This is a genomic window from Methanobrevibacter sp., from assembly GCF_017409525.1.
In the GTDB taxonomy this organism is placed as follows: domain Archaea; phylum Methanobacteriota; class Methanobacteria; order Methanobacteriales; family Methanobacteriaceae; genus Methanocatella.
In genome coordinates, this window is sequence record NZ_JAFQSO010000012.1 from 230,687 (window position 1) to 287,615 (window position 56,929).

Here is a 56,929-nt window from a genome sequence, read left to right on the forward strand (position 1 = left end):
GTATTTAAACATATATAATGTTATAAGCTCTGTGCCTCTTTTCGCACTTCCTCATTTAAGTCTCTGTTTTGAATAATAGCTCAACTAATATTCAGTTAAAACTTACCATGGAAAAAAAATCAATGCTTCTACCAACACACATAAAAAAAAATTTATGGTCTATTGTTTTTCCTTTTATTAAAACCAGAGGAGGAAAAAACACACAAACTAAAAATGGTCGTGGACATCGAAGCAAAAGAGCCTGTGAGCAGTTTAACCCCTATGCTCAGGGGGAACTTAAAGTAACGAAATGACCATGAAAAAAAGTTGATAGCATACGCTAACATCTCAGAATTATTGTTATAAAAAAAGTAGTTAATATTAAAAGTTTTTTTTACAAATACAATTTAAGAAATAGAAATTTAATTATCTAATAATTTATCAAGTTTTTTATGGAGATTTCTTTCCCATTCTTTAAACGTAATTTTTCCTGAAAGAAGTTGTTGCTCTAACTCTTTAGTTTCAGTATGATCAAAATCTAAATCAACATTTACAGGATTCTTTTTTGAATTAGTCATCTTTAGAAACTCTCCTAAAACTCATATATTTATTTAGTACTTCATTATTTAAATAATTATCCCAAAGAGCCTCAGCCCCAAATTCTACAGTAGGATTATTCAATTTTCGCTGCATCATATTCTTATAATCATCATAAGCAGCATTTACAATATCATTAACATTATTTTTTGCATTCTGACCAAATTCCACTATGAAAATATCTTTAGGGGTATGGACCATCATGCCTTTCATATTAATATCTTCATTCTTCAAAGCTTCATAAAAATCCTCAAAGTTGAAAGGTTCAAGACTTATATGACTATGTGCAGAGAATACATCATTATTCTTATAAAATGATAGATGTTCAGAACTTAAAGTCACATGATTTTCTTCATAATTTGTAACATAATCACTAACTTTCCCAGTTGTTAAATTAATTACATAACCATATTCACGAGATTTCCATTTACCATTTCTAACATATTGATCGAACCCCAACATATTATCCTTAATAATAATAGGATACTCTGAAGGAATTTTAGAGGGATCCAACCCCATAAACTCTCCAGTATAACGATGATTGGATAAATCTTTAAATTCCAATGGGGTTAAATCTACAATATAAGGTTCTTCTGGAGGTTCACCTTTACTTTCCCATACACTTAGGTATGTGCATCTGCATAATGGATGGAATGGTGGGAACTTCCCATTTTTAATTAGTTTGATGATATTGTGAACTCTTTCTTCTCCACGATTCGCAAAAGTTATATTATCATCATCGTTGAATTCAAAAGCATATCTTAAACATAGTTGGCAAACATTATTATCTTCAGCAGTTAAAAGTTTAACTTCAATATAACCTTCATTGATATATGATTGTAGTATTCCAGTATTTTGCACTCTTGATATTTCAGTTCTCGCAATCATTGTTGCTCTTTGTCTAGGTGTGAAGTTAGATCCTTCAAGTCTTTCCCCTGCAATACTTAGTATTTTTGGAGCAACAGTGTAAGGGTGTTCACCTGCAATAACTGCTTCATTAATTTTATTTTTTATTTGGATTCGAGTATCATTGTCTATTTTACTTATTAAATGATAATTGTAATCTCTCGCTATTTTAATAGCTTGTTTATCTGCTTCAGTATACTTGATATGCTCTCGCATATCAGTGTAACCTTTGGCTTTGCCTCTACGATAAACTTCATTAAGCAATGCTTCAACACTAGGATATTTACCCTCAAGTATACTATCCCATTCATCTTCCAATGATTGGAATACTTCAACTTGGTATTCTGCTTCACCGAAGAAATAATCTCTTGCTTCTTCAGATTCTAACCAACGTATACTTGCATCAATCTGACTATCCAATAAATTCATTATCAAATCATAATATCGGATAGTTTTTGGATCTTCAACTTTAGTGATGTCGAATTCATCCCACATGTCAAAGTAATCCAATAACATATGATTAGTGACGAGCTTCTCTTTAAGAATAGACATGGTTTAATACATCCTTTTTAATCTTTCAAGGATAATTGATTTATTTAATTCTTTATCCACTTCCTGTGGTGTGATTAATACTGATTGGTCTAGGTTTTCAGGACTTGTTGCAATAGCATATTGACTATAATTCATTGGGACATTACCCCATTCAACAGGTTCCAAACCATAACCAGTTCTAACTTCATTTATATAAGTAGTTCCGTTACGTAATTGCTTATCTTCAATTTCGGCACGGTTTAATTTATTCTCATGATCTTCACGAATAAACTCAAATAATTCTTGGAATCCACTACGGCCTAAGTTTTTATTGAATGCATCTTCAATTACTTTACAACTAGTGTTAATGTTTTGAATAATAGCTCAACTAATATTCAGTTAAAACGCAGTTTGCACTGCTTCGGGGTCAGTAATCATGGATGACAACATCCAAGTACCGCGAGGGTATGATTTTTGAGAACCGTTTAATAATGTAAAACTAGTGTCCTTGTCCAAAATAAAAGATTCAACAGGGTCTCCGATGGTTTCTCCGGTAAACTGGAACTTATGTTCCTCATCGTTTAATCGGTAATCATGGTAAGTTTTTTCAAAATAGTTTATTTGTTCAACGGTTAAAGGAGGTTCACCACGGCTAAAATCACAATCCGGTACTCCAGGTATCATGACGGGAGCGGTGAGTATAACTGAACCATCTGGTTGTTGTTTAACAATATTGTTAGTGATAGCAGTCAACCCCCTTACAGTCTTTTTTTTAGAGAACTAAACCCCTAGTTTGAATCAGACCTATACCTTAAATTTTTTAAAAAAAGAATTTTAAAATAAGAATTTAGTTCTCTTCAATATACACTGTAAGGGATAAAATTCCGAAATAAAAATTAGTGGGTGTTGCAGGATTTGAACCTACAATTGTTGGTCTGGAGCCAACTGTACTAGCCAGATTATACTAAACACCCCAAAAAATAGTAAAAAATATTAGTAAGCGGGAGTCGGCCGGACTTGCACCACACAACTTCAAAGACTACATATACCTAGGAGTTTCATCTTTGCGTTTTACTCGTTAAACTACATACTCCAAAAAAATAGTAAAAAAAGATTATAAAGATTTCTCAATAGTATCAACAGGTCTAGATAATAGTAATGGTTCATTAAAAATTTTATCCCAATTCCACTCACGACTATCATAATACCCACAATCAGATTTATATAAACTTTTTATGAAATTAGGATCCCATTCCAACAGATTATCCAACTCAATTAATATTTGTTTTTTTTCATCTGGAGTTGTGTCTCTTAAAAGCAATTCAATTACTTTTTTTTCATACTCTTCATAAGTTAATGGATATTTTCCCATAAATCTCATCCTCTCAATACTTTTATTAAATTTTCAAAATTAACCCCAAATGTTGATTCAAATAACATTTTATTATCCCTAATCTCTTCAGCAGCAGGATAATCTTTACTGATGTTTACATCACTGTAAAAGTCAACATCAAATTCATATTTGCTTTCTGTTTTGAATAATAGCTCAACTAATATTCAGTTAAAACAAAAAAAAATAAGTAAAAAAATAGTTAGATGTGTACTAATACACCTTAATAAATAACATTAGGATCTTCATCCAACAAGACAAGATCTCCTGGACGTGAAGGACGGTATAATGGATTAGGTTCTATAAGCTCACTAAGTAAGTTATCTTTTTGATCATATAATCTGATACGCCTATATTTTCCACTGATTCTACCTCTCCAACTCCATGTTCCAGTTTCACTTGTTGCAAAATCCATTTTTATGGTCATACCATTTGGTAATTCCATAATATCTAATTCATCATCACCAACACGTGTTAACATATTTAATCACCACCTAATCTTTGAATATTATTCTTCAATGAGAAAATCTTTAAATTCAGGATGTTTCTTAATCCATATAAGAAACTCCTCATCCCGTTCTTTCCAATGAAGTTTTCTGGATTTAGATAATTTCCAAGCTAATTCAGAAGCATATCCATTACCATCATCCAACAATCCTTCTTGATCAAGAAACTCCATATATCCAAATTCATCTATTTCCTCAAGAATGCGTACCGGGAGAAAACCTGGATATTTCTCCAATTCTTTCCGTTTAGCTTTGATTGCATCATAATTAATTTCCAAACAAATCACTCCTATATGTTTTGAATAATAGCTCAACTAATATTCAGTTAAAACTAAGCTCAGTGACCCAATGAGCAATTCAAGAATGAAAATAAAATAATTGTTATTCTGTTATTAAGTCTAAAGTACTTACAGCAGTACCTATCATACCCTCATCAGTAAAAGCAAGATTAGGGTACTCGGGATAATCATTCACATATCGATCATAATCATAACATTCATTTATATATTCATGTTTCATATCTTCAAGACCCATTTTACTATTGATGTACTCTAATTTAATATCCATGGGCCAGGTACTGTGTTCTAGGTATAATTCTTTAACTCGTTTAATGAACTCTTCTTCAGTCATGGGATATTTAGACTCATCAATTTTTTTCATAAAATAACCTCCGGAATATTCATAAACTATCATCCCTTACTTTCTCTGCAACATCGTAAGCAGTTAAATCTCCTTCTCCTTCACTAGCCTCAACAACATCATAAAAATCATATTTAGTTTGTTTTGAATAATAGCTCAACTAATATTCAGTTAAAACACTACCCAATTTTAGTTATTTTAGTTATTTAAAGTATTTATAATTCCCCATTAAAATATTTTCTTAGGACTTGAAAATTTACATCAAAAATATGGAAGTCGTCCTTAAAAACTTTAAAAACTAAACTTAAATTCATGATTATTCATCAATTTTTTAAGGACTAAAATTCTTAAAATAAAATTTGACTAGTCGTCCTCACCAGTGCAATCTAAATCCTCTAAATTTTTCTTCATTTATAATTGTTTTTACCAGATTGTTTGATTGATTATTGATGATTTCTGCATAAGTTAATTCTTCCCCATTGTAATTAATTGTGGAGTGAATTTTTTCCTGTATTTTGCCAACTATCAATTTTCTCTTCTCCAATTTTATCGAGTTATTTCTCTTATCCAAATCATCTGTTGTCACTCGATTTCTATTAACTAGATTGATAACAGTTTTATCAACAATCTGTTGGCGAAAATCTTCAATCAGGTCATATACCAAACTAGTTCTTTTATCCATATCAAAGTGCAATAACCCACAGTATGGGTCCAAACCATTGATTAAAATTGATTTTGTTATTTCACTTGCCAATATCGCATATCCATAATTCAACATTGAATTTAACAGATCCGTTGGTTTTTTTGTTCTTTTTTCAAATCCTATTTTTTGAGGAACTAGTAATTTGATAGCATTCCAATATTCATGGGAAGCCTTACCTTCACAACCCATTATCTTCATTTTAACATTTTCATGATTATTGGTTAGTTTAATTGAATTCAATTCATTTATCTGTTTTGATATATTTCCCCTACACTCATCAACAAGAGAAATCCTTTTTCGTTTATTCAATGTTGTCAATGTTGATTTTTGATTAATCATTTTAGATTTGATTATTTCACGGGCTATATTAATTCCTTTTTTGTTTTCACTTAGTTGATACTGCAGTTTTTTAAGTTTCACATTTCCCCAATCGGGAGATTCCAAAATATAATTTAACTTGCCGAAATAATCAAAAGAAATCAATTTAATGTTGTTTTGAGCCATTAATGTCAATGCGTCAAAAGTTATGTATCCTTTTCCGATTATTACAACACTTGAAATTCTGCTTGCCTTTATAGCATCTAAAATATTTTCCTTTTCCTTGATGATGATTTGATTATCCTTTTTGTGGAGGGATTTGTTGTATCCGTCGATTAAAATATTCATTAGAACACCCTATAGAAATCTTCCTGGAATTTAATTTTTCGTCCGAGATTCTCCTTTTTTGAATAGCACTTTTCACATAATGGAAAAATTAGTACACTGTCCTTTTGGCGGATGACCAATTTAATCTGATTTTTTAAATCATCTAATTCTAGATTATCCAGTTTTCCAATATATGCATTGCTTTGAATTTTTCTAAGTCCAAAATGTCTATAATACATCTTCAATTTTTAATCTGTTAGTCTTAAAGTTAATATCAAAAATAGCTAGAATATTCATATTAATACATTGGCTAAATCAAATTATGCTTTTTTCCAATTTCAGCAAAGCTGCCTTTTTATCGATTCCTGCCGCATAGCCCGTTAGCTTTCCGTTTGAACCTATCACCCTGTGGCAAGGTATCAGGATTGAAATCTGATTATGCCCTACGGCCCCTCCAACCGCCTGAGCAGACATTTCAGGCGATATCTTGGATGCAATTTCTCCATAGGTTGATGTTTCGCCATACGGGATTTCAGACAGCACTTTCCAGACTTTCACTCTAAATTCGCTGCCTTTGGGTTTCAGCTTGAAATCAATGTCAGGATTCAAGCCGTTAAAGTAATCGTCAAGCCAGTCCTTGACTTTTCTAAAAATAGCCAAATCATCATTTTCAACAATATCTCCAGAAATTGATGATAAGAAATGCTTTTGGCCGTAAAACCAAACGCCGCAAATAGCTTCGCCGTCACTTACAATCAGCATGTCCCCTATAGGTGATTTGTAATCCGTTGAATAGTGCATATATAATCCCTTTCAATCAATGTCAAGACTGCAGTTGGAGTTCCTATGAAATCCCTCCATCATTATTGGGGCATGCCTCCACACAGCATGAGTTAAAAAAAAATCAGAATGCCGTTTATCTTTCTAAGCGAAATCATGTTAATCCCTATAAAATTTGAAAAATTCCTCGAATTCCTCATCATCCATAGGCTCTGGAGTTGAGACGTTTTCATTAGACATAATGCTTGAAGCAAGGTCTCTGTATTCTTGTGCTTCTTCACTTTCAGGGTATTTTTCTACAACGGTTTTTGCATCTAATTCAGCGTCTTGAATTAAATTGCTCCTATGGATTGTGCCAACTACATGAGTTCCTATCTTTTCAGCGAATTCATTGACTATTTCCTCTTCCCTTTCGACATTCCTGCAGTTGCATACAATGCCGCTTAAGTTTCCCTTAAGCTTCTTGACGCCCCGAACAATATTGTTTGCCGCATAAAGTGACATGTACTCGCCAGAGGTTACGATAAGCACCTCATCGGCATACTTTTCACGCAAGGGAACTGAAAATCCTCCGCAGACAACGTCCCCCAACACGTCATAAACGACAACATCCAAATCGTCATTGAAAATATCAAGCTTTTCAAGCCTTTTCATGGCCACAATAACGCCACGTCCTGCACATCCAACACCCGGCTCAGGACCTCCGCTTTCAACGCATTGAATTCCTTTAAAACCTGTGAAAACCAAATCATCCTTTTCAGGAGCTCTATTGTCCTTTAAAGTGTTGACTACAGTTGGAATTCTTTTCCCATATAATGTGCGTGTGGTGTCCGCCTTCGGATCGCATCCGATTACAAGGCAGTTCAAATCATCGCTTGCCCATACGGCAGACAGGTTAGCCACTGTTGTGCTTTTTCCTATTCCACCCTTTCCGTAAATGGCTATTTTCTTAATCATCATTATTCCTCTCAACCAGCTTATAGACGAAATCGTTTTGCCTTACTTTCTCATCAATGGCTATCGCCACATTGCAACCTCTTGAAACCTCACTGACGCTTTCCCCTTCAATCTGCATCGAATCGATTGTGTGGGTAATGGATCCTGTGGTCCGGCCCTGAATCATTATCAGATCTCCCAAAGCCAAATCATCCCATATCCTTATTTCTGCGGCCTTCACCTTACTGTAGTAGTTTACAACCTGACCTATATCCTTTTTGATGTATTTGGACTGATTGTCTTCGCTTCTCTCAAATGGAGTTGAAAAGTAAAAGTTAGTGTCGAATCCACGGTTGAATACACTTGAAAGCTCATCCATCCATTCACTTTTAACCTCATAATTCAAGGAGTCATTCTCATAATCGTCAATTGCCTGCCTGTACACGCCGGTCACCATAGCTCCATAATCCGGACTTCGCGCCCTTCCCTCTATCTTAAATGATGCTACACCGCTTTCGATGAGTTCAGGAATGTGCTCTATCATGCACATGTCCTTTGGAGAAAAGAAGTTTGTCCTGTAGCTTGCATCATCGCTTCCGGTGATTAGGAATGTCTCATCCTCAACATCCGAGAAATTGATGACATTGTCATCCCCCTCTTCATATGTCAATGTCCAGTTCTTGCGGCAGGGCTGCAGGCAATCTCCGCAATTGGCGCTTCGGCCATAAAGCCCATAGCTTAAAAAGCAGCGCCCTGAAATCGCCATGCATATCGCTCCATGAATGAATATCTCCGTTTCAATCGGGGATTTTTCAGTGATTTCAGTGATTTCTGCCAGTGAAAGTTCGCGGGAAAGAATTGCCCTTTTTGCACCCAGTTTCTTCAGGGTCTTAAGGGTATAAGAATTAGTAACGTTTTCCTGAACGCTGATGTGGGCTTCAAGCCCATGTGCAACGGTTTTATCAATCAATCCGATGTCCGATAAAATTAGCCCATCAATTTCAGATGCGGAAATCCTCTCCAGATTGCTTTCAAGCTCACCGGCCAACCTTTCGTTTAGGATTACATTTGTGCATAAATAGGTTTTAGCCCCATATTCGTTGGCGATTTTGGATACTTCGGATAAGTCATCCAGTGAAAAGTTTTTTGCATTGGCCCTCATGTTATAGTCATCAAGGCCAAAATAGACTGCATCTGCACCGTTTTCCAAAACTGCACGCAGTGAAATGAAATTTCCTGCAGGAGCTAATAGTTCTACCATAAATATCTAAGGTTTGTAGTAGGTTTCAGCTTCAAGACCTTCAGGAATTTCTGTAGGATACTCTTCATTCAGACATCCCAGACATAAGTTCTCTTCAGGCATTCCGATAGCTTTGACTAAAGCAGGAAGTGTAATGTATCCCAAAGAGTCAATGTCAAGCTGTTTTCTGATTTCATCAGGAGAATAATTGGCTGCAATCAATTCTTTTTTGGTTGCCATAGCCACTCCATAGAAACATGGTGCAACAACAGGAGGGCAGCCTACTAAAAAGTGAATCTCAGCAGGCCCCGCTTCCTTTACTAGGTCAAGCAGCTGTTTGGAAGTGGTTCCCCTTACAATACTGTCATCGATTAATACAATCTTTTTGCCTTTAATTGCATCTTTTATAGGGTTCAACTTGACTCTTACCGCAAGTTCCCTCTCTTCCTGGGTCGGCATGATGAATGTTCTTCCGACATATCTGTTTTTGATTAATCCTTCACCATATGGAATTCCGGAAGCTCTTGAATAACCGACAGCTGCAGGGATTGATGAATCGGGAACTGGAATTACCAAATCAGCATCAATTGGATACAATTCATGCAATTGACGGCCGATATTCATCCTAGTCTCATAAACATTGATGCCGTCAATGGTACTGTCGGGTCTTGCAAAGTACACGTATTCAAACATGCAGTGTGAAAGCTTGCATTTTCCTGCGCTTTCCAACATGTGTGAGTTGATTTCATCGTTTTTAAAGTAAACTACCTCTCCAGGCACAACATCTCTAATGTATTCAGCATTGATTACATCAAAGGCTACGGTTTCAGAAGCCAAAATATATTCATCGTCTTTTTTTGCAATGGCAAGAGGCTTGATTCCCATAGGATCCCTTACTGCATACAATTCTCCATCGACCAGAATTGTCAATGCATATGACCCCACAAGCTTTTTGCATACTGCTTCAATGGCTGCTAAAACGTCCTTATCGTTATCGTAATGCTCTTTTTTAAGAAGGTAACATATCACTTCAGAATCACAATCGGATTTGAAATAAAAACCTTCATCGATGAGTTCATTTTTTAACTCTTGAGAATTAACGATATCACCATTATGGGCCATTGCAATAAATCCATCACCGAAATCAGTTACAAAAGGCTGTGAATTTTCCAGTTTTGATTGACCAGTTGTTGAATATCTTACATGGCCGATTGCTCTGTTTCCTGTTAAGCTATGGATATCATAATCCCTAAATACATCGGTTATTAAACCCATACCACAGTAATGATTCAAACCTTTTTCTGGATTAAAAGTAGCTATTCCTGCTGATTCCTGGCCCCTATGTTGTAAAGCATATAAACAATAATAAACAAAGGATGCAACATTTTTAGATTCATCAATAGAGTGAATTCCAACTATACCGCACTTGTCTTCTATATCTCCTTGCATAAGCAAACTCCCAATAAATAGTATAATTATAATTATGGCTAAACTACTATAAAATAATAATGTTTAGCATCATCAATCCCAGAAATTCTCAAAAGCATTTGGAATGTCATATTCCTCTCGAACTTCCGGAACTTTTTTTTCAGGTGCAGCATCATCCAAATCCTTCTTTAAATCATCAGAATTATCATCCACAAATATCAATGCGGTTCTGACAATGTTCAACCATTCAATGGCCTTTTCTTTTGATTGTGCAGCAATATGATTTTGGCCAACGATGATGTTGTCTGGCTTAAACCTGTTTGTGGCTATGACAATTCTTTCGCCGTCATTCAAGTCCTGCCTGAATGTATCCTGCCAGAGTTCTTCAAGATTGAAGACTTCCAGGATGTCTTTAGAGTAAATGTCCTCATAACGCAATTTAAAAGCAGAAAAATCTGATTTTATCTCATCTATATCTTCCATCAATTCCTTGTTTTCCTGAGATAAAACTTCATTTTCTTTTATTAGCTGATTATAATCATCCAGTAAGTTATTGTAGTTATGAGTTACCTTCATGAGCTTGTTTTCCAATGCATGGATATTAATCAAATTCAAAGAATAGGACAGTGTTGACTTTATTATTGAATTTAGAATCTCCTTTTCGGCCAGTTGAAAATCGATTGATTCATCTTCAATGACGATGTTGTTATAATCAAACAATCCAATATTATTAAAATCAGTTTTCAGTTCATTAAACAGAATGTTATATGTTTCATCATGCCCATATCCGCCAATCAGCAAAATGTCCGCACCGCTGGCAACTTTCTTAACAATGCTCAATTCTACAGTCGGAATGATGGATGAAACAATTATATTATAATCATTCTCAAGTTGGATGTTGTTTACTGCCTTTGACACCAGCTGTGCAATATCCAATCCTGAAACTATTATTCTTACATCGATTTTTGATTCGTGGTTTTCATTTTCCATGAAAATTACCTAAATTACATTTATTTTTTCATGCCAATTCCAGGCAGACTCTACAATCTGCTCCAGATCATATTGTGGAGTCCAACCCAATTCATCTTTAATTTTAGTTGAATCAGCTATCAGTATTGCAGGATCGCCTTCACGACGCTTATCTATTTTTACTTCAAAATCACGCTTAGTGACCTTCTTGCACATGTCAATGACTTCACGAACGGAATATCCTTCACCGTTTCCCAAATTGAATATGTTTGATTCTTTTTCTTTGCATAGATATTCATATGCCTTGATATGCGCATCCGCAAGGTCGTTTACATGAATGTAATCGCGAATGCATGTCCCATCGGGAGTGTCGTAATCATCACCAAAAATAGAAATGCTGTCCCTTTTTCCGATGGCCGCATCTAAAACTAAAGGTATCAAGTGAGTTTCAGGGTCATGCAATTCCCCTATCTCACCATCAAAATCACAGCCTGCCGCATTGAAATATCTCAAAGATACATAATTGAAATCACCTTTTTCGGCTTCCCTTTGTAAAGCCTTTTCGGTGATGAATTTGGAGTGTCCGTAAGGGTTGATTGGTTTTAAGTCAGTATCTTCAGTAATTGGAATCTTTTCAGGGTTTCCATAAACGGCGGCAGTTGAAGAAAGAATAAATTTATCCACACCAAATTCTCTCATAACCTTTAGGAGATTCAATGTGTTTTTATAGTTATTCTTGAAGTATTTTTGAGGAAGTTCAACGGATTCGGCTACGGATGAAAATGCAGCGAAGTGTATCACGCCATCGACGTCATACTTTTCAAAAACCTCCCTAATGTCAGCGCTGCCGAAGTCATAGTTTTCAAATTCCCCCCATTTGACGAAATTCTCATAACCCTTGCAAAGGTTATCTACAACAACGGTATCGTAACCTGCATTATGGAGAGCCTTATTGGTATGGGCTCCGATATATCCTGCTCCACCAGTAACCAAAATCATTGAAAACACCTAAATGAACTTACCTAATTTGAGGAAAGCTTTTGGAGATATTTTTATTAATTTTTTAACGATTTCAGTGGTTGAAATTTTATCAAAGCTTTCTCCTTCGAATGCATGGCCCAATTCATCCAGCTCATCATCGGACAATGTGAGCAAGTATTCCTGTACTTTCTTATATCTTTTAATTTCATGGTCCAGCTCTTCATGTGCCATCTTGTCATATAACTTCAAGAATTTTTTGGAGCAGTCTTCCTTAATGGCCTGTGCTGCCACTTGACCGGCACACATTCCACCAGTCATTCCAGAAATGATTCCTCCACCGGTCAATGGGTTTACCTGACCTGCGGCATCTCCAACAACCATGATATTATCAGCATAAAGCTTTTTGGTCATTCCTCCAACAGGGTCTCCTCCGACATTCAACTCAACGGCCTGAGCATTCTTCAAGTAAGGGCTATTGGCTACAAAGTCATCCAAATATTCCTTGGCTGTCTTTTCTGCCTTGTGAGGAAGGACTGCCAAACCTACATTTGCAATGTCATCCCCTTTAGGGAAGATCCATACGTATCCTCCAGGAGCGCAGGAACCTAAGTAAAATTCGATTACTCCCGGCTTTTCAAATTCAACATTGCACATTTCGTATTGAACACCAGATTCCATTTCTTTTGCTTTTGCAGCTGGCCTTAATCCAGCCCATCTTGCAATGTGTCCTTCAGGACCATCAGCAGCGATTAAGATTTTACATTTGAAAACTTCTTCTTTTCCCATTGATTCTGTTTTAACAATGTATCCATTATCAATTTTTTCAATTCCGGTTACTAAAGTTTTTATCCTAATTTCAGCACCAGCTCTTGCAGCATCCATTGCCATATGTTTATCAAACACTTTCCTTTCAAGAATATAACCCGCTTCAGGTATTTTCACTTGGTCTTCGGTTAGCCAGATATCGGTTCCGTCTGGTGTCTGAATCCTTACTCCTTCAATCTTTTTGGTAATCCAGCGAGGGGAAGGTTCGATTCCCAATTTTTCAAGTCCCTGAATTGAAACCCCTTCAGCGCATCTTTTTGGAGAACCAATTTCAGATTTCTTATCCATCAAAATAACTTTTGCGCCACCTAATGCGGCATGTTTAGCTGCAGAAGAACCTGCAGGTCCAGAACCTACTACTATTACATCAGTTTCAATCATAAAATCAATCCTCTTTTTCTAAAGCATCAATTGGACATGCCTTAATGCATGTGTCACAATCCTTACAATCATCATCATTAAATACCAAAGCGTACTCTCTTACTTGTATCAAATTTCTTGGACAAACTCCTGCACATTCACCACAGAATGAGCACCAATCTTTTACAATCATAAAATATCTCCTTAAATTAAATAGTTTAAGTTATAAATACTAAGTTTCTTATTATATTTAAAAGTTTAGTTAAAAATAGCTATAAAATGTATAAAAAAAGAAAATAAAATAAATTAAATTACTTATTTAATCAGTAACACTGGAACATCAGAATTTCTCAAGAGTCTTTCGGAGACCGAACCTATTTGAGTATCTGAAACATCATTTTCATCAAATGACACGAATCGATTGTTATTCGCTCCATGGGCATGAATAACAACCAAATCGGCACGGGTCTGGTCAACGATGAATTTCATGTCCCTTAATGGGTCTGCAGTAAGCAGATGCCCTATAACTTCAACTCCTACCTCATCGGCTCTTTTAGTGATTTTTGCCAAAATCGCATCCCCTGAATCCTCTTCGGAATCATAGCTATTTAATGAAAATTCCTCCAGGACATGGACTGCAGCAATTTTGGATGAAAACTTTTGAGCTATTTCAATGGCAACCTCTGCCGCATCATACCCGTATTCAGATCCGTCAACCGGAACGCAAATGACATCAAACATCTAGCAATCCCCTTTCAAGTAATCCGCATGGCAGAAATCAATGAAATTGTCAACAATCCCATCAATGTCTTCGCTGTCATCGACTATCTTTCCATCATCCATGAAAATTGCCCTATTGCTCAATTCCTTGATAAAATCAGTGTTATGGGAAATCATTACAACGGTGATTCCATATTCCTTGGAAATCTTTTTAAGTGAATTTGTAACATCCCTTAAGGTAACAGGGTCCAGATCACCGAACGGCTCATCCAAGAGCAAGAATTTAGGTCTTGAAACCAAAATCAACGCAAGCATTACACGTACCTTTTGACCTCCTGACAGTTCATATGACTTTCTATGCAGTATGTCCAAATCCAAATCAAGGCTTTCAAAAATATCGGCCACCGCTTCTTTGGTTGCGGTTTCGGGAAATCTTGGGAACAGGTCATTTAATATTTCCGCATCAAGTCCTATCTGTTCCAGACGATTTTTCGCTTCAGATTCCGGCAAGTCTGTTAAGAGATAAAATGAATCCAGAAGCTCTTCGCCGATTCCGATTTTCCTGGCTCTTTCCTGCGCATCCTTCACGATGTTTTCATTCTTATATCCCAATCTTGTAGCCAGCTGGCTCAATACTGTTGCATAATGGGTGAGCGCAAATTCCTGATGCATGAAACCCAATTTGGAACGTATCTTCATACGGCTCATGCCCGGAATTTCAATATCTCTCCACTCTCCATCGACATAATAGAACACATCACCCTCATCCGGATAGTCAAGTCCACCTAGCATCCTTAAAAGAACAGTTTTTCCAGCTCCGCTTGGACCGATTATGCTTAAAATATTCTCCTTTTGAACTTTGAAATTGATATCTTCCATCTGAAGGACTTCACCGCCTGTCAGCAAATAGAATCTCTTTTTGATATCGCGGGCATCAATGACATCCTCATCTGTAGAGATGTTTTCAATGTCCACGACAGGTTCCATATCGGCCATGAATTTATCGCAAATCTCTTCAGGAGTTCCTTCATCGGAAATTTCACCGTCTTCAAGTAAAATAACCCTATCTGCCAGATACTTCTGGACATCAGGCAAATGGGAAACCAGAACGACAGTAATGTTTAATTCATTATTGATTTTTTTAACTGCATCCAATATTTCCTGCTTGGTTTTAGGGCATGCCATAGTTGCAGGTTCATCCAAAAGCAATGCTTTAGGTCGTTTGGCAAGTTGACGGGCCATGATGAGTCTTTGCTTTTCACCACCACTAAGCACTGAAGCATAGTGGTCCTTTTTATGAGTAAGTGAAACCAGTTCCAAAAGTTCATCCGCTTCATCACCGAATTCGCTTTCAGCAACTTCAAAATTAGTATCTCCCTCATCAAAGTATTCCCTTGCATACAGTTTTCTTAATACGTTTTCACGCACTGTATCCGGCCATAAACCGAAAGATCTTTGAAGATGAATTGCAGTTTCTTTTTTAAGATTATTGTAATAGTATTGAGAAGATTTTTCGTTGATGCTAACATCTCCAACAGTAACGCTTCCAGCATCAATATGTTCAACTCCCCTTAAAGCCCTTAAGAGTGTTGTTTTACCGGAACCGCTTTTTCCCATGATTCCAAGAATCTCGCCTTCCTTGACTTCAAAACTGACATCCTTAAGCGCCTTGACTTTAGTTCCATCATCCAATTCATAATCTTTACTTACATTTTCAACTTTTATCATTCTCATGCCCCATTTTATAATATATAATCTATATTCATGAAACTATTTATATTTTATAGACATATAATTAAAAAATAAGTGATTAAAATGGCTAGCGACAATAAAGTTCAAGAATATATCGACAGTTTAGAACAGGAAAAAATAATGATTGAAACTCATTTTGCAAATATGGAAAGAATGCTAAAGGACGATCCTAAATTAGACCAGCAAAAAGCATTCGGACTACTGTCTAACTTTCACACATTAAATATTCAATATGAGCAATTATGTAATGACCTGATTACATTCCTCAGGATATTTAAGGATGATGAAAATGAAATCCGACTCTACAAAACCGATGAGCTTGTAGAGCTATTGGAAGAGAAAGTTAATCAATTTTAGCTATTATAGAAAATTGATACACTATCATGGCCACCTGTAGTTGAGTTTTCAGCTACAACTTCACCATTTCTTAAAAGTTGGATTTTAATTTCTCCTTCGCCGCTTAATTTTTGGGCATTTATCTTTACATTATCCCATGCAGCGCAATTAAGTGTAAATGTATTTTCACCAGAACCTGATTTTCCAACCAAATAGTCCGGATCACCCATTTCAGCATACCAAGTACCATTGTATGAAATTACAACTTGATATGGATGGGAAGATGCCTGTTGCTGACTTCCATCATCGTAAATAACATTTAATGACTCATTATTTGAAGGTTGGGAATTATTATAAATAAAGGAAAATAATAACAAAGCAACAATAATAATACCCAAAACTATTAATATTTTTTTACCCAATCCTACATTCCATCTGCCAGTATTGGTCTTTTTAGGTTTAGTACTTTTATTGCTGGAAAGTAGGTATGCGCAATTATCACAATAAACAGATGAGGATGCATTTTCATATCCGCATCTTGGACATTTTACCATAAATTAATACCTTTCAATATTTCTTATGAAAACTTTTAAAAATACTTATATTTAAATGTAATGGAAAATGAGTGGTTTTTTCTATAACTTAATTTAAGATTAGTGATAATAATTATAGACATTTTCAGCCGTTTTTTGATTCATACCCTCTATTTTAGCTAAATCAGATATTGATGCCTTTTTAATATTATCTATTGTGCCAAATTCTTTTAAAAGATTCATCTTCCTTTTTTTGCCAATTCCAGCAATATCATCAAGTGAAGAGGCTGATATATCCTTACTACGGAGTTTTCTATGATATGTAATTGCAAAGCGATGGGATTCATCCCTCACCTGCTGAAGCAAATGCAATGCCTTATTGTTTTTAGGAATGATGATAGGTCGCTTTGAGTTTGGGACATATATCTCTTCGAATTCCTTTGCAAGACCGATAATCGGTATATGAGTAAGATTCAATTCATCCAACACTCCGCAGGCCATGCCCAACTGTCCTTTGCCTCCATCGATGACAATGAGGTCCGGTTCTGGGTCCCTATCCACCATTTTTAATCTTCGGGTCAGCAATTCCTCCATCATGGCAAAATCGTTAGGACCGGGAGTTTCCATTTTGAAATGTTTATACCTTTTTTTATTGGGTTTTCCGTCCTGAAATGAAACCTTAGAACCGACTGCAAACTTGCCTGAAATATTACTTATATCATATCCTTCTATAACATGAGGCAACTTTTCAAGTTTTAGGTATTTCTTAAGTTCGATCAATGCAGATTCCATCTTTTTCTTTTGGTGTTTAATAATTTCAGCATTTTTACGGGCCATTTTGACAAGACGCAACTTGACACCTTTTTGAGGAACTTTAATGTGAACCTTATTTCCCCTTAAATCGCTTAGCCATTCCTCCAGCAATCCTTTCTCATCAATGTCTTCATCCAAAATAATCTGCTTTGGAACATGCCTGTTATATCCATAATACTGCTGTATAAATGCAAACATGATCTCAGAGGCGGAATCATATTGGGATGCGCTCATCAAAAAGTCATCCTGGCCAACAATCTTGCCGTTTCTTATGGGCATTATGATAACTACAACCTCGTCCTCATCCTGAGCGATAGCTATTACATCCTGGTCCAAATCATCGTCCACCAAATCAACGAACTGCTTTTCCATAATCTCCTCAATGGAAGCAATCTGGTCTCTTAAGACAGCGGCTTTCTCAAACTCCTCATTGTCTGCAGCCGCCATCATTTCACTCTTGAGATTCCTTACGATGGCAGAATACTTGCCCTGGAAAAACAAGTCAATCTTATTTATGATTTCAGAGTATTCCTCTTGTGAGATATTGCCGTCGCAAGGCGCATAGCATAAATCAATTTGGGAATTTAAACATGGCCCGTCCATGTTTCGGCAAGTCCTGATTTTAAATAATGACTTTAAAAATTTCACCGTTTGCTTGACTGAACCCACATCAGTAAACGGACCGTAATAGATTCCGTTTTTAGTAATGTTTCTTGTAATCAGCAGCCTTGGAAACTTCTCATCGGTAATCTTTACATATGGATACCTCTTATCATCCTTCAGTTGTACATTATATCTGGGACGATGCTTCTTTATCAAGTTTGCTTCAAGAATTAAGGCCTCCTTTTCGGAATTGGTGACGATATATTCCAAGCTGTGAAAATGGCTCATCAGAATTTGAGTCTTTGGCCTGTCTAGCTTTTCTCGAAAATAAGACTTTACCCTTTTTATAAGATTTTTAGCCTTGCCGATGTAGATAATGGTGTCTTCCTTATCCCTCATGATATAGACGCCGGGCTTATTGGGCAAGTTATCCGGAGATTTGACTTTTGTAGACATAAATCTCACCTAATTAAGTTCAACATAATCATTGACAATTTTAACGCGATTGTTTGCAATCATCAAGTCCAACACACCGTTGATTCTGGAAGCGGTCTTTTTGGATGTGGATTTAAATCCAAAATTACGTGAGGTTTCTTTAGCTATCTGTTTGGTGGTAACATCAGACTTATGAATTAAAACTAGTTCGATGCTTTTTGCAATTTCCTCATCGGATATCAATTCAATATTCGGCTTGTCCCTTTTTCTGACAATAACATTATTGTTTGAAGCATCATATAGGAAATCACCAATTCTAATAATGTCTCCTGACTTTTCAGATTCATCAATAGCCCTGTTGACAGTCTTTTTCAAGTTAGAGCCTGCCCGTTTGATATTGCAGCTGGATTTAACCCTGTTGGTCAGTTCTTTAACATGTATAGGCCCTTCAATATCCACAATGTTGTTGATTGATTTGGATACATTGGCAATCGGTTGGGAATATAAATCCTCTTGAGAGGATAGGCCAATGTCTGTGGCTTCAACATAACCTATTATTTCATCTTCAAGTTTTCTTTTGCCCGGAAGCTTTTTATCATCAAATGCTTTTAGCTTATTGTTATTCTGGAATCTTTCCTTTTCGATTTCCTTGTAATCATCATTGGCCGTTTTAATAATGTCTTCCAAAGCTTGATCTTTAAGTTCTTCACGCCTATGCTGCTCGTTGACAGTGACAATAACATCATCATCACTAGCTATTTCTTTTTCAAGCCTTTCTCTCATTAGCTCTTCGCTGATTCTTTGCTCTTCTTTTTCAGCGAAAGTCATTTCCTCTTCCATTTGAATAATCTTGTCAGAGTCATCGTCACTCGGCCTTGACAAGTAATCCTCAGGATTGTACTCTTCAGTCCTATCCACAACAGAGACATAATCGATTTGGGTCGGGTTTTCGATTTCATTTAGTGATTTGTTAATGTACTGCATGTCCTTTTTAATGCCCCTTATTGAATCTTTAAGGGACTTGCTTTTATGGTCTTTATAATAAACATTATTTTTTCTTAAAGGATTTGTAACGTCATTCGCTCCTTTAAAGTACATGTCATCCTCATAAGCTTCAGGTGTTTCCTTTTGATTATCATCAGGGATGTCTAAATTTTCATTTTCGATTTCCCTGCTCTCATAATCCGGAATACTCTCCTTAGAAGTAATGCCTTCATCTTCAGGAATATCTGCATCAACGCTTTCAATCTCCTCATCCACATAATGATTGCCTATGCTTTCCTCGCCAATTCTTTGATTATCGTCAAAAATCTCATTCATGAATTCACTCATTGCATTATCGATTACCCTAGTTGCCTCTTCATGAAGTTCATCATATTCGTCATTGTCCAAATCAGGCAATGTGTCTGTAAATATATTTAGCTCTTCATCCTCCTGTTCGAAATCCCTTTTTGGAGTTGGCCTTTCAAGCGGAATGTCATCTGCATCACCTGTTATGATTTCCGCCTCAACGACAAATTCGTCTTCAGGGGCTGGCTTGTGTGATTGGATGTCATCCTCTTCATCGATGATTTCTCCCCTTAAAGTCTCTATAATTTCAGGCTCCAATTTAGATTCACCGCTGACAACATCGGAAATAATTGACTTGACGAAATCTGTTCTTTTAGATTTGACTTTGGCCTGGTGGACCTCACCGACTTGAGAGGTGTTTTCACTTTCCAAATCGACATTCTCCTCTTCAAAGCTAGAAGGTTCCTCTTTGCTGTAATCAGCATCCTCATCTTTAAAGCTTGAAGGCTCGTCATTAGTATGGTCCACATATATATAATCATCATCAGAACCCAAATCAACATTATCTGATTTAGCCGGTCCCTCATCATTAACGCTTTGAGAATCAAAACTGGCATCTTCTTTTGCAGGAATGTCCTCACTTCCCAAATCATATTCATCACTTGAATTTAGATTTTCTTCACGGGAAACATTCTCTTTTTCTAAATCCCCACCTGATTTTAAATTGACCTTATCCTTGAAAATTGGACCTCTAGTTTTTTTGTCTTTAATTTCGCTTTCAGGAGCATCCTCTCTAGAAGCTATGTCATCATCAGCTTTTATCTCTTCATGAGCAACATAATCCTCAATATCGAATTCATCTTCCTTAATGTCTTCAGATGATTCATCATTGCTGTGGTCTACATAAATGTAATCATCATCAGAACCCAAATCCACATTATCTGATTTAGCCGGTTCATCTTCATTAGATTCAGATTCATCCTTCTTAATATCGCTTGCAATGTCTTCTTTAATATTCTCATCCAAATCAGAATCATTACCTAAATCCTTACCGAATTTAAGTGTTGAGAAAATGGAATCCTTGTCAGACTCATCATCAGAATCATGTTTAAATTTAGACTTTATTTTTTGAGCCCATGACTTTGAAGTGGAATCGTCTTTTTCATCCGCATAATCCTTATCTTCTTCCCATACTTCAGCATTGTCTTCAGGGGAAACGCCTTCATCAGATTCCCACACTTCTGCATCATCATTTTGACTGGTAGGTTCCTCCTGTGATTCCCACACTTCAGAATCATCATTGCTTTCATCGGATTTTACATCATTATCTATATTAACATCACTGGCTTCATCAGGTTTGTTTGCATCATCGTTTAACTGTTCGGATGCATTTTCATCACTAGCTTTATCTAATGAGTCTCCATCAACAAATTCTGAAGGGTCGCTAGCATAATCTGTTTTCTCATCGCTTTCATTTATGGTTACGAATTCAGATGGGGCGGGCTTTTCGACATTACTCTCATTTTCGACCTTTTCATCTTCTTTTTCAAATAACTCTGACGGATCCATCGCGCTAACGTCGATTGGTTTTTCTAAAACATCTCCCTCATCGACCTTTTCGACTTCTACAAAATCGCTTGGACCTATATCTTCAGGATTTACTTCCTCATCATTTTCTTCTTGAGCTTGCCTTTCAGCTTCTTCTCTTTCACGAGCTAAACGCAATTCTTCTGCTTTTTTCTCAGCTTCCAATCTTCTTTTCTCAGCTAATTGTTTAGCTTCTTCGGATTTGCGCTTTTCCTCTTCCCTAGTCTTCTTAATTGATTTTTCAACAAAGTCCAAAAGTTTTTTTCGACCCAAATCCCTGTTCCTATACCAATCTGTGGACCATAAATGATAAAGTTTCCATCCAAGGCCGGTCAATACCTGCTCACGGAGCCTGTCCCTATCACGGGCCACTTTGCTTGAGGAATACATCTTTCCATCAGTGGTGATTCCCAATATGTATTTTCCAGGATTCTCATCATCGACAATAGCCAGATCAACTCTGAAACCAGCGCATCCTATTTGCCTGTCTACCTGGTATCCTTTTTCCTCTAAGAAGCTAGCTATCACATCTTCAAACGGTTCTTTTAAATATGAGTCAGAGCTGTTGGTTCCTAAAGTCAGATTTTCAGCATATTCAAGGAATTCCTTTAAGGATTTAACACCATACGGAGGATTTGCTGTTAAATTCATGTCATAAGCTTTGAAATTTGAAAATACCACACATTTTTCTCTTGCACGTGTGATTAGAACATTCAAACGTCTTTCTCCACCATCCTGATTTAAAGGACCGAAATTGAGAGACATCTTTCCGTCCTGGTCGAACCCATAACCTACACTGATTAATATGACATCCCTTTCATCCCCCTGAATTGTTTCAAGGTTTTTGACAAAGAAACGCTCTTCCCTATTATCAGAGAACAAAGGTTCAAATTCAGGTCTTTCCTTACGTTTAACTTCCAGGGCTTCCAATATTGCATTTTTCTGAGCGACGGAAAATGTTCCAACACCCAAACTTTTTGATTCGCCATACTTTTCAAAATGATTGAATATTTCATCTGCAACGTCCTGTGCTTCGAGAGGGTTTGCAGATGATGAACCCCTATGGTATGCAGTATTTGGATTATAATGGAATTTCAAACCGAGTTCAGGGTCATTGTGTGACGGAGACGGATAGACCAATAAATCATCGTCATAGAATTCCCTGTTTGAAACGGTAATCAAAGACTCATGGCGGGAACGGTAGTGCCACTTAAGCATCTTAACCGGGAATGACAGTTTGCATAAATGAAGGATGCTTTCCATATCCAGTGATGTTGCCTCTTCCTCATCACTGTCGGCATCAGACATCTGATCAAAAAATGAAGTTGGAGGCAATTGCTGTGTATCGCCCATCACGACAGCTGTTTTACCTCTCATGAAAGCCCCAAGGGCATCTTCCGGTTTAACTTGACTTGCTTCATCAAAAATGACAACATCAAATTGCAATTCCTCATTTGTCGGGTCCAGATATTGTGCAATGGATAGTGGGGACATCATAAAACAAGGCTTGATTTGTTTTATCATTCCACCAGCCCTTTCCAGAAGTTTTCTCACCGGCATGTGTCCGCTTTTTCTTGTAAACTCACCTGCAAGTATCTTGGCTTGAGGATTTTCGGTCCCTCCGAAAATCTTAGGGATATTGCTGTTTAGCTTATGGAAAATTCTTTTACGGTTTAAAGAAAGGATTTTCTTATCCAAATCCTTAAATTCGCGAATTCTATTTTCATGGAGTTCCCCAACAAATGTTGCCAATTCCTGATTTTGAACAAATAATATGTTTAAGAGTGAATCTGCGAAGTTTCCATCAACCAATGCTTCGATATCTTCTTTTTTAATGTTTCTTTTTTCTATTGGATCTACGAACATTTTTGCATTGGACGATTTAAGCGCATTTTTTGTATTCAGGTATTGGGACCAAAGATGAAGGCTTGAAAGCTGGCCTCTCCAATTGTAAAGCTGTTCCTGCCATGCCTCAAAAGTCACATCACCTGTTTCCCTTTTAAAGATAAGCTTGCTTCTTGGATTCAATTTGTCTTTAAGCTTTGAGAGAACACGGACAAATTCCTCGCCCGCATCAATATATTCTGCAAGGTCCCTTTCCGGTTTAATGTCAAACAGGTCCTTGCTCATAAGGTCAATGGTGTTTTCGGAAAATGTTCCTTCACGCACAAGGGCTGTGAATTCGCTCATCCAACGGGCAATGGCTTTCAAATCATCAGGATTTGCATTTAAGTGCCAATATCCTCCGAAATACTTTTTGCCTAATGCCTCATTAGCTTCAAGAGTCTTTCTCATTTTGATTATTGCTTTTGCCTCTTGCAGATCTTTTATAATTTCATCAATGCTTCCACTGACCGGATATGCGTAATACCTTTCGACAAGCTCTATATGCTGCTTGTTGTTAAAGAATCTGAATTTCTTGTTGGAAATGTTTCTTAATTCATAGATTAATCCGTCAATATCTGCCTGATAAATGCTTTGATTGAACTTGTTTAAGCTTTTGGAATATTTCTGATATTTTTCAAGCTCATTGATTAGCTTATATGCATCATCATTGTTGCTGTTCCATGCTCCTGACTTCAATATGCTTCCATCGATTAGTTCCGCATTCTGAGATTTTATAATTTCAAATGCTGAAAGCGAATTTTGAAACTCATTTAGGGTATCTGGCTTTTTAATTCCGTAAATGTCATAGACTCTTCCACGCTCAACAAGGAAATTATCCAAGGAATGCAGTGAATCGTTAATCAGCATTTCAATTTCCCTTAAATCAGCAGGAAGCAAACTCTTTGGAGAGCATTTGCTCCAAGGATTTTCTTTGGAGATTGTCTGATACAGTTCAGCCAGGTTCTCTAAAGCTATTTTCATATCATCCAGGTCTTTCAGGGAAACATATTCCGGATTTTCAAATCTTACCAACGGCATTATCTCATTTTTTCGAGCGAAATGGTCATCGGCAGATTCCTTCATTCCATACAACTGGAACGGGGATAGGTTAACCGCAAATGCGGGTTCATGAATAATTTGAGAGTAATCATCCAGTTGACGGCGCAAGGTTTCCAGTTTGCGAATGGTCTGGTCAATGTTCAATGGGTCCTGAGCGCGCACATTGGTTGCCTTTTGCAAATCCTTGAGGAATTTCTTACGCCTGGTCTTATGCGAATGCAGTTCCAGTACGAACTTGCCAAGGCCCACTCCTGTTAGCCTGTCTTTTACAACATCGAGTGCCGCCATCTTTTCTGATACGAATAAAACTGATTTGCCCTCTGCAAGCAACTCGGCAATTAGATTTACGATTGTCTGTGATTTACCGGTTCCAGGCGGACCCTCTACAACCAGATTGCGCCCTGCCTTGACATCCTGAATCGCTGCAATCTGTGATGAATCGGCATCCAAAACCTGATACATGCTCCTGTATTCAAGCTGGGAGTCAATGTCTTCTTCCCTGAATGCTTCCTGACTATTTTTTGCAGGGTTGAAAATAGCTTGTATCAATTCGTTTTTGGTTAAATCTACATTGTCTGCCCATGCTTCAGGGTTTAAATCATTATACATTACAAATTTAGTAAAACTAAAGAAACCTAAAGCCACATTGCTGTTTACTTCCCATCCGTCCATTCTGCTGACTGCACGGCGGACGCTTGAAATATAATGGTCAATGACTTCACCATATCTCTTGAATTCAAAATCGGGGAGCTCAATGCCAGCTTCCAATAATTTGGCTTTAAGTGAAATATTTGTTTGAATATCCTCTCCAGTCCATTCAAGGTTGAATGACTCTCCAACCTTTTTCCTCTCCATTGCAACTGGAATCAACACCAAAGGGGCATTGTTCTTCTGCTTAGGCTTGGATTTGTCTTTCCATTGCAAAAATCCAACTGCCAAATACAGGATATTGTAACCCTGCTCTTGAAGCATTGTCTTAGCCTGGTTATTTATGTAATATAATCTCTTTTGAAGTTCCTTTGGGGTCAAGTCAGTGGCCAACTTCTTGTCGCCTTCCGAAAAGATTGATATGTCAAATGGAATGTGGTCCCATACTGAGGATTTGTCTTCCTTTTTGTCTTTCTTATTTGCCACAAAATACATTTTGTTTTCTTGCAGGACCAATGTCTGGAAAAGATTTATAGGAGATTGATTTACTATAGTGATAGTTTTTGCTCTTGTCTTGAAGTTAAGAAGCTGATTTCTTAAGGTTAAATCCAAAAGCTCCTTACGTAAGTTTTTAAATTCCTTCTCGATTATATTAGTTGATTTGTTTATCATGATGACCCTTTGTAGTGTTTAAAAAATTCAATATACATATATAATTATTATAATATATATTAATAAAGTTTTCTAAAAGTTATTAAAATTGATTAAAAGCAATGAAAAAATAATAAAATAATGATTAAATGATGAAACAGAGATTATTTTTGTAAAAAGATTATTCTTTGCTATTGAATGGTCCGAAGTTTTCTATTTTTCGGCTAGCTATCAAAGAAGCGAAATCACCCGCTTGCTTTTGAGTATTGCCCAATAATCTTTGAGAAACATAGGCCGCCATATACGTATCTCCACAACCTGTCGTATCCACAACATTATCACACTTTACGGCCTTGATTTTGATTTCCGAATCCGAAACTATCCTAGAGCCGTGAGAACCGTTGGTTATCACCATCTCATCTACATCAAAGCCCTGACCAATCATGGTTGATTCCGCCTCATCCAAAAATATTGCAGAAACACCTCGTAAAACATTGGCCATCTCGTCAAAATCACTTAATTTTATAGTGTAATTGTCATTTACTTTAATGTCGGGAACTCTTAAAAATCCCTGAATTGAGGTGAAGATCGGAACGTCGAAAGTTTTTAGATATTCCATGGTCTCCTGCGGAAAATCATAATGGTTCAATGGATTTATTACAAACCCCTCAACATCAACATCCTCCAGAATACCTTCCAAATCACTCTTTAGGATTGGAATCTGGGCGAAGTTGCTTGATTGTTCCCGGATATCCGGATTATTCTTAAACGGATATCTGTTTATGAAATAATGAGTATCATCCTTTAAGATTACCTTAACCTTATCCGAATTTGGAAACTCTTCTACTAATTCTTCATCCGAGCAGTTTACGACAGCCATGTAATCATCAAAAAACTCTTCATAAACAAATGATTGAAAATAGGTTGCTCCACCAGTTTTATGAGATTCAACATCACCGATAATCACCAAATCCCTTGTAACCGGTCCAATAACAACAAGCGTCATAAGAATGAATATGGTTTAATAGAATATAAAACTTTAGTCAAGTTCAATGGTGATATCCACAACATGATACTTACTTGAAATGGAATAGATTTCCTCTTTAATGTCTTCCACATTCTTTCCAAAATCGACATCGACTTTTAGGGTCATGACAGAATCGATACCGTCAAGAGACCAGATATGAAAGTCATCAATGGCATTGACGCCATCGATTGCTGAAATTGCACTTTTAAATTCATCGACATCAAAATGGTCCGGTGTCTTTTGAAGCAGTACTTCAATGGACTTGTACAAGTTTCTTGCAAGGTTAAATATTAGCCACAATGCAATTCCAATTGATACAAACGGATCCAAGTAGGAAGCGCCATCCCAAAACATCAATACAATGCCCAATATCAAAATGGCCACCCATTCAAAGACATCACCAAGCTGATGGAATAGAATGGCTTTCTCATTGAAAGTCTCACCGCCATGCAATCGATAGACTGATATCGATTTGAATATTATTCCAACAATTGCAACGAGAAGCATTCCTTCAGCATCGACACCTTCAGGAGAAAATAGTCTTGGAATGGCTTCCTGAAGAATTACCAATGCCATGATTATTACAAAAACGGAAATTATTACTGCACCCAAAATTGAAAACCTCTGATATCCATAGGAATAGTTATCTGTAGAATCCTTTTGGGCGACATGCTCCAAAAACCATGCCAAAGCTATTGAAATGGTATCCGACAAGTCATGAATGCAGTCTGCAAGAATTGCCATACTGTTGGTTGCAAGACCTCCTACAATGACAATTATGTTGAACGTCAGGTTCATAAAAAACACAAACGCTAAATTCTCACCTGCTTTTTTGTGATGATGATGTTTATCAATTCTCATTGTTATTACTTTTTAAAGCAATACAATAAAAAACTTATTGAAACCCAAATTAAAAACGAATAAAGTTATATTTATATAATTAGAAAATTAAAATTATAGTAGTGATTTAAAATGGCAGTAGTCGGAACAACAATATTTTCACACATTCTTCCAGTAATTTTTGGATTTTTTGCAATATTATTAATAATTTCCGGATCTCTAGATGAAAACAGACCTAAATTAGGTTTAGGTATTGCATTATTCGTTATTGCTTGTATATTCCCATATGTGGTTTTAAGTGTTTTAGTCTAGAAGCTTTATGGAACTGTAATCGTTTTATAGACTTTTACCTAATATCCCCTTATTTTTCAATGCGTTTTTCTTAAAATTATTTTCCATCAAAAGCATATAATTTATATCACATATAACTGCAACACTCAAAAACCCACATTTTTTACCAGCTTTTGCCGACCAGTTTGGATTCAGCGCCGATTGATGCGTTCTGCTGAAATTAAAGGCAAAATGATGTTCTATTCAACATCAAAACCCTTTTCTATCATGCTGTTTTTAAGAATTTCCATGGCTTTTACCGTGTCTTGTCCGGAAACCCTCTTAATCATACGATAGTTCTCATTAAACCTTCCGATGAAATAATCCTGCTGCTGCTTACTTACAAGGTCAAGTCGTGTATAGTTTGTAAGGCATTCCAGAAGCGCAAATACACCTCGGTTTAAAGCCTTTGCACATGGATTGTTTTTGACGATTTCCACAACATCGCTGCTTATGATATAAGCTTCTCCATTTGATGTTACATGGTCTTTAATCGGGTCCATTTTTCTAATGTCTGTGACATCACAAATGATATATGCCTCTGCATTTTTCAATATTGCAATGTCATCGTCATCTGTAAACTCTTCAATATCCAAGTTTCCGATGGTTGAATTTACAAAATTTATAGGATCAAAGGTTATATTTACAACATATTTCCGTGTTTCCATAATGTTTTTCAGTGTTGTGGTGCCGACAAATAATCTGCATCCAAGTTTGTCTTTGCCTTTGCATACAATTCCTATTGGTGCTGCATTTTTTACACCGTCCCTGCTCATGGTAGTGTAAATCCCTTCATATTTCTGCCCTTCTTCAATTCCAATATCTGTCAAATCCATTTTTTATCACCTTCTATTTTTTTTAAGTTAACATAATTTTCCCCATGAAAAAAGTTATTAAATGATAACAATTTTTATTTAAGAGATATATTATTTGTTAAATAATTATGAACACTTAATAGTTTACAGTTTTGTAAATGTTTAGTCTAGAAGTCTGACTTCACCGGAATGCAGACTTGTGCCTATCAATACTTTTTTTATTCCAAGTGAATCCAGCTCGCCGATGGATTTCTTATTCAACCCACCGGCAATAATCAATTTATCCTTCAGCTCTTCAAACTCCTTCAACAAATACTCATTATATCCCTTCTCTGTTCCCACACCGGAAATGTCTAGAAGAATTATTTCATTTGGATCTAAAACTTTCAATATCTCCTTAAATTCCTTAAGGGACAAATCGAAATTCTTGGAGTACAACTCGTCATTTTTAACGTCCACGCTTACGACAATCCTTTCTTTAGGATACTTTTCAAATATTAATTCCATCTCTTCAATGCTTTTTATTGTTTCGGTCGGAACGATTACCTTATATGCGTAATCCAGGAAAAATTCAAAGGATTCTACATCCTTCACGCCGCCATCAAACATCACGGGCAGAATCGTATTGACCATCTTAATGTCGTTAATGTTATGGCCTTGAGACTCAATCAGGTCCAAATCGGCAATGTACATCTCATCGGCGCCGTTCAATTTTAATCCCTGGGCAATTTCAACAGGATTTGCGGAAGGTGCAAAAACAGTGCTTAATGGCGTGTATGTGTCCCTCATGCCGGATTTGCCACTAACGGCCTGGTGTTGTTTTAAATCTATAACAGGTATTTTCTTAATCATGATAATAGTTAGAATATCAAAGTATAAAAATTTTAAAAAAAAATATAGGAGGAAAATTAAGCTAAAAATGTTTTTTTAGCCTAATTTCGAATAATAAAAATAATGATCAATTTAGTTATAACAAGGCGTTTCGACCTCTACTAATAGATTACATCACATAGTATATAAATGTTACTCTATTTTAGAAAAATTAAAGTATAATTGAATAAATTATTTTTAATAACATTGCATAAAAAATAAAAAACATTTAATTTTATATAAAAAAAATAAACAAAATAATCATTATTCCTAATTTTTATAAAATTGCCATTTTTAAGCATGTCAAAATTGTCAAAAAATGATAAAATCAGATTGATAAAGTAAATTTGAAAAAAATAAAGTGAAAAAAGTTTGAAGTATTAGAAGAGGGAAATTTGAAAGATAATAATTCGTGTTTGTACTAATATTGCTAAGCTATTGGCATACTTCAAACTCTCTACATAATAATTTATTTTAATAGTATAAATACTTTTTTATAAAAAAGTATTACATATGCTAATAAAAATTATAAAAAAAGTATTACTGGGAATTTAAAAAAAATAATTAAACTCTAAAATTCTCGTCGATATAGGAATCAAACCTTAAATAAGCGCCGTCAATAGCTTTCATGATCTGGTCCTGGTTGATTTGGGAAAGCTCATCGAAAATTACTCCAACGTCAACATCAACATCCAGCTGGTCATTTTCATAGCTGATGACAATATCCAAATCCAAATCCTCAACTTCCTTGGTTGAAATATTCTTTGAGACTTCCTGGCCTAGAATTTCACCGAAGTCATCGGAAATTGTGGATAAATCGCTTTGGGATAGTTTTTTAAGCTTTGACATGTTAATCTAAAAAAAAGAAAATAAAGTATTAAGCCTATTGGCCCATACCTTGCATTGCGTTTTGGATAGTGGATTGCATCTCTTCAAGCTTTTTCATGACTCTTTCCTCTTGGCGGGTCATGGTCTGTTTTCTTAATTGAAGGGTTTCCAATTTATCTTCCATTTCAGCTAATGCGTCTGCATATTCCACTTTAATAAGTAAAGTTCCAGCTTGCTTGAACACTTCGGTATTCTCATCAGTCTTTTTTAGTTCTTCCAATGCTTTTTCAGTTTCTTGAATTTGAATTTCAACATTTTGAACTTGCATGGTTACAGCTTGAGCTTGTTGTTGTAACTGTTGAAACTGATTTAATTGATGTTGAATATTTTCAGGAATCTCCATATTATCACCTATTTATTATTTTATAGTTATTTTATAAATATTATTTTATTGTCAAATTATTTATCTCCAATGCCAGATTAATCCATTTAATGGCTGAATTGACAGAAGCCCTAAATGATGTTGAATCCTGAGCGTCTATATCTATTATGATATTGGACCCCTCCAAGTCAATTGTCATAGATGACCTGAAGTCGGGAGCGGTCTCAAACTCCAGGATAATGGCATCGTAAATTATTTTTGCCTGATCGGCACTTTCAAACTCTACAGTTATGTTGCTTTTAACTGATTCAAGAGGGGTTTCATCAATCATGTGCCGCCTCTAAAATCTTTTTAACGTTGATTTGGAAATTGAGCTTATCTCCAAATTTATTAATGAAATTAATCTTAGCCACTAGATCTTCATCGTCACGAACAAGTATGTAATTGTCCTCTGCCTTGTCCACTAAATCCAAATCCAGGATATCGCTCAAAACATCTAATCTCTTAATGTTTGAAACCATTTTCAATTTAGATGGCGCCATGTTAAGCTTTTCATTATCCATAACAACACTAATGAGAATTACAAGCAAAACTTCTCCCTTATTTGAATAGAAAGTGATTTTACTTGGGTTTCCCTTAATTTCATTCACGACAGCCAGGTTGAATTCATCCACTTCCAGGGCTTTCAGGAGAAGTTCGCGCATATTCATCTTGCCCCGGTTAACGGAAGTTGAATCAGTTAATCGAGCTAAATTTTTACAGAACTTCCTGGTCTTTTGAGAAGGCTTCCTAGAAGTTGAAATCAACATTTAAATCAAAAATAGTAAAAAAATATAGTAAAAGCAGAATAAATTATCTTGCTTTTATGATTCTAGTAGTTTCTGGAACATTTTTAAATAAAATCCTATATCTGCATTTAGGACATTTATTTTCCATGTAGCTTTTATGGTCTACTTCTGCTCCACAACGTGGACATCTATACAAGGCTTATTCCTCCACTTGGATGTCTCTTATACTGCGTGCTGCAGATTTTGCCATAGGAGTTTGTGGAATGTAAGCTCCTCCGGTGAACACTGCACCACATTTTTTGCATTTCCAGATTCCGGCAGCTTGTCTTTTTACATAAGGCCTGTCGCATTTTGGACAAACATGATTCTTTTTCATGTTTTCTTCAATGATTTTAACAGATCTTTTTGCTTTTCTTCCGTATCTTGCACCGAACCTTCCTGTGATACCTACTTTTTTAGTTCTTGCCATTTATATTCTCTCCGTAATAAATAAAATTTAATTAAAAAATGCAAATTCCTTGAATTTGCATAGATTATCTAAAATAATCATAAAATTATCTAATATGATAATATAGTAGTTACTATTATTTAAAGGTTTGCTTAAAAATAGTTTATTTGATAAAAAACACGATTTTTTAAATAAAATATAAATAATTTTGATGAGAAAATGCTTCCCCCTATAAATCAAATATTTTACTGTATTCCCATCAAAATATAATATTAAATGAAATCCAACTATTCGAAAGTTGGATAATTAGGGCTTTCATTAGTGATTAACAAGTCATGAGGGTGGGATTCCTTAATTCCACTGCTTGTAATTCTAACGAATCTTGCCTTTTGTTTCATTGCATCGATGTCTTTTGCACCGCAATAACCCATGGATGATTTCAAACCGCCCACTAGCTGGAATAGAATTTCAGCGATTGTTCCCCTGTATGGTACAGCGCCTTCAATTCCTTCCGGAACATACTTAGTGTGGTTCATCTTACTTTTCTGGCCTTGGAAGTATCTGTCTGCTCCGCCATCAAACTCACTGGTCATTGCACCCATGGAACCCATTCCACGGTACTTTTTGTATTGCTTACCGTTCATTACAACGATTTCGCCAGGAGCTTCCAAGGAAGCCGCAAGCAAGTTACCAAGCATTACTGCATCTGCTCCAGCACCTATGGCTTTAGCAACATCTCCAGAGTATCTGATACCACCATCAGCAATGACAGGAATGCCTGAATCTACCGCTGCATCAGCAACATCTGAAATGGCAGTTAGTTGTGGCACACCTACACCTGCAACAATACGGGTGGTACACATTGATCCCGGACCTATTCCTACCTTAAGCGCATCCACGCCCATGGATATCAAGTCTTCAGCAGCCTCTCCTGTTGCAATGTTACCAACGCATAATTCTGCATCGATATTATCTTTAATGGTTTCAGTGAACTTGACCACATTCATGTTATGAGCATGGGCACAGTCAATGGAAATGATGTCAGCACCGGCCTGATCAAGAGCCATTGCCCTGTCCAAATCAAACGGACCGCAAGCGGCTGCAACCAAAAAGTTACCATCCTTATCACGTGCCGCATTCGGGTACTGATCCCTGTTTAGAATATCCTTAATTGTGATGATTCCCACCAATTTGCCGTCATGAACAACAGGAAGCCTTTCAACCTTATTTTCATAAGCGACATTCAATGCCTCTTCAGCAGTGACTCCCTCTTCAACAGTCACGACATCGGAAGTCATGATGTCCTTAACTGTTTTATCAGGTTCAGAGTTTAAAACCGGTCTGATATCCCTTTTGGATATAATTCCGATAATTTCATCCCCTTCTACAACTGGAAGACCGCTTATAAGCTCGTCTCTCATGATTTCCTGAACATCAGCAATAGTGGAATCCTGTGAAATAGTAACAACATCACGAATTGTCAAGTCTTCAGCTGATTTTACCTTCTTTACCTCTTCAACTTGCCTTTCCTGTGTGATGTTTCTGTGAATAACTCCGACACCACCTTCCTGTGCCATGGCAATTGCAAGTTCAGCTTCAGTTACAGTATCCATAGCTGCACTTAAAACTGGAATATTAAGTTTAATTCCTTTGCCTAACTCTATTTTTGTATCAATGTCCTTAGGTTCAACATAACTTGCATTAGGAGTTAAAAGAAAATCATCAAAAGTATAAGACATTCTTGCTTCTTGAACTTTTTTAGAATATGACATAAATAACACCCATTAGAATGAATCACATAAATCCTTAAGCTCAGCTACTGCAGTATGGTGTATCTTACCGGTGTTTCTATCACCGCCAACACAGGCAGCTCCCCTAATGCCGACAACATCACATCCGATGTCATGCAACGGTTTTAGTTGATCCTTTTTAACGGAACCTGCAAGTGCAGTCAACAAATCATAGCTGTGAGCCTCTTCAACAAACTCTTTTAACTGGTCAATATCCAAATAATCAAATAATGTATGACCATCTTTAACTGCAGTGTCAAGCATGGCCAAATCGCAGCCGGCATCCTTTGCAACCTTTGGAATCTCCATAGGTCCGACAGCGCCGACACGATGAGCATCCGCATATCCTGCAGCTACAATAATTGTATCTTCACTAACATCTTTTACAGTCTTTACAACATTTTCCATGACTTCGACAGCTTCGTCATGGTCTTTTGTTCCATATAATCCGACTTTAATATAATCCGCTCCTGAAACATGAGCGCCCATTGCTGCAAGGGAAACTGTACCCGGTTTGTAAGGCACATCACCTAAAGTAGCGCTTACAAGCTTGTCTTCAGGAGTTAATTCCCTTATTTCCTTAATAACCCATGGGAAATTAGCGCCTAAAGAGCCTTCCTTAGGATTTTTCACATCAACAATGTCTGCTCCTCCTTTAATAGATTCTAGAGCTTCTTCACGATTTATAGGACTTATTAATAGAAGCATATATTTCCTCCAATAAAATATAATTTTATAATATAATAATATTACTTCTTTATTATTTATAAGACTATTGTTTTGTTAAAAAAATAGAGTTAATATGGGGAATCATTTTTGAAAACATTGTCTTTGATTTTGCCGTGTGCCTTCGGATAGAATCCCGCATCGGCTGACAATTTCCTCATGTTTTCAATAATCTCATTTGTTGGAATTGCAACAGGACAATTCAGAGTGCATAATCCGCATAAAGTGCACATGTATAGGCCTGAATTATAGCAGGTCTCATCATCTTCTATGAATTTTGACATTGCAACGCCACGACCGCCCAAATAATTATTAAATCCGAACTCATTTCCAACCGCATTATAAACTGGACAGTGAACAACACAGTTTCCGCAGCCAATGCAGTATAGACATTCAGGGTTTGCCTCGCTTCTTCCATTGTCCAACAATATTACGACCACCCTTTCAGCACCATACATGTTTTTCAACAGCTTCTTTTCGATGTCTGCAGTTTTTGACGGGCCGGACACCACATTCATGTATGAGGTGACATAGCTTCCGGTTGCAAAAATGGTTTCAAGTTTTACAATCGATATTGCGTCTTCCAAAGTAGGCACTATTTTATCGATTCCAGCTACAATTATATGCAAATCTTTTAGTGAAACTATGGAAATATTGCCCTCATTGTGAACCATCACAAGGGACCCCTCCTCGGCGGCTATTGCATTGGCTCCACTTATACCTACTCTTGCACTTTCAAGACGTTTCAGCACATCACTTCTCACAAGCTCCATGATTTCCCTGGCTTCGGGATTGACGTTTGCATCAAGAGAGTCATTAACAATGTCAGTGATCTTTGAAATGTTCAAATGAGAGGCAGGCCCTGTCGGATGAACTGGCTTATTGTCTATTTTTTTAAGCTGCAATATCCTATCTCCAAGGTCTGTTTCAATAACATCAATATCGCCACCATCAAAATGACCCTTAAGATTGATTTCGCCTAAAGTATTGGATTTGGCTTTGGCGATAGCGGTTGTCTTATATTCAGCAAGTAATTCATCAATAATATCCAATGCATCATTTGAAGTTTTCGCCATCTTGACTTCAATGTCATTCCGCTTAAATGACTCGATAGCTTGATTCAATAACTCCTCATTATTTTCAATGGAATACTCTTTGATTTCACGACACCTTTTTTCAAGTCGTTTAATGGATGCAGACTCCTTGATGGAATTTGACCTTTTTTTAACAGTATCAAAAGATTTCCTCATGGTTTCAAGTTCACTAGATTTCATCCACATCACCATATTCCACTAAAAATTCAGTCAAATCGAGAACTTCCAAATCATCATTTTCCAGATTAAGCTTACAGAATGGACATGGAGTTACCAATATTTCACAATCTGTTTTCAAGGCTTGTCTTATTCTTAAGTCTGCCATCTGGGAAGCGATTTCAGGATAAGCTGACTTCACGCCCCCTCCGGCACCGCAGCACAAGCTATCCTCCTTGATATTTTCCATTTCAACCAGGTTCGCTAATGAGCCGATGACATCCCTTGGCTCATCAAACACATTGGAATGGCGACCCAAATGACATGAATCATGGTAGGTGACATCCAAATCCTTTTTAGAAAAATTAAGCTTTCCCTCTTTAATCAATTCATCCAATAATTGTGATATGTGAACTACATCCAATCCTTCATAATCGTCCTTTAGAGTTTTATAGCAACCTGCACAGGAAGTCAATATTCTTTCGCCTTTAAGAATTTCGGTGTTTTTTTCTATTTGAGACCTTGCCTCATCTTCGAAGCCTGTCCTAAGCAAAACTGACCCGCAGCATTTCTCATCATCCAGAATATGATAGTCAACATCTGCTTTTTTCAGGAGCGCTTCGGTTGCCTTTTGAATGTTCGGCAGCTTTTCGCGTGCAGTGCATCCTCTAAAATATAACATAAATTATTCCTCTTCATCGTCAAGAGTGATTTCGTTTTTTAATGCGACTTCCTTCACTATTTCATTTAGATTGTCTTGCATCTTATCAACAATGAAATACATTTTTAAAATGATATAGAATAATATTACAAACACTAAAATAATTATAAAGTCCAAACCACGGGTTATACCAAATATCCTAGCGAATGTGCTACTGAAATCTGGGAAAATGGAAAATAGAATAACAAAAATCCAAAATGCAGACCACACAATAACCGTGCTTAATGAATTCTTACCATGACTATACCTTATAATAATGCCCACAATAGATATTATGGAAATAATTGGAAATATAAAAGAATACAAAAACATATTTTCACCTTAAAATTGATCTCTAATCATCTGGAACATAATCTTCAATGCAACAGAAACGTTTGTTCCCTTTGCCTGTGTTTCGGGAGTGTAGATTGTCTTGATTGGAACTTCCTCAAATGGAATATCATTGTCATTGATTTCTCTGATGAATTCTGAAGATATCAAATATCCTCTGGAATTGATGCTTATCTTGTTTAATGCATCAATGGTTAGTGCCCTAAATCCAGTTTGCGAATCGCTGACATCGACCCTGTAAAAAATTCTGGTTAACAGGTTCATTATTGCATTTGCAAAATTTCTGGTTGTAGGCATGTCCTTTAGAGGTCTTGCGCCGATTACGGCTTGAGCCCTGCCAGTGACTAAAGGCTCCAAAACGTTTTCCAAATCATCGACTGAGTGCTGTCCATCCGAGTCCATATTCACTATATATTTAGGATCATACCTTAAGACGGCTTCAAATCCTGTTTGCATTGCAACTCCAACGCCACGATTAATAATATGAGAATAAATAAAAATATTTTTAGGATATTTTCTTTGGGATTCCTTAATAACCTCTAAAGTATTATCTGAAGAACCGTCATTAACGATGACCATTTTAAATCCTTTCTTGGCTATCTCTTCAATAACCGGCTGGATTCTAGTTTCCTCATTATAAGCAGGAAGAATAATGTATGTAGATTCCTTATCTTCCTCAGATATTTTAAATCCCATTTTACACCCTTATTTTATAATGGTCCTGCATCCTCTTTTCCTTCACGCATTCCCATTCCAGCTTCCTTTCTCATTGCTTTTCTGTGATACATCATTTTTATCAAGTTTTGCGCATGTTCACGGGCCCTATTCTCAGCCAGTTTTGCAAGCTCTACCGGGTCTTCTTCCTCATCCTCATGCACAAACACTTCCAATATATGAGTGTTTGTCATTAGCTGCGCATTGATAAGACCTGTTGACGCTTCATGAGCGCACATCTTGTCTTTTTCCATTGGCCCAGGCATTCCAAGTGCCATTACAATATCGCAATTTTCCTCTTCAATGAGAATTTTTGCAGTTACCGGCAAGTCCTTGACGCCAGGAACTGTTTCACGAATAATTTTTAAATCATGAGCATTATTTTTAAGCTCATCAATAGCGGCTGCGGCCATGTCAAAGCGGGCAAATGTAGTGTCACAAATTCCAATTCTCATGTAAATTCACCTTACAAAAAAATATGTTTTTAATAATATAAATGTTTAGTCAAAAATGAAAAAAATAAGAATTAAAAAATTCGTTTAAAAAAAATTAGCCTTTATTTAAAAGTTTCAAAAACTTGTCCTTAGCTTCACCGATAGTCAGAGGATAATCCCCTTCCATATCAAATCCTTCCTCTTCAAGCTGTTGGAATAACTCAGTGACAATAGGAACCTTAAGATTTGCCGTTTCAAGAATGTCAGGCTGTGAAAAAATCTCCTTTGGAGTTCCTTCACCTATCAACAGACCATCAACCAAAACGAAAACTTTAGAAGCGTAATCAGGAACCAAGTCAACTTCATGAGTGGAAATTATGATTGTAATTCCTTCTTCATTAAGTTCCTTCAACAGTTTAGACAAATCAACAACACCCTGAGGGTCAAGACCAGCTGTAGGCTCATCCAAAACCATGACTTCAGGCTTCATTGCAAGAATGCCTGCAATAGCTACTCTTTTCTTTTGACCTCCACTCAAATGATGGGGTGCGGTTTTTTCAAATCCGCTCATGCCAACACGGGCAAGAGCCTCTTCAACCCTATCCTGAACCTCTTCCATTGACAATCCTAAATTAAGAGGTCCGAATGCAACGTCCTCTTCAACTGTTGGTGCGAATATCTGATCATCTGGATTTTGAAATACTATTCCGACTTTTTGCCTGAACTTAAGCAAGGATTTCTTATCGTATTTCAATTCTTCACCATCAATGAAGACCTTACCTTCCTCTGGTTCATAAATACCGTTTAGATGTAAAAATAAGGTTGATTTACCAGCACCGTTCTTTCCTAAAAGTGAGACCATCTCTCCCCTTTCAACCTTTAAGCTGACGCCTTTCAGTGCTTGATATTTTGAGTTATATGAATATTTTATATTTTTAACTTCTAGCATTATTTCCCCTTCCTTGGTTCATAAACCGGTAATTCACCATCATACCCTCTAGAATCAAGAGAATGCTGTAATGTTTCACTTTTATCAAGAGCCCTTAAAAATATTGTACTTGCAAGAGCTCCTAAAGATTTGAAAGATGAAACGTAAGAATGATATCCCAATCTACTGTTCTGGGCTTTTTGCATGGTGTCGATTTCATTCAAGAAAATGAAAATCGTATTATACATCAGAAGACCTATTTCAATCATGATTTTTGGAACTTTCAAACGGCCTAGACAGTGCAAAATTTTTGCAATAGGTGTTGTGAGTGCTAAAAATCCTAGACAAGGCAAGCATCCCATTACCCTCATAAATGTATAAACACCATAATGCCAGGAATCGGTAGTGACTACAATGCCGAATATTCCTGTTTCATAAATGACTTCTCCTTTTCCAAAGAAGAATATTAAAAAGATACATGTTATAACAAGAAATGCCATTGGAAGTGACAGAAATTTCAAATAAGATTTATAGTTAATTTTTGCAATTGCTAAAATGACAATTGACATTACAACAAAAATGAATACATCGAAATACAGATTATCAAGCACTAACGTAACAATCAACAGGACGATTGTTAAAATCAATTTAAAAAAGGGATTTGTTTCAGTTAAAGCATTGTTATGCGCAATATAATCCATATCGAATTTCATAAGATCACTTTAAAAAAAAATAGATATAAAGAAGAAAATCTATTCTTCTTTACCTTGTCCTCTCCAGTAACCGAATGCATAACCAATAATTAGTGCACCTATAGCTGCTTGAAGAGCGAATAATAAACTTTCTATTTCACCACTAGGGGGTTCCCAAATTGATGAAAACCATGGTTTGAAACCTGATTCCTCAATTGCTTCACCAGCTGCATCGTCTGCTCCAGTGAATTTTCCATCATCTTCAGTTAAACCATTATACATTATTAATGGTGCTATAAACAATATAATACAAATAATTGCTAAAATTATTAATGTTGATGTTTTCATTTAAATCACCTTATGCTTCATTAGGAGCTAATGCACCGAGTTTATCTAACAATTTTGGTTTGTATGCTTTTAATCTGTCCCAGATAATTACTGTTAAGATACCTTCACCAATAGCTAATGGTACTTGAGTTACTGCGAAAATAACCAAGAATTTCACTAATGATTCGCTGAAACTAGGAGATGGGAATGCGAATGCTAATTGGAATGAAGTTGCTACATAAGTTAATAAATCTCCTAAAAATGCTGCAAAGAAAATTGCAATGGTAGAAGAAACATTAGCTTTAGTTAAACCTTTGTATACAAGCCATGCGACGATTGGTCCGGTAATACCCATTGAAACAATGTTTGCACCTAAGGTGGTTAAACCTCCGTGAGCGAGTAAAAGTGCTTGGAAGATAAGTACGATAGCTGCTAACACTGCAGTTACTGCAGGACCAAATAATGCTGCACCTAATCCGTTACCACAAGGGTGAGAACAACTTCCAGTAACAGAAGGTAATTTCAAAGATGATAAGATGAACATGAATGCACCACTTACTGCGAGTAAAGCTTTGGATTCAGGGGTTTCATCTACAATTTTCTTAATTTGATAAATACCGTAAGCGACGAATATGATTGCAACGACGAACCATATGATACACCACTCGACAGGTAAATATCCTTCCATAATATGCATAAATAATTTCCTCCAAATAACCTATCAATACAATTTGATAAACTACTCAATAAAAATTTAAATTATAGTTAAATATTATTAAAGTTTTATTGATAATGTTATTATATACCTTATTATATATAAATATTATTAGTAATACACTAAACTAAATTTAGGCAAACCAAATTATTTTATGAAATTAATTGGACAAGAGGATAAGATGAATATCAAAAACAACTTAATTTTAGCACTTGACGTGATGAGCGAAAGTGAAGCAATTGAAATTTGCGAATCAGTTAAAGACTACATTGATACAATAAAAATCGGATACCCGTTAGCGCTTGCTGAAGGACTTGAAATAATTAAAACTTTAAAAGACAAGTTTGGATTCAAGGTGATTTGTGATTTCAAAGTGGCCGACATTGATGCAACAAATGAAAAGATCTGCGATGAAACATTCAAGGCAGGCGCCGATGCAATAATCTGCCATGGATTCGTAGGTTCTGACAGCGTTAAAGCCTGCCTTGACATGGCGAACAAGCACGAAAAGGAATTATTCCTTCTGACAGAAATGTCACATCCTGGAGCCAAAATGTTTCTGCAGAAAAATGCTGATGCCATTGCGCAAATGGGGGTTGACATGGGAATTACAAACTATGTTGCACCTGCCACAAGGCTTGACAGGCTTTCAGATATTCGCCAGATTGTTGGTGAAGATGCATTCATCATCTCACCAGGTGTCGGAAAACAAGGCGGCGACGGTAAAAAAACTCTAGAATATTCCAATGCAATCATAGTTGGACGCAGTATTTATGAATCTGAAAATCCCCAAGAATCATGTAAACAATTAATAGACTCACTCAATTTAAGCTAAACTATTTTATATTAAAAAAATAAAAATATTATTGTTCTTATTATCTCTGAACAGAATTGGTTAAATGGAGGTGAAAAGTATGGCATCTGAAGTAACAAAATTAATCATGGAAACAATCTTAGGATTAATAACAACTGCATTCGCATTCGTTGCAGGTTTAGCATGGAATGACGCAATCCAAAAATTAATTGCAACATTCATGGATGGAGGAAATTCTCTTCCTAATTTATTCATTTATGCTATTGTTGTAACCATAATTGCAGTAATCGTTACTGTATTGCTTGCAAGAGTTGCAGGTAAAATGGGTGTTGAACTCGGAGACTAAACAACTAAAAAGGAATTTCAAATTCCTTTTTAACTTCTTTTTTTAATTAAAACTTTCAAAAACAGTTCCTACAGAGATGTAGGGCATTTAAAATAATTTAATCATTACTGATTTTGTCTAGGGCAGCTGCATAAACCAACGGAAAAATAACTGTAACATCACCAACCACACTGGCAAGACTGGATCCGCATCTTGCTTTAGCCCAGGATTTTGCTTCTTCAAGTGGTGCCCCGCCTAAACTGCCCGCTTCAGGCCTGTCCATTGTGATTTGAATAGCTGCATCCAGGCCACCTTTAATCACGTTTGAAGCTAAAGTGTAATGTTTAGTCAATCCGCCGCCTAAAAGTATCGCTCCAACTTTTTCAGATTCGAAAACTATATCCGACAGATAAGGCATATCTCCAGCGGCACTAACAGTAAAATCATGGTCTTGGGTAAAAATCCATAATTGAAGACCCATCATTGAGTCAATAAGACCTGGCGCAAATATGGGAACGTTATTTCTTGCGGCAGTTGCAACAAATGAGTTTTCATCATCAACTAAAAGACCAATTTCATGAAGCAGTTCCTGAATTGAAATAACCTTCTTTTTACTAGCTATCCTTTCAAATATTTTAGTTATTTCAGTTTCAAATATGGTGAAATCATCAGATCCGACATTAATATCTGCGATTCTACCTATTCCTTCCTCATTCAATTCTTCATCATCCTTTCCTTCATGGCGATAATGAGATCCTCCAAATGCCTCAACAAGGTCATGGGTGATATTTGCTCCACTTGAAACAATTAAGTTGACATGCCCTTCATTAATCATTTTTGTCACGATATTTCTCATGCCACCAGGTATTAAAGGACCGCCCAAACTTAAAAATACATTCATGTCTTCATCTGAAATCATATCAGCCAATATATTACATGCTCGAGCAACTCTTCCTGCACCTAAAACGCCCGATTCATCAAACTGATTAATCAAATCTGATATACTCATATCTTTATCGACATTAATTTGTGTAACTTTCATTGAATCACTTGAAAATTAGTTAGTAATTATCGGGAATTGTTTTAAATTAGTTATGCTGTCAATTAGGTCTGTTCTTGTAACGATTCCAAGCAAAACATTATCATTATCGGCAATTATTAATCTGGAAATTGATTTTTTAAGCATCACTTCAATGGCATTGGCTATTTTCAAATCCTCATTAACGATGACGACATTTGTAGACATTAGCTCTCCAACAGTCTTATCTTCATTGCCATCCGCTATTGCCTGAACCAAATCAGTTACTGTGAATACACCTACAACCTTTCCATCTTTCATTACTGGAGCGCCATCAATCTCATTGGAAGTTAATTTCTTAGCAGCTTCCTTTACAGAGCAATCCATCTTAAAAGAGATTACATCACGACTGGCTATGTCTCCAACTGTCTTTTTGGGAATGCTTCTGATGGTGGTCGTATCAACAAGCAATATATTGTCCATGTCGTCTCGACCAACAATTTCGCCCATCACTCCCAAATTATTTACGGGTGTGGGACCTATCCTGACTGTATCTCCAAGGTTTAAATCTTTAATACTGCCTAAAACCTTAATGGCTGCTTCACATTCACTAGGTTGAGGAACACTTGTAAATTCAATTTTCGCAACGGAAATATCCTCCAATCTTTTTCCATTTTTATAAATAGGAACCTTTGAATCGTTGTCGGAAACCTTAATATTCAAAGAATGATAAGCCTCGATAGTTGGCTTGTATCCGCCTCTAGGGCCTGGCACACCTTTGACTAAACCTAAACTTCTTAAAGATTGCATCTGGTTACGTATTGTGCCGGGATTTCTTCCCATGACCTCAGCTATATCTTCTCCCTTAATTGATTTCCCATTGGAAGACTGATATAAATTAATAAGTGTTTGTAAAATTTCTTTTTGAACAGATGTTAACATGTTAATCCCTGATATATTAATCTAATATATTAACTTATGTTAGAAATACCTTATAAATGTTAACGATTTATCATGATGGATATTCTACAAGTTCTGAACACTGTTTAAAAAAAATAAGAAAATGAAATGATTATTCAACCAACTGTTTTAAATCATTTCTAATAATGGAAGTCGCTTCAAATCCTTTAATAGCATCAACCATTTCAGGAAATTTCGCTTTAGGAATCAAAACGTTAATCTGTGAGAAATCAGAACCTGGAGTTATTGTAGGTTCATCAGCACAAAGTTTATTGTCAATCAAATAATTGGAAACGTCTTCAATTTTGGAGTTTGCAATGTTGAATTTAACATCAAAGTATTTCTTGGCAGTTATGGCTCCCAACAACTGCTCATAAATCATTTGAGCTTTACCGAGTTTTTCTTCACTGCAGCTTCCACTTGCATAAAGCCCCGCTGAAGAATGCAGGATTGTCTCTATTTCCTTCAAACCTGCCTTTCTTAAGCTGCTGCCTGTTTGAGTATTATCCACAATGAAATCAGCACCTTTAGCAATATAAACTTCAGTGGCACCGTCAGAGTTAATGACCTGCACCATCTCATTATCACCATCAGTCAAACCTCTGACCTGGACAAACGGCACTGCGTCGCCGTAAATTTCTTGATATACTTCGTTTTCCATAATGAATTTCCTAGTTAAGTTAGGATATTCAGTGAAACATAATATTGGAGTTTTTCTATCTTTATTTGCTCTGAAAAAGTCTGATAAACTATCATATGGAGCCTCTTTAGGAACCGCAACTATCAAACGGGTTTTTCCATAGTCCAAATCTCCAAGTTTAATTGTGTTTGTTTCTCTTAAAACAGACTCTTCCTTAACCCAATCCTCACCAACAATAGCAATATCGACCATGCCCCTGTTCAACTCCACTGGAGTGGATTGCGGGCGGGTAAGAAAAGCCACAATATCTTCATCGTTTAATATTTCAATTTCGTAAGACTCATCGCCAGGTTCGTATCCTTTAACCTCATAACCTGCATCTACAAACAACTGATGAGTATTTCCTCTTTTCACATTATTTAAACTTCCCTTTGGAAGCCCTAAAATTATTTTCTCGTTCATGTTAATACCTAAAATAAATATTATATTTCAAATTATATAAAGTTTTGACAATGTTCAAAAAAAAAGAAAGAGTTAGTTGTGATAAGCTTCACAACTTTCCCTTGACAAAGCATGTTTGTGGACATGCATATGCTTAATTCCATTTTCAGTCACGATTTCATCAATTATCTTAACACCCTCATGAGAATGAGTGTGTTCTCCGTCGTTGTGGAAGTGATAATGTGAGTGTTCAGTGTGCTCAGTGTCAATTTTTTTAATTGAATCATCGAAATGCCTATCATAAAGCAATGCTGCATTTAATACAACCAAACATGATCCTGCATTGTGAACAATAGCTCCAGTTACAGGATTCAATAGGCCTAAAACAGAACAGACAATAGCTACTGCATTAATTGTCATTGACATTGCAATATTTATTTTAATAGTGAATAATGTGGAATTTGACAGTTTTTTAAGATATGGAATCTTGCCTATATCATCACCCAGAAGCGCAATGTCTGCCGCCTCAATTGCCACATCACTTCCAACTGATCCCATGGCTACACTAACATCAGCTGTTTTAAGTGCTGGCGCATCATTAACACCATCACCAATCATGCAGACCTTTTTACCTTCACTTTTGAGCTTTTCAATCCATGAAAGCTTTTCTTCAGGCAGCAAATTTCCATAGACTTTACCTATTCCAACTTGAGATGCAAAGTAATTAGCAGTTTCTGTGTTATCTCCCGTGAGCAATATGGTTTCAGTTCCCAAATCATGCAGGTTTTCTATCATGTCTTTGGAATCTTCACGTATCACATCAGACAATCCAACCAATCCAATAACTTCGCAATTTAATGCAACGATGATTGAAGCTTTACCCTCATGTTTTAATTTGCTTAACTGAGAGTTAACATTTACATCAATATTGTTTTCTGATAGGAATTTGGAGTTTCCAGCATATACCTGACCATAAGAGTTTTTACATGTAACCCCTTTTCCAGGATACATCTTAAAGTCTTGTGGTTCTTCAATATCAATTTGAGCTTCCTTTGCATTTTTTACAACAGCCTTAGCCAGAGGATGTTCGCTTAATTTCTCACATGACGCAACAACTTTAAGTAATTCCTCACTGGCCAAATCATCTTTCAGGGAGATAACATCAGAAACTTCTAAATTACCGTAAGTTAAGGTTCCAGTCTTATCGAATACTAAAGTATTTAAACCCCCAAGTGTCTCTAGCGCTTCACCGGATTTGATTAAAACACCATATTTTGTTGCTTGACCAATTGCCGCCATGATTGCAGTTGGTGTTGCCAAAATCAATGCGCATGGACAGAATACAACAAGAACTGTTACACCTCTTTCGATATTACCTGTTACAAGCCATGCAACAATTGCAATCAATAATGCAACTGGAACAAGCCATGTTGCCCACTTGTCAGCGATTCTTTGTGTAGGGGCTTGCTTTTCATCAGCTGCTTTTACGAGATCAATTAACTTTTGAAGTGATGAATTTTCACCCAAACTGGTAGCCTTAATGTCAATAGCACCATATAAATTCATGGTTCCACAGAATACCTCATCACCCACCTCCTTATCAATAGGCAAGGATTCGCCTGTCATGATTGATTGGTCAAGTGAAGAAGTACCACTTACAATCTCACCATCGACAGGCACGCTTTCACCTGGAAGAATTCTTAAAGTATCACCAATCTTTATTTCATCAACGGGAATTACTTCTTCAATCCCATTTGTTATTCTTCTTCCGGTCTGTGGAGTTAAATTAATTAAATTTCTCAAACCTTTTTTAGCCCTCTCAACAGTCCAATCTTCTAGGAGAGCCCCCAAGGCCATAATCCATGCGACTTCACCTGCTGCAAATATCTCACCAATTAAAAGTGATGCCACCATAGCTATTGCAATCAAAAGCGCAGATGAAATCCATTTTTCACGAATCAATCTTGTCATTGCCAGAAGCAACATTGGAATACCACTTATTATTACTGTTCCCCATGCAGGGTTCAGGTAAATGGGAGTATCTATTCCAAATATCATAAAAATAACTGCTATTAATAGAAAAATTCCTGAAATAATTGTCATTTTTAGTCCGAATAGGAAGTCAGTTATTTCATCAATCACACAAAACACCTCAAAGTATTACTTTTTTTGAATTTATTTAAATACTCAGTATTACTCAAAAATTTTTTAAAGGAGTTTGCCAAAATTTTGGAAAAACATTTAAAAAAATTAAATTCAGTAACTACCAACAGCCAAAAAGTATTACTTTTTTTGAGTTCATTTATATACTCAGTATTACTATTTATTATTTTGGACTAGGAAGTATATAAAAGTATTACTTTTTTTGAGTTCATTTATATAGTCAGTATTACTCAGAAAAAATTAGTGTAAATTATCTTTTATAATTTAAAATAAATTATTAAAACATTGATTTAATTTCAGTATGATTTAAAAATAGATTAATTGGCTAAAAAATTACAAATAACTCTCTTTTGCTTTGTTATCAAATCTATCACTAGCAAACAGTTTTTATCATAACAATAAATTATGCGAATTTTCAGGGCGCATGAAAAATAAACAATGGGAATAGAATTTGATTCTATTCATCTTCCTTTTGTTTGAAGTTTTGACACTCTTTAACATCCAATAAGAGATGTTCGTGAACTTTGCATACAATCTTGTATTTGTTTCTCAATTCCAAGTGTTCGCAATCATCACAAATCATCATCAACACCTCATTTCATTGCAAGGTCCATTATGCTAAACGGACCACCTTCTTTTCTAGGGGCTGGCGCACCCATTCCAAAAGCGGACTTGGCAAATTCCTTGTTCATCCTTTTTGAAACTTCACTGAATATCATTTTATAGGCAGTGCACTGAGGATCAACCGCTTGAGGTGTCTGATATGCCACTATCGCATTATATGGACATCCTCCCTCACAGTATTTTTTATGCCTGCATCTTTTGCAGTCCTCATCGACGAAATCTCTGAATTCCTGAAGTTTTGCCCATGCATCAGATGTTTTCAAATCATCAAAGCTTGGATTATCTGCAACATTTCCCAAGACATACTCAGGCATTCCAACAAATCTGTAACATGGATAGATTGAACCGTCTGATCCGACTGCCAGTGTGGTCCCAATGCAATCTGCAAAGGTGCAAAGGGTTCCTCTTCTCCTAAGTGAAGACTTGCAGATATGGTCCAGATCCATAATTGAAAACTTATCCAAGTCATAAAGGTACTTGTCTAGCCAGTCAACAAGGAGCTTTCCATGCTCTTCCTGGTCAAGTGCCCAAGGGTCTGCATTGTCCCCTCTAAGTGATGGAAGGGCGGCGTGAATCTTTAGACTCATTTTTTCTCCCTTAAAGAATTCATACAATTCATCTGAGAAATCCTTAGAGTAGTCAGTTACTGTCAAAACGAAGTTGATTATCAATCCTTTGCTTTTGGCTAGCTCGTATTTGCTCATTGTCTTGTCAAAGTAACCGTCTCCTCTCTGATAGTCATTGATTTCCTTTGGTCCGTCAATGCTTGTACTTACAACAACACCGTACTTTACAAACAGGTCAATGAGCTCTTCTGTTAAAAGCCAGATATTGCTTTGAAGGGAAAATCCCTCGAAATTATCCAATTTTGAAAGCCTATCCAAAGCATATTCATAAAAATCATAGCCTGCAAGAAGCGGTTCACCGCCATGGAATGTGAAGTGAACCTTATCATCTCTAAAATCATCCAGCCAATCAATAATCTGGTCGATGATTTCCAAATCCATCATCTCTTTTGTATTTTCTGAACCCCAACAATATTTGCATTTTGATGGACAATTTAGGGTCGGTATAATCATTACATGAAATGTCATTTTAACCGTAAACTTTGTTTAACTCATTTAACAATTGTTTTTTCTCATCAGGTTCCATATCTTCATTTACAAAGAAAACGTAACCGCATTCTTCACATTTAACCGCATTCATTTCTGCATGTGCCCTGTGGTTGTCAAGCAATCTCCTTAAAGCTATCTTATCTTTAGAACCACATTTTGGGCATGGCGCTAAAAGTTCCTCAAGTTTCATATTTTTCACCTACTATACTAGTATATTACATTTTTTATTAGAAAAAATTATTGATTAAAATTAATCAATAATTAAACTTTATCCAAAGCCTGATCCACATCAGCCAGAATATCTTCGATATCCTCAATGCCCACTGAAAATCTAATCAAATCAGGAGTCACACCAGTGGATAACTGCTGCTCTTCTGTCAGCTGAGAGTGAGTGGTTGATGCAGGATGAACAACAAGTGATTTTGCATCACCGATATTAGCTAAAAATGATAACAATTCCACATTCTCTATGAACTTCAAGGCACCGTCATAGCCTGCCTTAAGACCAAACGAAACAATTCCCCCATAACCTTTTTCAGCGTATTTTTTAGCAACTTCATGATTTGGAGAAGACTCCAAACCGGAATAGGTTACCCAAGCAACTTTAGGATGATCTTCCAGATGCTCTGCAACAGCCATTGCATTGGAAGCATGCCTTTCAATCCTCAAGCCTAATGTCTCAAGACCCTGTAAAAGTAAAAATGACCCGAATGGAGAAGGCACGGCACCGGTATCCCTTCCAACGACAGCACGGATTCTTGTTGTAAAAGCGGCACCCTTGAAAGTTTCACCGAATACCAAACCATTATAAGTATCATCAGGCTCTGAAAGGGTAGGGAATTTGCCGTTCATCCAATCAAAATCGCCTTTCTCAATGATAATTCCTCCAAGAGTGGTTCCATGACCTCCAATGTATTTAGTTGCAGATGATGAAATGATATCTGCACCATGGTCAAATGGGCGAACTGAACCGATACCTACAGTATTATCGGCAATCAATGGGATTCCATGTGAATGTGCAATTTCTGAAATCTTGTCAAAGTCAGGGATATCCAACTTCGGATTTCCAATAGATTCAACATATATTGCACGAGTTCTATCGTCAATGGCCTCTTCAAATTCATCGGGGGATTGCGAATCGACAAATGTTACACTACGGCCCAACTCCTCTAAAGTGTTTTCAAATAGCTCGTATGTTCCACCATACAAGTTATCCGCTGATACGATATTGTCTCCCACTTGAGTTAAGTTAATGATTGCATAAAAAATTGCTGACATTCCAGAAGCGGTTGCATATGCTGCAGTTCCGCCTTCAATGGCTGCCATTCTCTTTTCAAATGCTTCAGTAGTTGGATTTGTTAATCTTGTATAAATGTTTCCTCCTTCTTTAAGTGCAAATCTGTTTGCAGCTTGTTCAGGATTATCAAACACATAAGATGTAGTTTGATAAATCGGTGTTACCCTTGAGCCGGTTTCATCAACCTCTTCCTGACCAGCGTGCACACCAATTGTTGATATGTTCTTTTTGTTTTTAATTTCATACGCCATTTTATCACTAATTTTAATTATATTCTAAAATCCAAATAAATCTTGTGCATCCAGCATCACATCTACAATGTGCACCTCAAAAGGGCATCTGAGTTCACATTCCCCGCATGCAATGCATTCAGTTGCATCATATTTTAAGTTATTATAATGTTCCTGAACACTTGCAGGAACTTCATCATGATTTTTTGCAAGGTCAAACAATTTATTTATCATTGCTATGTCGATTCCTGAACTGCATGGCTGGCAATGCCCACAGTAAGTGCATTGACCTTTAAAAGAGTGTTTAGGTGCATTTTTCAATACTTCAGAATAATCCTTCTCTGCTTCACCAGCTTCGCAATACCTTAATGACTCCATAAGCTCGTCTACAGTTTTGACGCCTACAAAAATGCTTGAAACCCCTTTTTGCTCTAAAGCGTAATGTATGCATTGAACAGGAGTTAATGCAACTCCAAATGGGGAAGTTTCATCAGACAATAAATTTCCCCCAGCGAAACCTTTCATTACTGTTAGCGCAGTGCCGTTCTTTTCACACAACTCATAGATTTCTGCTCTTTGGGGATTGATGGAGGACAAATCATTATCAAAAGCATCTTCCTTTCTATACTCCTCAATGTCATCCATCGCTCCAAACATGTCATAAGCGGGATTGATTGAAAACATCAGAAGTTCAATTTCAGGGTTTTCTGCAGCTAAAAGCCCAATATCAGGGTTATGTGTACTTAATCCAATGTGAGCTATTGTCCCCTCACTTTTCAGCTTTCGGACATAATCCATAAATGGGCCGTTCATGATTTCATCATAATCCTCCAGCTGGTCCACATAATGAATCATTCCAAAGTCTAAAGTATCAATCTGAAAGCGTTCCATGAAGTCTTCAAAAGCAGAGATCACCTTGTCCATTTCACGGGTCCTTACATACTGCTCATTTTGCCAAGTTGAACCGATATGTCCCTGAATAATCCAATTGTCACGATTATCTTTTATAGCTTTGCCCAAATGGGAGCGGACATCGGGCTCACTCATCCAGCAGTCAACAAAGTTAATCCCATTATCTTCACAAGCTCTAATTAGCTCTTCAGTGTCTTCATAAGGCCTTTCAACTAAAAATTCGGCCCCGAATGCAATTTCCGATACCTCAATTCCAGTATTTCCCAACTTCCTATATATCATTAGCCAACCTCAAATATAATATTTATAAAAACAATTACTAATATTTATACGAACAAATCTAAAGATAATGATAAAGGTGAAAAAATGAATATTGCAATTATCGGAGCAACCGGGAAATTCGGAAGATTATTTACAGCCAAATTACTTTCAAATCCAAACTACCAGCTAACATTAATATCAAAATCCGCAAGCAGCATCTATGAAGACAGCCACAGAGTAACTGCAAAAAGCATTGATGCCACAAATCAAAAAGACCTCGAAAAGGCTTTGGAAGGACATGATTTGGTATACTGTGCCGTTTCAGGCGTGGATCAGCCAGTCATTGCCAGAAATCTTGTGGAATTAAACGCTAAAAGATTGATTTATATGACCGTTGTCGGAATCTATAACGAATTGGCTGAAGGCAACGGCGACGAATATAATGTGGATAATGAAAAAGAGCAGATTCCAAACAGAAATGCTGTCGACATCATTGAAAAAAGTGACTTGGACTACACAATACTCAGATGCGGTTATCTAATCCATGGCGACGAAGACGAGTATGTACTAACTAAAAAAGGCGAAGCCCCAAAAGGGTATATCTCCACAATGGCATCTGTTGAAAAGATAGCCTTGGAGATTATCGAAGACAACAAAAAGTACTCACGTGAAAGCATTTCAATTACAAAAGATATGAGTTAAATGTATACGAAGGAATTCATTTTAGAGGAAGTCAATGCCATAAGAGATGAGATTGGCCATGAAAAAGTAAACATTTCAATAGAAAAGCTTTACTTTGAAAACAATGAATTATGGATTGTTACTGAAGACCGTCCTGATAAATCAGCCATTATAGGAAAAGGAGGATGGGTGGTTGGAAAGCTTAAAGAGAAATTGGGCCTTTCCAGCATCCATGTTGAATCCTATGGCGATTTTTTAAACAAGGAATATAAGCTCAAGCTATCTAAAAAAACAGTTGATAATCTTGATTTGGATTCAGTTGGTGTTAAAAACCTTAACAAAATAATTGAAGACAAATTGGATAGCATCTACAGTTTTAATTTTGAAAGCTATTTCAGTGAAAACAAATTTGAGGAATCTGAAAATATAGAGGCTGTCGTTGCTCTTTCAGGCGGTGTTGACAGTAGCTTTTCATTGATTTTAGCTAAAAAACTAGGTTTCAATCCAATAGCCATTACAATTGATCCGGGAACAATTATCTTGCCGAACCAGTTCAAGAGAAACATTAAATCATTGACAGAATCATTAGATGTCAACCACGAATACATCAAAACAGATTACTCGGACATCATAAATGAATCATTTACCGGGAAACTTCATCCCTGCGGAAGATGTTCCAAAAATACATCCGAACTTGCTAAGCAATATGCAAAAGAAAGAGAAATTCCAATAATTATCTTCGGTGATATGCTTGCAACCGGCAGCCAATGCATAAATCTGCAAGATGATTCATTATATCGTTTGAACCTTCCAGCAAGTTTAAGCGTTGGCAAACAAGAGATAAAATCCTTAATCAGAAACTATAATTTAAGCGAGTTTAAAGGATTCGGCTGTCCGCTGTTGTATGAAGTACACAGGAAATTCCCGCATATGAAGAAATTTTCAATACAGAGAATTCTAAGGGAAACCCGTTCAGGTGCACTTGAACCCGGCGAGGCACTGGATTTGATTTGGAGTTTTTATAAAACAGATTGAATCCAAAAATTTAAATAATTACTAATGAGAAGTAGATAATATGATGCACAAAATTTGTCCAAGATGCGGATCTAAAAATGTCAAATGGATTATTCCACAGAATTGGTCACAATGGGTATGTTACGATTGTGAATATACTGGACCGATAATAGAAGGAAACCAGGACCTGGCTGATGAAATCCGCGAAAATTATTTAGAATCTAAAAAAGAAGAAGAATAGCTTATTTTAACTTTTTAAACAGTTAATGATTAGGTAATGAGATATTAGGATCTGAGCATTACTTATCAATCACTGATGAACAATCATTAATAAGCTTCCTAGTATCCCCACCAATCACGTTTCAATAATCAATGATTATATCAACAATAACAATATTGTTTCTAGAAGTATATAAAGTTTAGGTATACCTAAATAAATTTTAAAATAAAAAAATATAAGGAACGATTAAATTCCTTTTTTCTCGAATTCCTCATTTAAGAAATTTTTAATATTGTACCTGGCCTCTTCAACCATTTCAGGAGCAGGACCTCCTGGAACGGCTCTGATTTTAACGTTTTCAGCAGGATTTAAAGCTCTTTGAATTAAACCGTCATCCAAGTTCAATTCTTCAAAGCCCAATTCAGAAGCAATGTCATCAATGAATTTGGAGGTAATGTCCTCTTCAACCATTTCATTTGCAGTGGCTTCATTGACAATTCTTCCAACGATTTTATGAGCTGTTCTGAATGGGATTTGCTTTTCACGGACCATGATGTCTGCAAGGTCAGTTGCGGTTGCAAAGTTTTTGCCTGCAAGTTCAGCACACCTATCAACCTTAAACTCAACAGACAACATCATTTTTGTAACGATTGACAATGTTTCACTGGTCACCTTTACCGCATTCCATAAATGAGGAGTTATTTCCTGCAAATCCCTATTATAAGTATATGGAATAGCTTTAAGAATTGTTAGAATAGTTATCAGCTCACCAGTTGCAATGCTGGTTTTGCCTCTTGCGAGCTCTGCTACATCAGGGTTTTTCTTTTGCGGCATAATAGAAGAGGTTGATGAATATTCGTCTGCCATTTCAATAACGCCAAACTCATAAGTGCTCCATAATACCAACTCTTCACAGATTTTTGCAAGAGTTGATGATAGGGACACTAAATCAAAGACTGTTTCTGTGATAAAATCACGTGCTGAAACTCCATCCATAGAGTTTTCCAAATATGCATCAAAACCCAGCAGATTAGTGGTTAATTGCCTATTGATTGGAAAACTAGTGGTTGCCATGGCCGCTGAACCTAACGGGTTTAAATTGACACGTTTATAAGTATCCGCCAAACGTTCATAATCCCTTTTAAGAGCTTGAACATGAGCCATCAAATGATGGGCTATTGTAATTGGCTGGGCATGTTGTAAGTGAGTGAAACCTATGAAAATATCGTCCAAATGCTCACCCGCCATTTCAACTAATCCCTCCATAAATTCCAGAATGCCAATTTGTATATCCTCAATCATCTCGCGAAGAACCAATCTAACGTCACATGCAACCTGGTCATTACGGGATTTTGCGGTATGCATAAAACCAGCTTCAGGACCAATTTTGGAGGTTACATAATTTTCTATTGCCATATGCACGTCCTCAACAGAAGGATCAAACACCAGAGCTTCGTAACCCTCTTCCTTAAGACAATCCAAAGCGCATAAAATCTTATCTGCAATTCCCTCATCGATTATTCCTTCATGTTTCAACATTGAAGTGTGCGCAAAATTAGTTTTGATGTCAGCTTCAAAAAGAAGCATATCAGCTTCAAGAGATGAAGTGTATTCAGCTGCTTCATCAGTCATTCCAGTCTTAAAACGACCATTTCTAATATTATCCAAAGAAATCCCTTCTTAAAAATAATTTAAAAATAAAAATAAATAAAAAAAGAAATTAAGATTTGAAAAATCTTATTTTTTCATTTCGGTGTATCCGCATTTACCGCATGCAAACCTGTCACCATGGTCAGCCATGAATACACCTTCACCACAACGAGGACAAATTGGGTTTTTCCTTTCAATTTTGTCTCCATCTACTTTGTATAAATCAGATTTTCTTACCATTCAAATCACCTATTCTTCTGCATCTGCTTCTTCTTCAGCAGGTTCTTCTTCAGGTTCTGCATTTTTAGCTAAAATATGTTCAGCTTCAATGTATTTTAAATCATCGACTGTGTCATAGACTTTAGCATAACCTAATGCTCTAGGTTCACCGTAGTGTGGTTGTACATTGTCGACTACGATTAAATCTTTTTGTGTATTTAATAAAGCAACTAATTTTGATTTAATATCTAAAACTTTAGGAGTTGCTTCACCATCATAATCAACATAAAATTTAATTTCTTTTCTGTTAAATAATTTATTTTCTTTTTCTTCGATAAATTCGATTTCCATGATTAAACCTCAATTTAATTTATTCTTTAATAAATCCGTCAATAAGCTTTTGAGCTTTATCTTTTAAATCAGATGCCTTTAAAAGCACCAATCCTTCATTTGGCTGACCATACAAAATGGTAGTTTCAGGATTTGTCATAATGATGCAAGGAAGAACTGCAAGATCTTCTTCCCCTAATACTTCAATTACATAACATTCGCCAGTGTTAGATAATTCAAGAGCTTGGCCTATGGTTTCCCATAGATCATCTGTAATGCATCCTGCAGGATTATCTGCTTTTAAAATATGATCTGCACGTATAACGTCATGAGTATGATTTTTTCTTTGAATTAAGTTATCAATAATACCAATATTTGGATATAATTCATATTTAGTAAGATTTGAGAAAGTCTCATCACCTACAGAAATTAAAAACTCAGAAGATTTTATATCATCAATCGCATCTTCAAAGTCAGGATATAATTTGCCTAACGGTTTTTTAAGCTCAGCTATTATATCTTTATTTAATTCTGCATCTAATCTTAACACAAAAAACCCTCTATCTTACTCTTAAACAATATTCTCCCGGAATTTCAATATTCAATTCACGAGCTAATTCAGATTCTTCCGGATCTGTAATAATCAAAAGACCACTCCAGTTATCAGAAGTTGGACTTCCGCAACTAGGGCATTGATCTTTATCTGAAATCATTTTACAAACTGTACATGCTTTCATTGTTTACCCTTCTTACCTTTTTCTTTAGCTTCTTCAATCCATTCGAATCTACCTAAATTGGATTGTCTCATAGTAAGAGGAATCTTTGAATTCCTATTATTCTCAATATTATTAGTAGATTCATCTTTAATTGAAACACTAACTGCTCTAGCTCTTACTAAGTCGCCTTCATCCAAGGTTTTATTAGATTCCTTTGCAATTAATGCTCCTCTTTTAGCATCATAACTAATATAATCATCAGTTACTTGAGAAACATGTATTAGACCGTCCATAGGTCCGATTCTTACAAAAGCACCATAATCAACAATATCAATTACTTCACCATCAAATATTTCATGTTGTTCAGGTTTAAAGAATATTGCTTCAAATACAACATTGTGATATGAAGCTCCATCACCCATAATGAGTCTACCTTCACTAATTTCATCAATATCGTTGACACAGATAAGTAAACCTAGTTTTTTATCTAAACGACCCTCATAAGTTTCGTTTAAAGTTTCGATAGCGACTTCTTCAAGAGGTTTTTCAAATTTGTAAGGTGGAATTCTTACAGTATCCTCAATTTTTGTTTTATAATACAAAATAATCCCTCAT

Annotated in this window: 66 protein-coding genes; 7 read left to right on the plus strand and 59 right to left on the minus strand. The window is 36.3% G+C overall.

Annotation, left to right across the window (positions count from 1 at the left end; translation table 11 throughout):
• Positions 1-401 precede the first annotated feature (401 nt).
• From IJE64_RS06910 to IJE64_RS07005, 20 genes are all read right to left on the minus strand, one after another.
• On the minus strand, positions 402-557 hold the full coding sequence (locus tag IJE64_RS06910; RefSeq protein WP_292783927.1) for a hypothetical protein: 156 nt from the start codon (positions 555-557) through the stop codon (positions 402-404).
• The gene (locus tag IJE64_RS06915; RefSeq protein ID WP_292783930.1) at positions 550-2,034 is read right to left on the minus strand and encodes a phage minor head protein; all 1,485 of its coding nucleotides are present in this window, start codon (positions 2,032-2,034) and stop codon (positions 550-552) included. Before IJE64_RS06915 ends, IJE64_RS06910 begins: the two co-directional genes overlap by 8 nt.
• Before the next feature lie 3 nt (positions 2,035-2,037).
• A complete protein-coding gene (locus IJE64_RS06920) occupies positions 2,038-2,169 on the minus strand; it encodes a hypothetical protein (RefSeq protein WP_292783933.1) in 132 nt (43 codons plus the stop codon).
• A gap of 243 nt (positions 2,170-2,412) precedes the next feature.
• Positions 2,413-2,766, minus strand: coding sequence for an XkdF-like putative serine protease domain-containing protein (locus IJE64_RS06925; RefSeq protein WP_292783936.1), 354 nt, complete (start codon positions 2,764-2,766; stop codon positions 2,413-2,415).
• 361 nt (positions 2,767-3,127) lie between these two features.
• Entirely contained in the window at positions 3,128-3,385 is a 258-nt protein-coding gene (locus IJE64_RS06930; RefSeq protein WP_292783939.1) for a hypothetical protein, read from the minus strand.
• A gap of 241 nt (positions 3,386-3,626) precedes the next feature.
• Positions 3,627-3,884 carry a hypothetical protein gene (locus tag IJE64_RS06935; RefSeq protein WP_292783942.1) on the minus strand — a complete coding sequence of 86 codons (258 nt, stop codon included), beginning with the start codon at positions 3,882-3,884 and terminating at the stop codon, positions 3,627-3,629.
• 27 nt (positions 3,885-3,911) lie between these two features.
• Positions 3,912-4,187, minus strand: coding sequence for a hypothetical protein (locus tag IJE64_RS06940; protein WP_292783945.1), 276 nt, complete (start codon positions 4,185-4,187; stop codon positions 3,912-3,914).
• Positions 4,188-4,290: 103 nt separating this feature from the next.
• On the minus strand, positions 4,291-4,569 hold the full coding sequence (locus IJE64_RS06945) for a hypothetical protein (RefSeq protein WP_292783948.1): 279 nt from the start codon (positions 4,567-4,569) through the stop codon (positions 4,291-4,293).
• Between the two features lie 352 nt (positions 4,570-4,921).
• Entirely contained in the window at positions 4,922-5,917 is a 996-nt protein-coding gene (cas1, locus tag IJE64_RS06950; RefSeq protein ID WP_292783951.1) for a CRISPR-associated endonuclease Cas1, read from the minus strand.
• On the minus strand, positions 5,917-6,135 hold the full coding sequence (gene cas2, locus IJE64_RS06955; protein ID WP_292784120.1) for a CRISPR-associated endonuclease Cas2: 219 nt from the start codon (positions 6,133-6,135) through the stop codon (positions 5,917-5,919). The genes cas1 and cas2 overlap by 1 nt, the downstream gene beginning before the upstream one ends.
• 76 nt (positions 6,136-6,211) lie before the next feature.
• On the minus strand, positions 6,212-6,697 hold the full coding sequence (locus tag IJE64_RS06960) for a methylated-DNA--[protein]-cysteine S-methyltransferase (RefSeq protein ID WP_292783953.1): 486 nt from the start codon (positions 6,695-6,697) through the stop codon (positions 6,212-6,214).
• A 138-nt stretch (positions 6,698-6,835) separates the two neighbouring features.
• Positions 6,836-7,633 (minus strand): Ni-sirohydrochlorin a,c-diamide reductive cyclase ATP-dependent reductase subunit, encoded by a 798-nt coding sequence (gene cfbC, locus IJE64_RS06965; RefSeq protein ID WP_292784122.1) that lies wholly within the window; start codon positions 7,631-7,633, stop codon positions 6,836-6,838.
• Positions 7,626-8,873 (minus strand): U32 family peptidase, encoded by a 1,248-nt coding sequence (locus IJE64_RS06970; RefSeq protein ID WP_292783956.1) that lies wholly within the window; start codon positions 8,871-8,873, stop codon positions 7,626-7,628. Before IJE64_RS06970 ends, cfbC begins: the two co-directional genes overlap by 8 nt.
• Before the next feature lie 6 nt (positions 8,874-8,879).
• Positions 8,880-10,301 carry an amidophosphoribosyltransferase gene (gene purF, locus IJE64_RS06975; RefSeq protein WP_292783960.1) on the minus strand — a complete coding sequence of 474 codons (1,422 nt, stop codon included), beginning with the start codon at positions 10,299-10,301 and terminating at the stop codon, positions 8,880-8,882.
• A 72-nt stretch (positions 10,302-10,373) separates the two neighbouring features.
• Complete coding sequence (locus tag IJE64_RS06980; protein ID WP_292783963.1) at positions 10,374-11,270, minus strand: hypothetical protein; 897 nt, start codon at positions 11,268-11,270, stop codon at positions 10,374-10,376.
• A 9-nt stretch (positions 11,271-11,279) separates the two neighbouring features.
• Positions 11,280-12,248 carry a UDP-glucose 4-epimerase GalE gene (galE, locus tag IJE64_RS06985; RefSeq protein ID WP_292783966.1) on the minus strand — a complete coding sequence of 323 codons (969 nt, stop codon included), beginning with the start codon at positions 12,246-12,248 and terminating at the stop codon, positions 11,280-11,282.
• Positions 12,249-12,257: 9 nt separating this feature from the next.
• Positions 12,258-13,436: an NAD(P)/FAD-dependent oxidoreductase gene (locus IJE64_RS06990; protein WP_292783968.1), complete on the minus strand. Its 1,179-nt coding sequence runs from the start codon at positions 13,434-13,436 to the stop codon at positions 12,258-12,260.
• Positions 13,437-13,440: 4 nt separating this feature from the next.
• Positions 13,441-13,608, minus strand: coding sequence for a 4Fe-4S binding protein (locus IJE64_RS06995; protein WP_292609466.1), 168 nt, complete (start codon positions 13,606-13,608; stop codon positions 13,441-13,443).
• 122 nt (positions 13,609-13,730) lie between these two features.
• Positions 13,731-14,156 (minus strand): universal stress protein, encoded by a 426-nt coding sequence (locus tag IJE64_RS07000; RefSeq protein ID WP_292783970.1) that lies wholly within the window; start codon positions 14,154-14,156, stop codon positions 13,731-13,733.
• Positions 14,157-15,863, minus strand: coding sequence for an ATP-binding cassette domain-containing protein (locus tag IJE64_RS07005; RefSeq protein WP_292783973.1), 1,707 nt, complete (start codon positions 15,861-15,863; stop codon positions 14,157-14,159). It abuts the gene before it with no gap.
• Positions 15,864-15,950: 87 nt separating this feature from the next.
• On the opposite strand from IJE64_RS07005, the gene IJE64_RS07010 reads away from it, so the two are divergent.
• The gene (locus IJE64_RS07010; RefSeq protein WP_292783976.1) at positions 15,951-16,244 is read left to right on the plus strand and encodes a hypothetical protein; all 294 of its coding nucleotides are present in this window, start codon (positions 15,951-15,953) and stop codon (positions 16,242-16,244) included.
• Here the strand turns inward: IJE64_RS07010 and IJE64_RS07015 are convergent.
• From IJE64_RS07015 to IJE64_RS07035, 5 genes are all read right to left on the minus strand, one after another.
• Positions 16,241-16,777 carry a zinc ribbon domain-containing protein gene (locus tag IJE64_RS07015; RefSeq protein WP_292783979.1) on the minus strand — a complete coding sequence of 179 codons (537 nt, stop codon included), beginning with the start codon at positions 16,775-16,777 and terminating at the stop codon, positions 16,241-16,243. The genes IJE64_RS07010 and IJE64_RS07015 overlap by 4 nt on opposite strands.
• A gap of 99 nt (positions 16,778-16,876) precedes the next feature.
• Entirely contained in the window at positions 16,877-18,628 is a 1,752-nt protein-coding gene (gene uvrC / locus IJE64_RS07020; RefSeq protein WP_292783982.1) for an excinuclease ABC subunit UvrC, read from the minus strand.
• Positions 18,629-18,637: 9 nt separating this feature from the next.
• Positions 18,638-25,750: a DUF3320 domain-containing protein gene (locus IJE64_RS07025; RefSeq protein WP_292783984.1), complete on the minus strand. Its 7,113-nt coding sequence runs from the start codon at positions 25,748-25,750 to the stop codon at positions 18,638-18,640.
• Between the two features lie 160 nt (positions 25,751-25,910).
• A complete protein-coding gene (locus IJE64_RS07030) occupies positions 25,911-26,735 on the minus strand; it encodes a PfkB family carbohydrate kinase (protein ID WP_292783987.1) in 825 nt (274 codons plus the stop codon).
• Positions 26,736-26,768: 33 nt separating this feature from the next.
• Positions 26,769-27,617 (minus strand): cation diffusion facilitator family transporter, encoded by an 849-nt coding sequence (locus IJE64_RS07035; protein WP_292783990.1) that lies wholly within the window; start codon positions 27,615-27,617, stop codon positions 26,769-26,771.
• A 111-nt stretch (positions 27,618-27,728) separates the two neighbouring features.
• Here IJE64_RS07035 and IJE64_RS07040 point away from each other — a divergent pair, with 111 nt between their 5' ends.
• The gene (locus tag IJE64_RS07040) at positions 27,729-27,908 is read left to right on the plus strand and encodes a hypothetical protein (protein WP_292783993.1); all 180 of its coding nucleotides are present in this window, start codon (positions 27,729-27,731) and stop codon (positions 27,906-27,908) included.
• 218 nt (positions 27,909-28,126) lie between these two features.
• Here IJE64_RS07040 and IJE64_RS07045 read toward each other — a convergent pair whose 3' ends face one another.
• From IJE64_RS07045 to cbiM, 19 genes are all read right to left on the minus strand, one after another.
• Positions 28,127-28,762 carry a DUF447 domain-containing protein gene (locus IJE64_RS07045; RefSeq protein ID WP_292783996.1) on the minus strand — a complete coding sequence of 212 codons (636 nt, stop codon included), beginning with the start codon at positions 28,760-28,762 and terminating at the stop codon, positions 28,127-28,129.
• Between the two features lie 141 nt (positions 28,763-28,903).
• A complete protein-coding gene (locus IJE64_RS07050) occupies positions 28,904-29,593 on the minus strand; it encodes a HisA/HisF family protein (protein WP_292783998.1) in 690 nt (229 codons plus the stop codon).
• 582 nt (positions 29,594-30,175) lie between these two features.
• Positions 30,176-30,460, minus strand: a complete 285-nt coding sequence (locus IJE64_RS07055) for a DUF3194 domain-containing protein (protein ID WP_292784000.1) — start codon at positions 30,458-30,460, stop codon at positions 30,176-30,178.
• Between the two features lie 34 nt (positions 30,461-30,494).
• The gene (locus tag IJE64_RS07060; RefSeq protein ID WP_292784003.1) at positions 30,495-30,842 is read right to left on the minus strand and encodes a prefoldin subunit beta; all 348 of its coding nucleotides are present in this window, start codon (positions 30,840-30,842) and stop codon (positions 30,495-30,497) included.
• Between the two features lie 40 nt (positions 30,843-30,882).
• Positions 30,883-31,152, minus strand: coding sequence for a KEOPS complex subunit Pcc1 (locus IJE64_RS07065; RefSeq protein ID WP_292784005.1), 270 nt, complete (start codon positions 31,150-31,152; stop codon positions 30,883-30,885).
• Complete coding sequence (locus IJE64_RS07070; protein ID WP_292784008.1) at positions 31,145-31,630, minus strand: Brix domain-containing protein; 486 nt, start codon at positions 31,628-31,630, stop codon at positions 31,145-31,147. The genes IJE64_RS07065 and IJE64_RS07070 overlap by 8 nt, the downstream gene beginning before the upstream one ends.
• A 43-nt stretch (positions 31,631-31,673) precedes the next feature.
• On the minus strand, positions 31,674-31,805 hold the full coding sequence (locus IJE64_RS07075) for a DNA-directed RNA polymerase subunit P (protein WP_082706360.1): 132 nt from the start codon (positions 31,803-31,805) through the stop codon (positions 31,674-31,676).
• A 3-nt stretch (positions 31,806-31,808) separates the two neighbouring features.
• Positions 31,809-32,078, minus strand: coding sequence for a 50S ribosomal protein L37Ae (rpl37A, locus tag IJE64_RS07080; RefSeq protein WP_292784011.1), 270 nt, complete (start codon positions 32,076-32,078; stop codon positions 31,809-31,811).
• Positions 32,079-32,344: 266 nt separating this feature from the next.
• The gene (gene guaB / locus IJE64_RS07085; RefSeq protein WP_292784014.1) at positions 32,345-33,829 is read right to left on the minus strand and encodes an IMP dehydrogenase; all 1,485 of its coding nucleotides are present in this window, start codon (positions 33,827-33,829) and stop codon (positions 32,345-32,347) included.
• A 12-nt stretch (positions 33,830-33,841) separates the two neighbouring features.
• Complete coding sequence (locus IJE64_RS07090; protein ID WP_292784017.1) at positions 33,842-34,555, minus strand: (5-formylfuran-3-yl)methyl phosphate synthase; 714 nt, start codon at positions 34,553-34,555, stop codon at positions 33,842-33,844.
• An 89-nt stretch (positions 34,556-34,644) separates the two neighbouring features.
• A complete protein-coding gene (locus IJE64_RS07095) occupies positions 34,645-35,847 on the minus strand; it encodes an LUD domain-containing protein (protein WP_292784020.1) in 1,203 nt (400 codons plus the stop codon).
• Positions 35,837-36,505: a (Fe-S)-binding protein gene (locus IJE64_RS07100; RefSeq protein WP_292784022.1), complete on the minus strand. Its 669-nt coding sequence runs from the start codon at positions 36,503-36,505 to the stop codon at positions 35,837-35,839. Before IJE64_RS07100 ends, IJE64_RS07095 begins: the two co-directional genes overlap by 11 nt.
• Positions 36,506-36,508: 3 nt before the next feature.
• Positions 36,509-36,856 carry a DUF2304 family protein gene (locus IJE64_RS07105; RefSeq protein ID WP_292784025.1) on the minus strand — a complete coding sequence of 116 codons (348 nt, stop codon included), beginning with the start codon at positions 36,854-36,856 and terminating at the stop codon, positions 36,509-36,511.
• Between the two features lie 9 nt (positions 36,857-36,865).
• Positions 36,866-37,570: a glycosyltransferase family 2 protein gene (locus IJE64_RS07110; protein WP_292784027.1), complete on the minus strand. Its 705-nt coding sequence runs from the start codon at positions 37,568-37,570 to the stop codon at positions 36,866-36,868.
• Between the two features lie 14 nt (positions 37,571-37,584).
• Complete coding sequence (gene ribC / locus IJE64_RS07115; RefSeq protein WP_292784029.1) at positions 37,585-38,043, minus strand: riboflavin synthase; 459 nt, start codon at positions 38,041-38,043, stop codon at positions 37,585-37,587.
• 94 nt (positions 38,044-38,137) lie between these two features.
• The gene (locus IJE64_RS07120; protein ID WP_292784032.1) at positions 38,138-38,971 is read right to left on the minus strand and encodes an ATP-binding cassette domain-containing protein; all 834 of its coding nucleotides are present in this window, start codon (positions 38,969-38,971) and stop codon (positions 38,138-38,140) included.
• Positions 38,971-39,663, minus strand: coding sequence for a cobalt ECF transporter T component CbiQ (cbiQ, locus tag IJE64_RS07125; protein WP_292784036.1), 693 nt, complete (start codon positions 39,661-39,663; stop codon positions 38,971-38,973). Before cbiQ ends, IJE64_RS07120 begins: the two co-directional genes overlap by 1 nt.
• Before the next feature lie 39 nt (positions 39,664-39,702).
• Positions 39,703-39,990: an energy-coupling factor ABC transporter substrate-binding protein gene (locus IJE64_RS07130; RefSeq protein WP_292784039.1), complete on the minus strand. Its 288-nt coding sequence runs from the start codon at positions 39,988-39,990 to the stop codon at positions 39,703-39,705.
• A gap of 10 nt (positions 39,991-40,000) precedes the next feature.
• Positions 40,001-40,666: a cobalt ECF transporter S component CbiM gene (gene cbiM, locus IJE64_RS07135; protein WP_292784042.1), complete on the minus strand. Its 666-nt coding sequence runs from the start codon at positions 40,664-40,666 to the stop codon at positions 40,001-40,003.
• Between the two features lie 199 nt (positions 40,667-40,865).
• Here cbiM and pyrF point away from each other — a divergent pair, with 199 nt between their 5' ends.
• Positions 40,866-41,519, plus strand: coding sequence for an orotidine-5'-phosphate decarboxylase (pyrF, locus tag IJE64_RS07140; protein ID WP_292784124.1), 654 nt, complete (start codon positions 40,866-40,868; stop codon positions 41,517-41,519).
• Between the two features lie 79 nt (positions 41,520-41,598).
• Complete coding sequence (locus IJE64_RS07145; protein ID WP_292784045.1) at positions 41,599-41,844, plus strand: DUF5654 family protein; 246 nt, start codon at positions 41,599-41,601, stop codon at positions 41,842-41,844.
• 97 nt (positions 41,845-41,941) lie between these two features.
• Here IJE64_RS07145 and IJE64_RS07150 read toward each other — a convergent pair whose 3' ends face one another.
• The 9 genes from IJE64_RS07150 to IJE64_RS07190 form a co-directional block, all read right to left on the minus strand.
• Entirely contained in the window at positions 41,942-42,865 is a 924-nt protein-coding gene (locus IJE64_RS07150; protein ID WP_292784048.1) for a deoxyhypusine synthase, read from the minus strand.
• A gap of 15 nt (positions 42,866-42,880) precedes the next feature.
• Positions 42,881-43,783, minus strand: coding sequence for a CBS domain-containing protein (locus tag IJE64_RS07155; RefSeq protein WP_292784051.1), 903 nt, complete (start codon positions 43,781-43,783; stop codon positions 42,881-42,883).
• Between the two features lie 130 nt (positions 43,784-43,913).
• Positions 43,914-44,903, minus strand: coding sequence for an ATP phosphoribosyltransferase (locus IJE64_RS07160; RefSeq protein ID WP_292784054.1), 990 nt, complete (start codon positions 44,901-44,903; stop codon positions 43,914-43,916).
• 72 nt (positions 44,904-44,975) lie between these two features.
• The gene (locus IJE64_RS07165; protein ID WP_292784057.1) at positions 44,976-47,024 is read right to left on the minus strand and encodes a cation-translocating P-type ATPase; all 2,049 of its coding nucleotides are present in this window, start codon (positions 47,022-47,024) and stop codon (positions 44,976-44,978) included.
• A gap of 478 nt (positions 47,025-47,502) precedes the next feature.
• On the minus strand, positions 47,503-47,631 hold the full coding sequence (locus IJE64_RS07170) for a hypothetical protein (RefSeq protein ID WP_292784060.1): 129 nt from the start codon (positions 47,629-47,631) through the stop codon (positions 47,503-47,505).
• A 7-nt stretch (positions 47,632-47,638) separates the two neighbouring features.
• Entirely contained in the window at positions 47,639-48,763 is a 1,125-nt protein-coding gene (locus IJE64_RS07175) for a TIGR04083 family peptide-modifying radical SAM enzyme (protein WP_292784063.1), read from the minus strand.
• Between the two features lies 1 nt (position 48,764).
• The gene (locus tag IJE64_RS07180; protein ID WP_292784066.1) at positions 48,765-48,974 is read right to left on the minus strand and encodes a TIGR04165 family Cys-rich peptide; all 210 of its coding nucleotides are present in this window, start codon (positions 48,972-48,974) and stop codon (positions 48,765-48,767) included.
• A 71-nt stretch (positions 48,975-49,045) separates the two neighbouring features.
• Entirely contained in the window at positions 49,046-50,332 is a 1,287-nt protein-coding gene (locus IJE64_RS07185; RefSeq protein WP_292784069.1) for an O-acetylhomoserine aminocarboxypropyltransferase/cysteine synthase family protein, read from the minus strand.
• A gap of 24 nt (positions 50,333-50,356) precedes the next feature.
• A complete protein-coding gene (locus IJE64_RS07190; protein ID WP_292784072.1) occupies positions 50,357-51,505 on the minus strand; it encodes an aldo/keto reductase in 1,149 nt (382 codons plus the stop codon).
• Positions 51,506-51,589: 84 nt separating this feature from the next.
• Here IJE64_RS07190 and IJE64_RS07195 point away from each other — a divergent pair, with 84 nt between their 5' ends.
• Genes IJE64_RS07195 through IJE64_RS07205 form a run of 3 tightly spaced genes read left to right on the plus strand, consistent with a single transcriptional unit; the run spans position 51,590 to position 53,420 of the window.
• Positions 51,590-52,186, plus strand: coding sequence for an NAD(P)H-binding protein (locus IJE64_RS07195; protein WP_292784075.1), 597 nt, complete (start codon positions 51,590-51,592; stop codon positions 52,184-52,186).
• Complete coding sequence (locus IJE64_RS07200) at positions 52,187-53,200, plus strand: 7-cyano-7-deazaguanine synthase (protein ID WP_292784078.1); 1,014 nt, start codon at positions 52,187-52,189, stop codon at positions 53,198-53,200. It begins immediately after the preceding gene.
• A gap of 40 nt (positions 53,201-53,240) precedes the next feature.
• A complete protein-coding gene (locus IJE64_RS07205; RefSeq protein ID WP_292784081.1) occupies positions 53,241-53,420 on the plus strand; it encodes a hypothetical protein in 180 nt (59 codons plus the stop codon).
• A gap of 225 nt (positions 53,421-53,645) precedes the next feature.
• Here IJE64_RS07205 and argH read toward each other — a convergent pair whose 3' ends face one another.
• The 6 genes from argH to IJE64_RS07235 all read right to left on the minus strand — a co-directional run bounded on the left by argH (position 53,646) and on the right by IJE64_RS07235 (position 56,916).
• Positions 53,646-55,031, minus strand: a complete 1,386-nt coding sequence (argH, locus tag IJE64_RS07210) for an argininosuccinate lyase (RefSeq protein ID WP_394355594.1) — start codon at positions 55,029-55,031, stop codon at positions 53,646-53,648.
• A gap of 105 nt (positions 55,032-55,136) precedes the next feature.
• Entirely contained in the window at positions 55,137-55,289 is a 153-nt protein-coding gene (locus IJE64_RS07215; protein ID WP_292784086.1) for a 30S ribosomal protein S27ae, read from the minus strand.
• A 9-nt stretch (positions 55,290-55,298) separates the two neighbouring features.
• Positions 55,299-55,619: a 30S ribosomal protein S24e gene (locus IJE64_RS07220; protein WP_292784089.1), complete on the minus strand. Its 321-nt coding sequence runs from the start codon at positions 55,617-55,619 to the stop codon at positions 55,299-55,301.
• Between the two features lie 19 nt (positions 55,620-55,638).
• Entirely contained in the window at positions 55,639-56,148 is a 510-nt protein-coding gene (locus IJE64_RS07225) for a GTP-dependent dephospho-CoA kinase family protein (RefSeq protein WP_292784092.1), read from the minus strand.
• Positions 56,149-56,158: 10 nt separating this feature from the next.
• Positions 56,159-56,335 (minus strand): transcription elongation factor subunit Spt4, encoded by a 177-nt coding sequence (spt4, locus tag IJE64_RS07230; protein ID WP_292784094.1) that lies wholly within the window; start codon positions 56,333-56,335, stop codon positions 56,159-56,161.
• The gene (locus IJE64_RS07235; RefSeq protein WP_292784096.1) at positions 56,332-56,916 is read right to left on the minus strand and encodes a DNA-directed RNA polymerase; all 585 of its coding nucleotides are present in this window, start codon (positions 56,914-56,916) and stop codon (positions 56,332-56,334) included. Before IJE64_RS07235 ends, spt4 begins: the two co-directional genes overlap by 4 nt.
• Positions 56,917-56,929 lie beyond the last annotated feature (13 nt).

What these genes read in the sequence shown, in the direction of transcription:
- IJE64_RS06910 (WP_292783927.1), bottom strand. Translation starts at nt 557, where the DNA reads ATGACTAATTCAAAAAAGAATCCTGTAAATGTTGATTTAGATTTTGAT.
- IJE64_RS06915 (WP_292783930.1), bottom strand. Translation starts at nt 2,034, where the DNA reads ATGTCTATTCTTAAAGAGAAGCTCGTCACTAATCATATGTTATTGGAT.
- IJE64_RS06920 (WP_292783933.1), bottom strand. Translation starts at nt 2,169, where the DNA reads ATGAATTATAGTCAATATGCTATTGCAACAAGTCCTGAAAACCTAGAC.
- IJE64_RS06930 (WP_292783939.1), bottom strand. Translation starts at nt 3,385, where the DNA reads ATGGGAAAATATCCATTAACTTATGAAGAGTATGAAAAAAAAGTAATT.
- IJE64_RS06935 (WP_292783942.1), bottom strand. Translation starts at nt 3,884, where the DNA reads ATGTTAACACGTGTTGGTGATGATGAATTAGATATTATGGAATTACCA.
- IJE64_RS06945 (WP_292783948.1), bottom strand. Translation starts at nt 4,569, where the DNA reads ATGAAAAAAATTGATGAGTCTAAATATCCCATGACTGAAGAAGAGTTC.
- cas1 (WP_292783951.1), bottom strand. Translation starts at nt 5,917, where the DNA reads ATGAATATTTTAATCGACGGATACAACAAATCCCTCCACAAAAAGGAT.
- cas2 (WP_292784120.1), bottom strand. Translation starts at nt 6,135, where the DNA reads ATGTATTATAGACATTTTGGACTTAGAAAAATTCAAAGCAATGCATAT.
- IJE64_RS06960 (WP_292783953.1), bottom strand. Translation starts at nt 6,697, where the DNA reads ATGCACTATTCAACGGATTACAAATCACCTATAGGGGACATGCTGATT.
- cfbC (WP_292784122.1), bottom strand. Translation starts at nt 7,633, where the DNA reads ATGATTAAGAAAATAGCCATTTACGGAAAGGGTGGAATAGGAAAAAGC.
- IJE64_RS06970 (WP_292783956.1), bottom strand. Translation starts at nt 8,873, where the DNA reads ATGGTAGAACTATTAGCTCCTGCAGGAAATTTCATTTCACTGCGTGCA.
- purF (WP_292783960.1), bottom strand. Translation starts at nt 10,301, where the DNA reads ATGCAAGGAGATATAGAAGACAAGTGCGGTATAGTTGGAATTCACTCT.
- IJE64_RS06980 (WP_292783963.1), bottom strand. Translation starts at nt 11,270, where the DNA reads ATGGAAAATGAAAACCACGAATCAAAAATCGATGTAAGAATAATAGTT.
- galE (WP_292783966.1), bottom strand. Translation starts at nt 12,248, where the DNA reads ATGATTTTGGTTACTGGTGGAGCAGGATATATCGGAGCCCATACCAAT.
- IJE64_RS06990 (WP_292783968.1), bottom strand. Translation starts at nt 13,436, where the DNA reads ATGATTGAAACTGATGTAATAGTAGTAGGTTCTGGACCTGCAGGTTCT.
- IJE64_RS06995 (WP_292609466.1), bottom strand. Translation starts at nt 13,608, where the DNA reads ATGATTGTAAAAGATTGGTGCTCATTCTGTGGTGAATGTGCAGGAGTT.
- IJE64_RS07000 (WP_292783970.1), bottom strand. Translation starts at nt 14,156, where the DNA reads ATGTTTGATGTCATTTGCGTTCCGGTTGACGGATCTGAATACGGGTAT.
- IJE64_RS07005 (WP_292783973.1), bottom strand. Translation starts at nt 15,863, where the DNA reads ATGATAAAAGTTGAAAATGTAAGTAAAGATTATGAATTGGATGATGGA.
- IJE64_RS07010 (WP_292783976.1), top strand. Translation starts at nt 15,951, where the DNA reads ATGGCTAGCGACAATAAAGTTCAAGAATATATCGACAGTTTAGAACAG.
- IJE64_RS07015 (WP_292783979.1), bottom strand. Translation starts at nt 16,777, where the DNA reads ATGGTAAAATGTCCAAGATGCGGATATGAAAATGCATCCTCATCTGTT.
- uvrC (WP_292783982.1), bottom strand. Translation starts at nt 18,628, where the DNA reads ATGTCTACAAAAGTCAAATCTCCGGATAACTTGCCCAATAAGCCCGGC.
- IJE64_RS07025 (WP_292783984.1), bottom strand. Translation starts at nt 25,750, where the DNA reads ATGATAAACAAATCAACTAATATAATCGAGAAGGAATTTAAAAACTTA.
- IJE64_RS07030 (WP_292783987.1), bottom strand. Translation starts at nt 26,735, where the DNA reads ATGACGCTTGTTGTTATTGGACCGGTTACAAGGGATTTGGTGATTATC.
- IJE64_RS07035 (WP_292783990.1), bottom strand. Translation starts at nt 27,617, where the DNA reads ATGAGAATTGATAAACATCATCATCACAAAAAAGCAGGTGAGAATTTA.
- IJE64_RS07040 (WP_292783993.1), top strand. Translation starts at nt 27,729, where the DNA reads ATGGCAGTAGTCGGAACAACAATATTTTCACACATTCTTCCAGTAATT.
- IJE64_RS07045 (WP_292783996.1), bottom strand. Translation starts at nt 28,762, where the DNA reads ATGGATTTGACAGATATTGGAATTGAAGAAGGGCAGAAATATGAAGGG.
- IJE64_RS07050 (WP_292783998.1), bottom strand. Translation starts at nt 29,593, where the DNA reads ATGATTAAGAAAATACCTGTTATAGATTTAAAACAACACCAGGCCGTT.
- IJE64_RS07055 (WP_292784000.1), bottom strand. Translation starts at nt 30,460, where the DNA reads ATGTCAAAGCTTAAAAAACTATCCCAAAGCGATTTATCCACAATTTCC.
- IJE64_RS07060 (WP_292784003.1), bottom strand. Translation starts at nt 30,842, where the DNA reads ATGGAGATTCCTGAAAATATTCAACATCAATTAAATCAGTTTCAACAG.
- IJE64_RS07065 (WP_292784005.1), bottom strand. Translation starts at nt 31,152, where the DNA reads ATGATTGATGAAACCCCTCTTGAATCAGTTAAAAGCAACATAACTGTA.
- IJE64_RS07070 (WP_292784008.1), bottom strand. Translation starts at nt 31,630, where the DNA reads ATGTTGATTTCAACTTCTAGGAAGCCTTCTCAAAAGACCAGGAAGTTC.
- rpl37A (WP_292784011.1), bottom strand. Translation starts at nt 32,078, where the DNA reads ATGGCAAGAACTAAAAAAGTAGGTATCACAGGAAGGTTCGGTGCAAGA.
- guaB (WP_292784014.1), bottom strand. Translation starts at nt 33,829, where the DNA reads ATGTCATATTCTAAAAAAGTTCAAGAAGCAAGAATGTCTTATACTTTT.
- IJE64_RS07090 (WP_292784017.1), bottom strand. Translation starts at nt 34,555, where the DNA reads ATGCTTCTATTAATAAGTCCTATAAATCGTGAAGAAGCTCTAGAATCT.
- IJE64_RS07095 (WP_292784020.1), bottom strand. Translation starts at nt 35,847, where the DNA reads ATGAAATCTAGTGAACTTGAAACCATGAGGAAATCTTTTGATACTGTT.
- IJE64_RS07100 (WP_292784022.1), bottom strand. Translation starts at nt 36,505, where the DNA reads ATGTTATATTTTAGAGGATGCACTGCACGCGAAAAGCTGCCGAACATT.
- IJE64_RS07105 (WP_292784025.1), bottom strand. Translation starts at nt 36,856, where the DNA reads ATGTTTTTGTATTCTTTTATATTTCCAATTATTTCCATAATATCTATT.
- IJE64_RS07110 (WP_292784027.1), bottom strand. Translation starts at nt 37,570, where the DNA reads ATGGGATTTAAAATATCTGAGGAAGATAAGGAATCTACATACATTATT.
- ribC (WP_292784029.1), bottom strand. Translation starts at nt 38,043, where the DNA reads ATGAGAATTGGAATTTGTGACACTACATTTGCCCGCTTTGACATGGCC.
- IJE64_RS07120 (WP_292784032.1), bottom strand. Translation starts at nt 38,971, where the DNA reads ATGCTAGAAGTTAAAAATATAAAATATTCATATAACTCAAAATATCAA.
- cbiQ (WP_292784036.1), bottom strand. Translation starts at nt 39,663, where the DNA reads ATGAAATTCGATATGGATTATATTGCGCATAACAATGCTTTAACTGAA.
- IJE64_RS07130 (WP_292784039.1), bottom strand. Translation starts at nt 39,990, where the DNA reads ATGAAAACATCAACATTAATAATTTTAGCAATTATTTGTATTATATTG.
- cbiM (WP_292784042.1), bottom strand. Translation starts at nt 40,666, where the DNA reads ATGCATATTATGGAAGGATATTTACCTGTCGAGTGGTGTATCATATGG.
- pyrF (WP_292784124.1), top strand. Translation starts at nt 40,866, where the DNA reads ATGAATATCAAAAACAACTTAATTTTAGCACTTGACGTGATGAGCGAA.
- IJE64_RS07145 (WP_292784045.1), top strand. Translation starts at nt 41,599, where the DNA reads ATGGCATCTGAAGTAACAAAATTAATCATGGAAACAATCTTAGGATTA.
- IJE64_RS07150 (WP_292784048.1), bottom strand. Translation starts at nt 42,865, where the DNA reads ATGAAAGTTACACAAATTAATGTCGATAAAGATATGAGTATATCAGAT.
- IJE64_RS07155 (WP_292784051.1), bottom strand. Translation starts at nt 43,783, where the DNA reads ATGTTAACATCTGTTCAAAAAGAAATTTTACAAACACTTATTAATTTA.
- IJE64_RS07160 (WP_292784054.1), bottom strand. Translation starts at nt 44,903, where the DNA reads ATGAACGAGAAAATAATTTTAGGGCTTCCAAAGGGAAGTTTAAATAAT.
- IJE64_RS07170 (WP_292784060.1), bottom strand. Translation starts at nt 47,631, where the DNA reads ATGATGATTTGTGATGATTGCGAACACTTGGAATTGAGAAACAAATAC.
- IJE64_RS07175 (WP_292784063.1), bottom strand. Translation starts at nt 48,763, where the DNA reads ATGACATTTCATGTAATGATTATACCGACCCTAAATTGTCCATCAAAA.
- IJE64_RS07180 (WP_292784066.1), bottom strand. Translation starts at nt 48,974, where the DNA reads ATGAAACTTGAGGAACTTTTAGCGCCATGCCCAAAATGTGGTTCTAAA.
- IJE64_RS07185 (WP_292784069.1), bottom strand. Translation starts at nt 50,332, where the DNA reads ATGGCGTATGAAATTAAAAACAAAAAGAACATATCAACAATTGGTGTG.
- IJE64_RS07190 (WP_292784072.1), bottom strand. Translation starts at nt 51,505, where the DNA reads ATGATATATAGGAAGTTGGGAAATACTGGAATTGAGGTATCGGAAATT.
- IJE64_RS07195 (WP_292784075.1), top strand. Translation starts at nt 51,590, where the DNA reads ATGAATATTGCAATTATCGGAGCAACCGGGAAATTCGGAAGATTATTT.
- IJE64_RS07200 (WP_292784078.1), top strand. Translation starts at nt 52,187, where the DNA reads ATGTATACGAAGGAATTCATTTTAGAGGAAGTCAATGCCATAAGAGAT.
- IJE64_RS07205 (WP_292784081.1), top strand. Translation starts at nt 53,241, where the DNA reads ATGATGCACAAAATTTGTCCAAGATGCGGATCTAAAAATGTCAAATGG.
- argH (WP_394355594.1), bottom strand. Translation starts at nt 55,031, where the DNA reads ATGACTGATGAAGCAGCTGAATACACTTCATCTCTTGAAGCTGATATG.
- IJE64_RS07215 (WP_292784086.1), bottom strand. Translation starts at nt 55,289, where the DNA reads ATGGTAAGAAAATCTGATTTATACAAAGTAGATGGAGACAAAATTGAA.
- IJE64_RS07220 (WP_292784089.1), bottom strand. Translation starts at nt 55,619, where the DNA reads ATGGAAATCGAATTTATCGAAGAAAAAGAAAATAAATTATTTAACAGA.
- spt4 (WP_292784094.1), bottom strand. Translation starts at nt 56,335, where the DNA reads ATGAAAGCATGTACAGTTTGTAAAATGATTTCAGATAAAGATCAATGC.